General features: G+C 64.7%; 59 protein-coding genes and 3 pseudogenes. 36 read left to right on the top strand and 26 right to left on the bottom strand.

Annotated elements, in window-relative coordinates; translation table 11 throughout:
* The first annotated feature begins 184 nt into the window (after positions 1-184).
* From BRX37_RS09275 to BRX37_RS09265, 3 genes are read left to right on the top strand one after another with little or no spacing between them, the layout of a single operon-like run.
* The gene (locus BRX37_RS09275) at positions 185-592 is read left to right on the top strand and encodes a nuclease (protein WP_125986504.1); all 408 of its coding nucleotides are present in this window, start codon (positions 185-187) and stop codon (positions 590-592) included.
* A complete protein-coding gene (locus tag BRX37_RS09270) occupies positions 589-1,167 on the top strand; it encodes an alpha-ketoglutarate-dependent dioxygenase AlkB (RefSeq protein ID WP_125986502.1) in 579 nt (192 codons plus the stop codon). Before BRX37_RS09275 ends, BRX37_RS09270 begins: the two co-directional genes overlap by 4 nt.
* Positions 1,164-1,499: a hypothetical protein gene (locus BRX37_RS09265; protein WP_125986500.1), complete on the top strand. Its 336-nt coding sequence runs from the start codon at positions 1,164-1,166 to the stop codon at positions 1,497-1,499. Before BRX37_RS09270 ends, BRX37_RS09265 begins: the two co-directional genes overlap by 4 nt.
* Here the strand turns inward: BRX37_RS09265 and xth are convergent.
* The 13 genes from xth to BRX37_RS27605 all read right to left on the bottom strand — a co-directional run bounded on the left by xth (position 1,496) and on the right by BRX37_RS27605 (position 12,598).
* Positions 1,496-2,293, bottom strand: a complete 798-nt coding sequence (gene xth, locus BRX37_RS09260; protein ID WP_125986498.1) for an exodeoxyribonuclease III — start codon at positions 2,291-2,293, stop codon at positions 1,496-1,498. The two genes, BRX37_RS09265 and xth, sit on opposite strands and share 4 nt — an antisense overlap.
* A 47-nt stretch (positions 2,294-2,340) precedes the next feature.
* The gene (gene rlxS, locus BRX37_RS09255; RefSeq protein ID WP_125986621.1) at positions 2,341-4,305 is read right to left on the bottom strand and encodes a relaxase/mobilization nuclease RlxS; all 1,965 of its coding nucleotides are present in this window, start codon (positions 4,303-4,305) and stop codon (positions 2,341-2,343) included.
* A 251-nt stretch (positions 4,306-4,556) separates the two neighbouring features.
* Complete coding sequence (locus tag BRX37_RS09250; RefSeq protein WP_125986496.1) at positions 4,557-4,928, bottom strand: hypothetical protein; 372 nt, start codon at positions 4,926-4,928, stop codon at positions 4,557-4,559.
* A 232-nt stretch (positions 4,929-5,160) separates the two neighbouring features.
* Positions 5,161-5,808, bottom strand: a complete 648-nt coding sequence (locus tag BRX37_RS09245; RefSeq protein ID WP_125986494.1) for a lytic transglycosylase domain-containing protein — start codon at positions 5,806-5,808, stop codon at positions 5,161-5,163.
* Entirely contained in the window at positions 5,796-6,377 is a 582-nt protein-coding gene (locus BRX37_RS09240) for a S26 family signal peptidase (RefSeq protein WP_125986492.1), read from the bottom strand. Before BRX37_RS09240 ends, BRX37_RS09245 begins: the two co-directional genes overlap by 13 nt.
* A complete protein-coding gene (locus tag BRX37_RS09235; RefSeq protein WP_010335825.1) occupies positions 6,374-6,604 on the bottom strand; it encodes a hypothetical protein in 231 nt (76 codons plus the stop codon). The genes BRX37_RS09240 and BRX37_RS09235 overlap by 4 nt, the downstream gene beginning before the upstream one ends.
* A 158-nt stretch (positions 6,605-6,762) precedes the next feature.
* Positions 6,763-7,062, bottom strand: coding sequence for a DUF736 domain-containing protein (locus BRX37_RS09230; RefSeq protein WP_125986491.1), 300 nt, complete (start codon positions 7,060-7,062; stop codon positions 6,763-6,765).
* Between the two features lie 354 nt (positions 7,063-7,416).
* On the bottom strand, positions 7,417-7,845 hold the full coding sequence (locus BRX37_RS09225; protein ID WP_125986489.1) for a DUF5990 family protein: 429 nt from the start codon (positions 7,843-7,845) through the stop codon (positions 7,417-7,419).
* A 189-nt stretch (positions 7,846-8,034) separates the two neighbouring features.
* Positions 8,035-9,831 carry a ParB/RepB/Spo0J family partition protein gene (locus tag BRX37_RS09220; RefSeq protein ID WP_125986488.1) on the bottom strand — a complete coding sequence of 599 codons (1,797 nt, stop codon included), beginning with the start codon at positions 9,829-9,831 and terminating at the stop codon, positions 8,035-8,037.
* A 108-nt stretch (positions 9,832-9,939) separates the two neighbouring features.
* Positions 9,940-10,368, bottom strand: a complete 429-nt coding sequence (locus tag BRX37_RS09215) for a DUF2958 domain-containing protein (RefSeq protein WP_125986486.1) — start codon at positions 10,366-10,368, stop codon at positions 9,940-9,942.
* Complete coding sequence (locus tag BRX37_RS09210) at positions 10,365-11,342, bottom strand: ArdC family protein (RefSeq protein WP_125986484.1); 978 nt, start codon at positions 11,340-11,342, stop codon at positions 10,365-10,367. Before BRX37_RS09210 ends, BRX37_RS09215 begins: the two co-directional genes overlap by 4 nt.
* Positions 11,343-11,847: 505 nt before the next feature.
* Entirely contained in the window at positions 11,848-12,381 is a 534-nt protein-coding gene (locus BRX37_RS09205) for a DUF2285 domain-containing protein (RefSeq protein ID WP_125986482.1), read from the bottom strand.
* Complete coding sequence (locus BRX37_RS27605; protein WP_432215193.1) at positions 12,287-12,598, bottom strand: transcriptional regulator domain-containing protein; 312 nt, start codon at positions 12,596-12,598, stop codon at positions 12,287-12,289. The genes BRX37_RS09205 and BRX37_RS27605 overlap by 95 nt, the downstream gene beginning before the upstream one ends.
* An 876-nt stretch (positions 12,599-13,474) precedes the next feature.
* Between BRX37_RS27605 and BRX37_RS09200 the strand changes: the two genes are divergently transcribed.
* Positions 13,475-13,948 (top strand): sigma factor-like helix-turn-helix DNA-binding protein, encoded by a 474-nt coding sequence (locus BRX37_RS09200; RefSeq protein ID WP_164522439.1) that lies wholly within the window; start codon positions 13,475-13,477, stop codon positions 13,946-13,948.
* Here BRX37_RS09200 and BRX37_RS27060 read toward each other — a convergent pair.
* A complete protein-coding gene (locus BRX37_RS27060) occupies positions 13,935-14,315 on the bottom strand; it encodes a hypothetical protein (RefSeq protein WP_206434139.1) in 381 nt (126 codons plus the stop codon). The two genes, BRX37_RS09200 and BRX37_RS27060, sit on opposite strands and share 14 nt — an antisense overlap.
* A 13-nt stretch (positions 14,316-14,328) precedes the next feature.
* Between BRX37_RS27060 and BRX37_RS09190 the strand changes: the two genes are divergently transcribed.
* The 6 genes from BRX37_RS09190 to BRX37_RS09165 all read left to right on the top strand — a co-directional run bounded on the left by BRX37_RS09190 (position 14,329) and on the right by BRX37_RS09165 (position 19,060).
* On the top strand, positions 14,329-14,778 hold the full coding sequence (locus BRX37_RS09190) for a hypothetical protein (protein WP_125986473.1): 450 nt from the start codon (positions 14,329-14,331) through the stop codon (positions 14,776-14,778).
* A 250-nt stretch (positions 14,779-15,028) separates the two neighbouring features.
* Positions 15,029-15,403 (top strand): MarR family transcriptional regulator, encoded by a 375-nt coding sequence (locus BRX37_RS09185; RefSeq protein ID WP_318276648.1) that lies wholly within the window; start codon positions 15,029-15,031, stop codon positions 15,401-15,403.
* A 216-nt stretch (positions 15,404-15,619) separates the two neighbouring features.
* Positions 15,620-16,237: a GntR family transcriptional regulator gene (locus BRX37_RS09180; protein ID WP_125986469.1), complete on the top strand. Its 618-nt coding sequence runs from the start codon at positions 15,620-15,622 to the stop codon at positions 16,235-16,237.
* Between the two features lie 177 nt (positions 16,238-16,414).
* Entirely contained in the window at positions 16,415-16,549 is a 135-nt protein-coding gene (locus BRX37_RS09175) for a benenodin family lasso peptide (protein WP_017502572.1), read from the top strand.
* 106 nt (positions 16,550-16,655) lie between these two features.
* Positions 16,656-17,318, top strand: coding sequence for a lasso peptide biosynthesis B2 protein (locus tag BRX37_RS09170; protein ID WP_125986467.1), 663 nt, complete (start codon positions 16,656-16,658; stop codon positions 17,316-17,318).
* Between the two features lie 23 nt (positions 17,319-17,341).
* The gene (locus BRX37_RS09165) at positions 17,342-19,060 is read left to right on the top strand and encodes an asparagine synthase-related protein (protein WP_318276647.1); all 1,719 of its coding nucleotides are present in this window, start codon (positions 17,342-17,344) and stop codon (positions 19,058-19,060) included.
* Between the two features lie 12 nt (positions 19,061-19,072).
* Here BRX37_RS09165 and BRX37_RS09160 read toward each other — a convergent pair whose 3' ends face one another.
* From BRX37_RS09160 to BRX37_RS09125, 8 genes are all read right to left on the bottom strand, one after another.
* On the bottom strand, positions 19,073-21,094 hold the full coding sequence (locus tag BRX37_RS09160; RefSeq protein ID WP_278984331.1) for an Atxe2 family lasso peptide isopeptidase: 2,022 nt from the start codon (positions 21,092-21,094) through the stop codon (positions 19,073-19,075).
* A gap of 129 nt (positions 21,095-21,223) precedes the next feature.
* Positions 21,224-23,776, bottom strand: a complete 2,553-nt coding sequence (locus BRX37_RS09155) for a TonB-dependent receptor (protein WP_125986461.1) — start codon at positions 23,774-23,776, stop codon at positions 21,224-21,226.
* 59 nt (positions 23,777-23,835) lie between these two features.
* Positions 23,836-24,918: a FecR family protein gene (locus BRX37_RS09150; RefSeq protein ID WP_278984329.1), complete on the bottom strand. Its 1,083-nt coding sequence runs from the start codon at positions 24,916-24,918 to the stop codon at positions 23,836-23,838.
* Positions 24,915-25,505: an RNA polymerase sigma factor gene (locus BRX37_RS09145; protein ID WP_010335842.1), complete on the bottom strand. Its 591-nt coding sequence runs from the start codon at positions 25,503-25,505 to the stop codon at positions 24,915-24,917. Before BRX37_RS09145 ends, BRX37_RS09150 begins: the two co-directional genes overlap by 4 nt.
* A gap of 225 nt (positions 25,506-25,730) precedes the next feature.
* The gene (locus tag BRX37_RS09140; protein ID WP_010335843.1) at positions 25,731-26,657 is read right to left on the bottom strand and encodes a nucleotidyltransferase and HEPN domain-containing protein; all 927 of its coding nucleotides are present in this window, start codon (positions 26,655-26,657) and stop codon (positions 25,731-25,733) included.
* Between the two features lie 587 nt (positions 26,658-27,244).
* Positions 27,245-28,360 carry an IS110 family RNA-guided transposase gene (locus BRX37_RS09135; protein WP_125986459.1) on the bottom strand — a complete coding sequence of 372 codons (1,116 nt, stop codon included), beginning with the start codon at positions 28,358-28,360 and terminating at the stop codon, positions 27,245-27,247.
* A 452-nt stretch (positions 28,361-28,812) separates the two neighbouring features.
* Positions 28,813-29,205: an ArsR/SmtB family transcription factor gene (locus BRX37_RS09130; RefSeq protein ID WP_004210530.1), complete on the bottom strand. Its 393-nt coding sequence runs from the start codon at positions 29,203-29,205 to the stop codon at positions 28,813-28,815.
* Entirely contained in the window at positions 29,202-29,825 is a 624-nt protein-coding gene (locus BRX37_RS09125) for a peroxiredoxin (protein ID WP_125986457.1), read from the bottom strand. The genes BRX37_RS09130 and BRX37_RS09125 overlap by 4 nt, the downstream gene beginning before the upstream one ends.
* 87 nt (positions 29,826-29,912) lie before the next feature.
* Between BRX37_RS09125 and BRX37_RS09120 the strand changes: the two genes are divergently transcribed.
* The 8 genes from BRX37_RS09120 to cydB are packed head-to-tail and all read left to right on the top strand — an operon-like array spanning position 29,913 to position 36,718.
* Positions 29,913-30,830 (top strand): MBL fold metallo-hydrolase, encoded by a 918-nt coding sequence (locus BRX37_RS09120; RefSeq protein ID WP_029547584.1) that lies wholly within the window; start codon positions 29,913-29,915, stop codon positions 30,828-30,830.
* Entirely contained in the window at positions 30,827-31,276 is a 450-nt protein-coding gene (locus tag BRX37_RS09115; RefSeq protein ID WP_010336783.1) for a YeeE/YedE family protein, read from the top strand. The genes BRX37_RS09120 and BRX37_RS09115 overlap by 4 nt, the downstream gene beginning before the upstream one ends.
* A 16-nt stretch (positions 31,277-31,292) precedes the next feature.
* A complete protein-coding gene (locus BRX37_RS09110; RefSeq protein WP_125986455.1) occupies positions 31,293-31,499 on the top strand; it encodes a YgaP family membrane protein in 207 nt (68 codons plus the stop codon).
* Positions 31,496-31,906 (top strand): DUF6691 family protein, encoded by a 411-nt coding sequence (locus tag BRX37_RS09105; RefSeq protein ID WP_125986453.1) that lies wholly within the window; start codon positions 31,496-31,498, stop codon positions 31,904-31,906. Before BRX37_RS09110 ends, BRX37_RS09105 begins: the two co-directional genes overlap by 4 nt.
* 37 nt (positions 31,907-31,943) lie before the next feature.
* Complete coding sequence (locus tag BRX37_RS09100; protein ID WP_125986451.1) at positions 31,944-33,527, top strand: bifunctional protein tyrosine phosphatase family protein/NAD(P)/FAD-dependent oxidoreductase; 1,584 nt, start codon at positions 31,944-31,946, stop codon at positions 33,525-33,527.
* A gap of 3 nt (positions 33,528-33,530) precedes the next feature.
* The gene (locus BRX37_RS09095) at positions 33,531-34,316 is read left to right on the top strand and encodes a sulfite exporter TauE/SafE family protein (RefSeq protein WP_010336779.1); all 786 of its coding nucleotides are present in this window, start codon (positions 33,531-33,533) and stop codon (positions 34,314-34,316) included.
* Between the two features lie 12 nt (positions 34,317-34,328).
* On the top strand, positions 34,329-35,723 hold the full coding sequence (locus BRX37_RS09090; protein ID WP_010336778.1) for a cytochrome ubiquinol oxidase subunit I: 1,395 nt from the start codon (positions 34,329-34,331) through the stop codon (positions 35,721-35,723).
* Complete coding sequence (gene cydB, locus BRX37_RS09085; RefSeq protein WP_004210541.1) at positions 35,720-36,718, top strand: cytochrome d ubiquinol oxidase subunit II; 999 nt, start codon at positions 35,720-35,722, stop codon at positions 36,716-36,718. The genes BRX37_RS09090 and cydB overlap by 4 nt, the downstream gene beginning before the upstream one ends.
* 136 nt (positions 36,719-36,854) lie before the next feature.
* On the opposite strand, the pseudogene BRX37_RS09075 reads toward cydB, so the two are convergent.
* A pseudogene (locus BRX37_RS09075) lies at positions 36,855-37,055 on the bottom strand (tyrosine-type recombinase/integrase); the annotation flags it as partial.
* 283 nt (positions 37,056-37,338) lie between these two features.
* On the opposite strand from BRX37_RS09075, the gene BRX37_RS09070 reads away from it, so the two are divergent.
* The 18 genes from BRX37_RS09070 to BRX37_RS08985 all read left to right on the top strand — a co-directional run bounded on the left by BRX37_RS09070 (position 37,339) and on the right by BRX37_RS08985 (position 53,251).
* Positions 37,339-37,668 carry an ArsR/SmtB family transcription factor gene (locus BRX37_RS09070; RefSeq protein ID WP_004210516.1) on the top strand — a complete coding sequence of 110 codons (330 nt, stop codon included), beginning with the start codon at positions 37,339-37,341 and terminating at the stop codon, positions 37,666-37,668.
* A 10-nt stretch (positions 37,669-37,678) separates the two neighbouring features.
* Positions 37,679-38,092: an arsenate reductase (glutaredoxin) gene (gene arsC / locus BRX37_RS09065; RefSeq protein WP_004210518.1), complete on the top strand. Its 414-nt coding sequence runs from the start codon at positions 37,679-37,681 to the stop codon at positions 38,090-38,092.
* Positions 38,089-38,625 carry a GNAT family N-acetyltransferase gene (locus BRX37_RS09060; protein WP_004210519.1) on the top strand — a complete coding sequence of 179 codons (537 nt, stop codon included), beginning with the start codon at positions 38,089-38,091 and terminating at the stop codon, positions 38,623-38,625. The genes arsC and BRX37_RS09060 overlap by 4 nt, the downstream gene beginning before the upstream one ends.
* Positions 38,626-38,629: 4 nt before the next feature.
* Entirely contained in the window at positions 38,630-39,658 is a 1,029-nt protein-coding gene (gene arsB / locus BRX37_RS09055; RefSeq protein WP_125986447.1) for an ACR3 family arsenite efflux transporter, read from the top strand.
* Entirely contained in the window at positions 39,655-40,401 is a 747-nt protein-coding gene (gene arsH / locus BRX37_RS09050; protein WP_004210524.1) for an arsenical resistance protein ArsH, read from the top strand. Before arsB ends, arsH begins: the two co-directional genes overlap by 4 nt.
* Positions 40,402-41,198: 797 nt before the next feature.
* A complete protein-coding gene (locus BRX37_RS09045) occupies positions 41,199-43,241 on the top strand; it encodes a conjugal transfer protein TraG (RefSeq protein WP_125986445.1) in 2,043 nt (680 codons plus the stop codon).
* Between the two features lie 2 nt (positions 43,242-43,243).
* Complete coding sequence (locus BRX37_RS09040; RefSeq protein ID WP_170828658.1) at positions 43,244-43,645, top strand: CopG family transcriptional regulator; 402 nt, start codon at positions 43,244-43,246, stop codon at positions 43,643-43,645.
* Entirely contained in the window at positions 43,642-44,676 is a 1,035-nt protein-coding gene (gene trbB / locus BRX37_RS09035) for a P-type conjugative transfer ATPase TrbB (protein ID WP_202968917.1), read from the top strand. The genes BRX37_RS09040 and trbB overlap by 4 nt, the downstream gene beginning before the upstream one ends.
* Positions 44,677-44,679: 3 nt before the next feature.
* Entirely contained in the window at positions 44,680-45,021 is a 342-nt protein-coding gene (locus BRX37_RS09030; protein ID WP_069336504.1) for a TrbC/VirB2 family type IV secretion system protein, read from the top strand.
* An 8-nt stretch (positions 45,022-45,029) separates the two neighbouring features.
* The gene (locus BRX37_RS09025; protein ID WP_069336506.1) at positions 45,030-45,302 is read left to right on the top strand and encodes a VirB3 family type IV secretion system protein; all 273 of its coding nucleotides are present in this window, start codon (positions 45,030-45,032) and stop codon (positions 45,300-45,302) included.
* A gap of 10 nt (positions 45,303-45,312) precedes the next feature.
* Entirely contained in the window at positions 45,313-47,769 is a 2,457-nt protein-coding gene (gene trbE, locus BRX37_RS09020; protein ID WP_069336503.1) for a conjugal transfer protein TrbE, read from the top strand.
* On the top strand, positions 47,769-48,524 hold the full coding sequence (trbJ, locus tag BRX37_RS09015) for a P-type conjugative transfer protein TrbJ (protein WP_069336502.1): 756 nt from the start codon (positions 47,769-47,771) through the stop codon (positions 48,522-48,524). Before trbE ends, trbJ begins: the two co-directional genes overlap by 1 nt.
* Positions 48,525-48,662: 138 nt before the next feature.
* A complete protein-coding gene (trbL, locus tag BRX37_RS09010; protein WP_069336501.1) occupies positions 48,663-49,961 on the top strand; it encodes a P-type conjugative transfer protein TrbL in 1,299 nt (432 codons plus the stop codon).
* 2 nt (positions 49,962-49,963) lie between these two features.
* On the top strand, positions 49,964-50,785 hold the full coding sequence (gene trbF / locus BRX37_RS09005) for a conjugal transfer protein TrbF (protein WP_069336500.1): 822 nt from the start codon (positions 49,964-49,966) through the stop codon (positions 50,783-50,785).
* Positions 50,782-51,633, top strand: a complete 852-nt coding sequence (gene trbG, locus BRX37_RS09000; RefSeq protein ID WP_069336499.1) for a P-type conjugative transfer protein TrbG — start codon at positions 50,782-50,784, stop codon at positions 51,631-51,633. Before trbF ends, trbG begins: the two co-directional genes overlap by 4 nt.
* Complete coding sequence (locus tag BRX37_RS08995) at positions 51,630-52,814, top strand: TraB/TrbI/VirB10 family type IV secretion system protein (protein WP_069336498.1); 1,185 nt, start codon at positions 51,630-51,632, stop codon at positions 52,812-52,814. The genes trbG and BRX37_RS08995 overlap by 4 nt, the downstream gene beginning before the upstream one ends.
* Before the next feature lie 3 nt (positions 52,815-52,817).
* On the top strand, positions 52,818-53,048 hold the full coding sequence (locus tag BRX37_RS08990) for a DUF2274 domain-containing protein (RefSeq protein ID WP_069336497.1): 231 nt from the start codon (positions 52,818-52,820) through the stop codon (positions 53,046-53,048).
* A complete protein-coding gene (locus BRX37_RS08985) occupies positions 53,045-53,251 on the top strand; it encodes a MerR family transcriptional regulator (protein WP_069336496.1) in 207 nt (68 codons plus the stop codon). The genes BRX37_RS08990 and BRX37_RS08985 overlap by 4 nt, the downstream gene beginning before the upstream one ends.
* 329 nt (positions 53,252-53,580) lie before the next feature.
* On the opposite strand, the gene BRX37_RS08980 is transcribed toward BRX37_RS08985, so the two are convergent.
* From BRX37_RS08980 to BRX37_RS08970, 3 genes and pseudogenes are all read right to left on the bottom strand, one after another.
* Positions 53,581-54,195 (bottom strand): recombinase zinc ribbon domain-containing protein, encoded by a 615-nt coding sequence (locus BRX37_RS08980; protein ID WP_069336495.1) that lies wholly within the window; start codon positions 54,193-54,195, stop codon positions 53,581-53,583.
* Between the two features lie 7 nt (positions 54,196-54,202).
* Positions 54,203-54,313: pseudogene (locus BRX37_RS26700) on the bottom strand (IS110 family transposase); the annotation flags it as partial.
* Positions 54,314-55,081: 768 nt separating this feature from the next.
* A pseudogene (locus tag BRX37_RS08970) lies at positions 55,082-55,191 on the bottom strand (IS5/IS1182 family transposase); the annotation flags it as partial.

Raw genomic sequence — 55,191 nt, 5'->3', positions numbered from 1 at the left:
CTATGGAATCTGCGGTCTTGGGTAGCCGATGACTGGTTGGTCTCGGCCTGGAAAGCGGCGGGTTCGGATCACGAGATCGGTCAAAGCCAGGCCTCTACGCCACATACAATGGGTTCGCCCGCCAGATCCGCAGCAACGGAGGCACAGTGACTTGAGAGGCCGTCCTTCCTATATCGCCTGCACCATGAAAGGCCGTGTAATGATCATCGCCGTCTGTGTCGCAGGCGTCTGGGCAGCTCCGGCGTCTGCCGATCCTTGCGAGGGCGCTTTGCCGTACAAGGGCAGGGCGTTCTCCGGCGTGGTGCGCTATGTCGAGGATGGCGACGGGCAGTGCGTCGGTCCCGCCGGCCGTCCGGCAAGCTGGATCGAAATCCGGCTCGCTGACTTCTATGCGCCGGAACTGCGCGAACCCGGCGGCATCGAAGCCACGCCCCGCCTCGAACGGACCGTGATGGACAAGCCGCGCGCCTGCCGCGCCGGGCGGCGAAGCTACGACCGTGTCGTCGCAACCTGCACGCCGGGCGGACGCCCGGTCGGCAGCCTGTTGCGCACCGCGGGCGGTGCTGAGGGTGGCCGCGGAAGGCCGACATGAACGCGATGCTCGATCTCTTCGAAATGCCCGCCGTTCCTGGCCTGGCGATGGCCGACGAGTTTATCTCGGCCGCCGAGGAAGCGACGCTGATCGCACATATCGACCAGACCAGCCTCAGCCCATTTCGTTTCCAGCAATGGACCGGAAAGCGGCTTACCCGTTCCTATGGCTGGAGCTACGACTTCGAGACCGGCGTCTTCGCGCCCACCGAGCCATTGCCGCAATGGCTCGACGATGTCCGAAAGCGGGCGGCACGGTTCGCGGGCCTCCTTCCGGCGGATCTAGTCCAGGCGCTGTTGATCCGCTACGACCCGGGCGCAGGGATCGGATGGCATAAGGATCGACCGGTCTTCGAGCATGTCGTCGGCATTTCTCTGGGACAAGAAGCAACGCTGCGGCTGCGTCGCCGAAACGCGCGCGGTTTCGAACGGGCAAAAGCCGAACTCATGGGCCGCTCGATCTATCACCTGTCGGGTGAAGTGCGCCACCACTGGGAGCATAGTATCGCCCCTATCGAACAGCCTCGCTGGTCGATCACCTTTCGGAGCCTTTCTGACCGGAACCGCACGGGGTGAGCGGGCGGGACTATCCCAAGACGCCCGACGGTCGTTACTTCGTCGTGCGCGGGCGGTTGTGGCGGACCAGCAATCCAGCGCTTGATGCTGGGCTTCGTGACCGCCTCGTCGGCGAGCTTATGGACGCCCGCCGCGCCGTCGGTGCCGCAAAGCGAACGGGTGACCGAGTGGCGGAAAAGGCGGCACATGACGCAGTCGATCGCGCCAAGGTCGCCCTGGGCGAACGCGGTCCGGTCTGGTGGGAAGACGGCGCACCTGACCTCAACCGTCATCTCGCCCGCACCGGCCCTTATGCAGACTGGTATGCCGAGGTTTCGAAAGAGCACGACTAGGTCTTTCCACCACGCTTGACCTTGTCGGCAAGCTCTACCCATACCGGCGCATGGTCGCTGGTCTTTTCCCAGCCGCGCGGGGTGCGGTCGACATCCGCTGCAACAAGACGAGTGGCAGCCGGCCGGTTGAGCAGGATGTGATCGATGCGCAACCCCGCGTCGCGTTCGAAAGACCTGCGCCAATATTTCCAGAAGGTGTAGATATGCTCGCCGGGATGGAGATGGCGCAAGGCGTCGGTCCATCCCCACGCGACCAGGTCGGCATAAGCCTGCCTGACCTCCGGCGCGAACAGCGCATCATCGCGCCAGCGCTCGGGCGCATCGACGTCGAGATCGGTCGGTATGACGTTGAAGTCTCCGGCGACGACGACGGGTGCATCAAGCGCGTAGAGGCCTGCGATATGGTCGTGCAAGCGCTCGAACCAGCGCAACTTGTAGTCGTACCTGGGACCTGGCCGGGGATTGCCATTGGGCAGGTAAAGGCCTGCGATGAGCACACCGTCGACCGCCGCCTCGATGTAACGGCTCTGGTCATCGTCGGGGTCGCCTGGAAGGCCGCGACGGGTCTCGTAGATGTCTCCAACCCGGCTGAGGATTGCGACGCCATTCCAGCGCGGCTGCCCTTGCCAGATCACGTCATAGCCGAGATCGCGAATGGCGGCCTCGGGAAACGCGGCATCGGGGGCCTTCAATTCCTGGAGGCAGACCACGTCCGGCTCGGCCATCTCCAGCCAGCGCAACAGCAGCGCGAGGCGGCCATTGATGCCGTTCACATTGTAGGTCGCGATCTTCACGCAAGGAGAAGTGCATTGCGCAACGAGTCGTTCCGCCTACCCTCACTTCAGGAGATGGTCGGCCCCGCTCGGCCGCGCCCGAATTGCCAGCTTATTCCATCCGTGTGCATGATGCCCGAAGCGGCCTTGCCGATGTTGCGCTCGAGCACGTCGCGCCACGGCACCAACGTGAAGTCCCGCGATCGCTCGACAACAGCGAAACTCCCACTTTCCAGGTCGAGCCGACGGGCGATCTTTCCCTCGATCCGCTCGCCGATCCGCGCGGGTTCAAACCGTTTCCCGATTTGGTCGCCGAGCCCCTGGCCAGCGTGCTGCAATTCACGTCTCCGTAGCGTGTCCAGCGCGCCGCCCCGGTAGCGAAATCCGGGTCGCTCGTCGTCCGCCAGTTGCTGCTCGACGAGCCACTGCCGCCGCGCCGCGAGCGCGGTCCGCACCTCCCGTCCATATCCCACGTCGCGCACGGCGCCATGACCACCCCCGGCAAGCGCGCGATCAAGCCAGGTCGGGGCTTCCTTGCCTGCCAGTTCGTCGACCGGGGACCGCGACAGCAATTCCAGCGTGACTGGCCGGTCGCGCTGCTGGGCTCTCGCATAGGCATCGGCGCGAGCGAGATGATCGTCGGTGATCGTCCAGCTTCCATCAGCGAGGCGCTCGGGACCAGTCCCTGCGCGCCGCATCGCCTCGAGCCGTCGGACATGGCTGGCTGCGAACGCCTCGCTGGCGCCCGGGTCGTGCGTCAGGTGCAGGTCGATCGAGTAGCGCCCGCCATTGGCGCGGGCGACCGCATCGACGGTGCGATCAGCCTGGGTCGCCTCGATCCGCGACGGCGCGACTCGTACCGTCGATCCTTCGGGAACCGATGGCGTGGCATCGCTTCGGCCGATATCGACATAATGGACCCGGCCATCGACCCCGTCGACCATCAGATAATGTCGGTCGCGATGCTCATCGGAAAAGCCGCGCCGGATCACCCGTCCGATGATCGGTTCCCGCAGGTCAATTGACACGACCTGCTCGACGCCGGCACGGTCAAGCCTGCGGGCGGTCAGCTCTCGCTGCATGAGGCGGATGATGTCGCCGCGCTCTCCCATCCGGCGGAGCGTTTCCTCCAGCCCCTCAGCGAGCCTGTAGCGTCCGTTACCAACATCGTAGGCCAGGCCCATCGCCTTGAGCTTGCGCAGCCGTCCCGCCGCGACCGACTGCTGGAAGGGATCGTTGTCGGCCGGCGACACCGTTCGGTCGACCTCGATGCGGCGAACCAGCCTGCGGTCGATCGAGGTCAGCCGTTCCTGGTCGACATCGTGGCGCAGGCGCGCTTCGATTTCCTGATCGGTCCGGGGGCCAAGGTCGAGCGTCACAAGCTCCGAGGCGCGCTCGCGAAGCCCGTGCGAAATATACTCCCGCGCAATGACCAGATTGTCGCCCTGATCATCCACCCCGCGCAGCACGATGTGGGTATGCGGACGCTCGGTGTTGAAGTGATCGACCGCGACCCAGTCCAGCTTCGTGCCGAGGTCCTGCTCGACCTGGGTCATCAGTCGCCGGACATAGGGCTTGAGGTCAGGATATTCCGCGCCGTCTTCGGCGGAGACGATGAAGCGAAACTGATGGCGGTCGCCGGCGGTCCGCTTGAGGAAATCACCGCCATCTGCACGGTCGGTCTCGGGACCGTAAAGTTTGCCCGGCAAGCCCTCGCGCGTCACCCCGTCGCGCTGGATGTACCGCATGTGCGCGCGGGCGGCCTGGCCGCTCTTGCCAGCCAGGCGGATCAAGCTCGCCTTCACCACGGCACGGCGCCCGCGAAAACCCGCGAGCCGGTCGCGGCTCGACAGCAATCGCCCCATGCTCGCGCCGCGCCCGATCCGACTGCCGTCAAACCGTCGCGAGCGGACCCCACTCTTCGTACCCGCGAGGCGTGCAGCAGCCCGTATGCGTCCGCCATATTTGACGACCTTCTTGCCGTCCGTGCCGCGCTGGCTGCCGAGCCTGGGGGTAAAATCGTCGTCAGACATCACCACGTGCCTCAGCCTCGCGATTTCGAGGATGAAATGGCTGATTTCGGCCACTCCCGCCCTGACTGTCTCGCGGCCGCGACTGCATGTCTCGTAAAAAAAGGATGTGCAGACAAGGACCTGTCAGGGGTCGCGAGACACTGCCTTTATCTTGTTTCCCCTCTCTTCCTGCTCCCTTTTCCTTCCGCCTCATAAAAGGGGGAGAGACGCCGCCGGACCGACGCCGCCTCTCCCCCCGAACTGCCTGTCGGTCAGTCCGCATGGAGCATCCCATCGCGCGCCTTCTTTCGACCCCTGGCAACACGGCACCTGGTCATGCCATGGGCATTTGCATCGCCATCCACGAGCATGATGGCAGTGAACCATTTCCCATCGAGGCACCCACAGATGGCCACCCGGTCCAGTTCAAAGCCTGCATCATCAGGGGCCTCATAGACGCCCAGCCAGCGCTCCTCTGCCCGTGCATCCCACCGGAAATCCACCTCCTCGGCGTCCAGGAAATGACGCGCCAGACCTTCCGCCGCGCCGCGCCCGAACTCGCGCTCCAGCCCTGCGACCAGCGCAGAAACAACCTTGTCATTGCGTGGCGAAAACGCCGTTTTGATGTGCTGAACCATGCCCATGATGACCTCCTTCGCTGTCGTTCCCATCTTCGAGAACGGCGTTTTGACGACGGCTGGCGCAGCGGCTGTCAGGGCCGATGAGCGAAGCGCTGAGCCGCGTAGCGGACGTGGGGGGAACCGATTTGCGCAGCAAACCGGGGGGTACCCGCGGGCCTTGAGAGCCGCTGCGCCAGCCGTCACACTGCGCCTATAGAGACGAGCTTCCTCCCTCTCGGGGGCACGCGACCTCACATTATTGCCCCTGAGACAGGGCTACAAAGAGTGATCCCTTGGACTGCCCATCGAGGCTATCGGAAGGCGGTGATGCCGGGATCTTCCGGACGGCGAAGAGTCCCTCCACCACCTGCGCCGTTGCCAGGACCTGGTCGCCTCCCTTTGCGTCCGGCGCGACGCTGGCGAGATAGCCGACGGTTTCACGCGGAAGGCTAGCGCGACCTGCGAGATAGTCGGCATAGCGCGCCGGACCCGCATTATAGGCCGCAAACAGCCCCGGATAACCGAAGCGGTCGTACATCAGGCGGAGGTAGAAGGTGCCCGCTAGGATATTGTCGCGCGGGTCGTCCGGATCAACGCCAAGGCCGAGCCGCGCGCGCATGTCCGACCAGGTCCCGGGCATGACCTGCATCAGTCCGATGGCACCAGCCGACGAACGGATCGGACGCCCGCCCTCGCCGGTGTGGCCCCGGCTCTCGGCCTGCATCACGCGCTCGATCCAGGCGACCGGCACCCCGAAGCGCAGTGATGCCTCGCTAATGTAGGGCCGCCATGTGGCCACCGTCGATGCAGGCGGCCCGGCCGATGACGGACCAGTAGACTGGGCCGATATCGGCACCGGCGCGGCGAATGCGAGGGCGGCGGCCGTCCATTTCAGCGGCGCCATAGCAGCTGCGCCTTGCCGATGAGATCGGTGGCTTCGCTCACCCCGACATAGCGCCCGTCGAACGAATCGGTACTGTCCATCAGCAGGAAGAGTTGCTGCCGCCGCAGCATGCGACAGCCGTGCCAGGATGGCATGACCCGCCCCATGGCATCGAATTTCTTGCGCCTCGCTACCGGCCGTCCATTGACGAAGACCTGGTCGCCGAGCGCGCAGACCTCGTCGCCAGCCTCGGCCGCGACACGCTTCACGAGCGGGACATTGTGGGGGAGATAGCGCCGGGCCGCAGCGAGCGCCCGGAAGGGTTCGGGCAGGCGCGCCACCACCATGTCGCCTGTCATGACGGGCGCACCGGGACTGACCTGGTAGAGCCCGATCGGGGCGCTCGCACTGGCATTCCAGAGCAGGCGCGGTGTTGGCGGAAGGATCGCCGCGCCGAGTACCAGACCCGCGCCCAGGCCGACGAGGAAGAAGCGCTGCCGGCGGCGGCGCTGCACTTCCTTGCGCAGGCGAAGCGCCTCGCCCCAGGCGAGCAGCGGCGCGTCCTTGAAGCGACTGCGACGGCCGCTCATTTGGAAATTCCCCGTGCACTCTGTTCGCGCGACCAGGCATCAAGATCGTCGATATGATATTGGACGTAGCGGCAATGGCGGCGGAACACCGGCCCCGTGCCAAGGCGTCGCATCCGCCGCAGCAGCAGCCCGGAAATCTTGAGATAGGCTGCCGCCTGCTCGGTATTAAGGAAGGGCGAGCCGCGCTTGGCGCGGGTCGCCCGGGCGATCTGGTCGTCGTCGTCCATGATGAGCCATCCTTTCGATAAAGCGACCCATGGCGATGGGTTCGCGATATCGAGGATGGCGGGCGGGATACCGGGCCGGGAGTGTCGAAACCGGCAACGGCGTTTTCGACACAGCATGAAAGGTCCCCGCGCCGGGTTCGGCGCGGGGGTCGTGGACTTCAGCGGGACCAGATGAGCTTGTGCTCGCCATTGTCGCCCTGGGTCAGCGTCGCGTAGATCGGCGCGGGAAGCGAGGGGTCGTCGAGCTTGAGGCTGAGATATTCGGCGCCGGTCTCACGGGCGACCTTGGTCCAGCCGGCTCCGAACTCGACGCCGCCGGCACTCACGCGGTGGTCCGGGGCCTTGTCATGGTCGCGCTCGACCGGCCGGATGGTGGCCTTGACGCGAAGCGTGAGGGTGCGGATTTCCCCGTTGTAGATGCCGTCCTCGTTGCGGGTGAAGCTGCCGATCTGTGCCATGATATGTCTCCTTCTATTGCCCGAGTGCCGCCCGATGCGGCCTCGACGGCGGTCGATCGGGCGGCGTCGCGCCGCCGTGCACCGGGACGGCCGCCGCGGGAGCGAAGGACGGCGAAGCGCCTGTTTCTTGGTTGCGCGAGGAGCCCGTCAGGGCGGGGAAGAAACTGGCGCGAAGCCGTTGCTCGGACAAGGCGCGCACGCCGCCAGACCAGCCTTCAAGAGAGGCCAAGGGCGGCACGAGTCATCGGAAAAAGGAGACCCTTGCTGGCACGATCCAGGTCCGAACCACGTGCAGGATGAGGCCATCGGGGGAATTCGCCCTATCGCTTCGCCCGCTGCCAGCCTTTCCGCGCCCTAGCGCTCGACAAGCTCCCGGCGCAGCGCGGGGACCGTGGCGCAGGCGGGGCTGCCATCCTTGGCGGTGCCGCAAATGGTGGTGACGATGATCCCGCCTCCCGCCGCGCGCGCCAGCAGCGCCGGGTCGATATCATGGATGTCGACCTTCATCCGGCGGGACCAGGGTGAGGCATGATCGCCCGCCGCCTGACCCACGCGCACATAGACGAAACGGCGCGAGGGACCTTCGCGGCGAATCTGGTCACCGAAGAATTTGGGACCCGTCCCGACCCGCACGGCGAAGTCGAGGGCGAGCGGTTCGCCATCGCCGGACCTTTTCGGATCAAGCGGGGTGCCGTCCTTGGATTGGAGGCTGTGCCACACGCCGGGCACGGGCCGGTCGATGATGATCCGCATCGCGATTTCCGCCGTGTCCGCGCGCTTCATCACCGCTCTCCCTGTTCGCGCGCGTTCCGCCCCCGAAATCCGCGCAGCCGTCATAATGCGCCATGCGAGCCTGTCCCAGCATGGATGGAGACGAAACAAAGCCGCGCGGCCGAGCCCATCGGGCGAGGCCGCGCGGCGCGATTTTCCAGCATGTGGCGGGCGAGCGCGATCGCTCCCGCCCGCCTTCGTTCATGCCGCCTGGGGCAACGGCCTATCCTCCTCTTCCTCCAATTCCGCGGGGCAATCCCCAGCGACCATCCGGCGCGCGGCGGCGACCTTGGCATGGGCGGCGACCGTTCCGACGCCACCTCTCTCGGTGTAGGCAGAAGGCGGGAACTGCATCCAGCGCGGCACCCAGCGCTCGACCTTGTCCCGGCCTTCCGCGCCGTCGAGATGATCGGCGATGATCCGCTTCAAGGTCTTCGCCTTCTCTCCCGCATCGGCGCGGGCGACCGCTTCCCCCGCCACCTCTGCCGTTATCCGGCCCAGCACCTCGCGGTCGCGCAGCAAGGAAAAGAGCGCTTCGTCGGCCTGCCACCAGTCGGCCATGGCGACCCCGACCTCCTCGCCGACAGCCTCGACCGCTGCCGAGCCTGCCATCAGGGTCTCGCCCATGACGACGGCAAGGACGCGCAGCACCTCTTCGTCAGGCAGCGCGACAAGACGCAGGAACAGCCCGGCCACGCCATAGTCATCACCGTTTCCGCCCGTCACGTTGGGTTCCTCGCTGCCGAAGCCGAGGCAATCCAGGACAATGCGCCGTTCCGTGTCGAAAACCGCCTCGCCCCGGCATGTCTCGATGCTCTCGCGAACCTCGTCGCTGCGCGTCTTCTGCGGTTCGGGACGTACGGTCCATAGAGGCGAGCCGACGATGGCGTGTGCCACCATGAGCCGCAGGGCAAGCGCGGGATGGCCGACCAGTGCGGCGCGCACGGCTGCATGGCGGTGCAGGTCGACATAGGTCTGGAGCGTGGACGTTAGCTCGGGCCGCTGGGCCTTAGGCGGCGCGGCGGCTTCGCCGCGCTCGATCCGGCGCGCCTCCGCGCGCGTGACATAGCCTTCGTGAAACAGGACCTCGCCAGTTCCGCGCACATCGACATAGACGCGCCCGCCCTTGCGCTTGGGGGCCTTTTCATATTCCCACGCATGGAAATGCTCGGCAGGCGGGATCACGACGACATCGGCCCAGCCCTGTGCGATATAGGCTGCGCGCGATGCCTCAATCGCTGCGTCCTGCGCCGTCCAGAAGGCGTCAGGATCGGCGAAATAGCGATCCTCGCCGAACAGGTCGGAGACGGTCGCGCCGCTGAAACCATCGATGTCGAAGAGCGCGAAGCGGGCCGGGATCGACTGGCCACCGAAAAGCCATGCCTTTAGCTGGTGGCCTGTGGGGACATAGGCGTCCGGGTCATCGAACAGGGCCAGCCATGATTTTTGCTGGCTCTTGCTCGCCAGTGTCAGGTGCCGGACGGTGAACCGGTCGATCCGTTCGGCGCGATAGAGGTCGCGGATGCGCGGCAAAAGGTTGCCAAGCGCAAGGACGCGCCGGATGGAGAGTTCGGGCAGGCCGAAGGTCTTGGCGATCTCCTCTACCCCGCGTCCCTCGCGCACCAGCCGGGTGAAGCTCTCCCACTGGCGCACTTCGTCGGCGTCGAGCCGGGCCAAGTTCTCGATCATCGAGGCTTCGATGGCGGCGGCATCGTCGCCATCCTCCATGATCGCGCAGGGCAGGAGCAGCGCGTCGGGATCGATATCGCCCGCGTCCCGCCGTTCGTCGGCGACGATACGGCTTGCGTAGAAGCGGCGGCTGCCCGCGACGATGCCGAAGCGGCCTTCGGCATCGGGTGGACGGACCAGCAGCGTCTGGATGACGCCACGCGCGCGGACGGTCGGCAGGATGTCGGACACGTCCGGAGCCTTGCGCCCAAAGCGCATATTGGTCTTGTCGACATAGAGCCTGTCGAGCACGATATGGTCGAGTTTCATGGGTCATTTGCCTTTCGTCGAAAGGTGCCGGTCGCGCTGTTTGCGATGCTCAGGACGTGACCGGCACTGAGGGTGGCGGCATGACGCGCCGCCTTGCGTCATCCGCCGTCAGGACGGTGGAAGATCAGGGTCCGCAGCCGTCTCGCCCGAAGCCGGGCCATGGCGGCGGAGCATCGCCTGCGCCCAGAGGATCGAGCCGGACCGGCGCGACCATGTGGCCCAGACGGAAAGCGGATGAGCCGTCTCGAAGGCGAGATCGCGCTCGATGGCCATGCCATAGGGCAGCCGGATGGCAGCGATTTCCGAGAGGCTGAACGTGCCGAGTTCCGGGCAACCGAAGCCAAGATCGGCGAGGCCGAAAAGCGTATCGCCGTCCTCGGCAAGCTCGCTCGCCAGCCATGTCGCCGCGCCCAGCGGGTTGAACAGCTTGAGGAGGGGCAGGAGGTCCGGTTCGGCAAGGCCGCCGCGCAGGGCGATGCCGTGGCGAATGGCGTTCGCGCGCAGTGCCTTGCGCAGGTCATCGGGAAGCAGGATCATGCTGCGATCCTTTCATCGGCGCGGGCGCTCTCGGCCTCGCGATGGCGGGACAGCAACCAGTCGGCGGCCTTGGAGGCAGCGCTGGCGGCGCGAAAGATGGCGCGGTTGTCCTCGCGCAGGACATCGAGCCATGCGCCGAGATAATCGGCGTGACGAACGGTCGGGACGATGCCGAGCGCGGCGCACAGGAAGGCCGAGCCCATTTCCGCGATAAGTTCCTCGCGGGCATAGTCCTTGCTGCCGAAGGGATTGGTCATGTCCCGGTTCAGCCGCTTCGCATGGCCGGTCGCGTGACATAATTCGTGAAAAGCCGTCCTATGCCAGTTCACCGGATCGAAGAAGGCGGCCTGCGGCGGGACGGTGACGAAGTCGGCACCGGGCGCATAGAAGGCCTTGTCCCCGCCTATGCGGAACTCGACGCCTGAAGCCAAGATCACGTCCTTGGCGACCGGCTCGATCTCGCTCTCGTCCAATGGCACCGGATCGCCGCCAAGGTTTGCAGGCAGCCCATCACATTGGCCCACATTAAAGAGGGTAAAGCGCTTGAGGAAGGGAATGGCGCGGGGCTCGTCGCCATCGCGTGTCGCCCGCTCGGCCTCGCCCTTGGGGGTGAAGCGATCGGCATAGACCACGGTTACGCCGTGCTCGCCCTTGCGGACGCATCCTCCCTCCTCGCGAGCCTGCCGAAAGGTCAGCCAGCCTTGCGAAGGCCAGCTGTTTTCGATGACGGCGCACCACAGGATCAGGATGTTGACGCCAGCGTAAGGCCGGGCCGTCACCGCGTTGCGCGGCAGGCCGGTCGCGGCGTTGACGCCCTGCCCCTCGATCTTTCCCCATGGCTGGACCCACGGGAAGCGCCCCGCCTCCAGTTCCGAGACGATGCGCGTGGTCACCTCGTCATAGAGGCTCGCGCGTTCGCCGTTCCTGTCCTTTCCGCCCTCACGGGCAGCACTGCGGCTTGAAGATTTCGGCATGGCCTGTCCTTTCCGCCACCCCAAAAAAAGGCACAAAGCCTCCCCGCAAAGGCGGGGGTGGGCGGCGAAATGCGACCAAGAGGCCGGGCTCCAGCGGGCAAGGACACCGCAAGGGCGGAACGGATGTGGAGCACCCCGCAGAAGCGCAGCGGGCGGGGTTGTCCTTGGCCGCGACGGGCCTAGCCGGGAGCGCCGGCCACACCCGCCACGCCGGGAGAGGCAAACAGGAAACGCCGCCGCGCGAACCGCGCGGCGACCATCATCCTGCGCAAGCGATCGTCACCGAAGGCCGAGACCCGCAAGGGGCTCGGGGGCGAGGGCAGCGAGCCCTGGAGCGCGGTCGTGGCCCTGCGCGATGCGCCCCTCGGACCTTGGCCGCCCAAGCCTCCGCTGCGCCGTCATCCCTCCGACCCGGAGATCTAGGACAGAAAGGCGATGCGCAAGCGCAGAACCGGATGCAGACATGCACGCCCGGCCCATCGAAGCAAAAGATGGACAACGCCGGTCAGCCATTGCCGTCCGGCCAGGATTGCAGGATTGCGGCAGGTCCCTTCTGGCATAGCAGGATGCCTGCCGCCACGAGGCGGCGGACCAGCGACTTGCGGTGCTCGCCATCCCCGGGCCAGCTGCCTGGCCCCAGGACTAGCTCGGCGACGTCCCGGAGGTTCGCCCCTGCGGTGCGTGCATCTGCGGCGAGAAGCGACAGATGCTGGCGCCGCAGCCGATTCACCTGTCCGCCCGCCCCGGTTTGGACATAGATCCGCTGGAGGGCGGCCAACTGCCTGCCAAGCCGCTCGTCGGCGATGATTTCGAAGCTCAGCAGCACCGGTTCGGCGGGCAATCTCTCCCCGACGAGGTCGATCCGCGCCACCTCCCCCAGGCAGTCGAAGGCAATATGCTCGCCGTCTGTCCCCGAGACGCGGCGCGCCCGGCGGGCTCGCGCATCAAAGCGACAGGACGCATTCGCCTGCCCAGCTGCGATCCGGGCGCGCAGGACGCACGGATCCAGGACGGCAGACCAGACCGGCACCACCTGCATAGAATCCTCCCCTGGATTTTCGGCAAAAGTGCAACCCCCATTGGCGCGCCAGGGCAGCCTTGCGCGAGACCAACGGGCGGTCGCCTCGCCCGGCTGGTAGATTGTCAGCAGCTTCCGCGCGCTCCCAGTCGGCGCGATAGGCGGGGTCGCGCCGCGTCACCTCCCAGGCCAGACCGGCGCGGCCGCGACGCACCAGTGCCTCGATACGGCGGGCCATCGGACCGGCTATCATCGCCAGGCGGCGGGCGGCGGAGGCGCCAGCATGCCAGGATGGGCCCGGCGCGGGCGCCGAAGCGATGCGGAAGAGAGTCGCACATTCGAGGAGCCGAAGCGGTGCTCACCAGACCTATGCATATGCCCCCTTTCCGCAAGGACAGCCGATCTCGATGCCCCTGGCGATGGCGGTGCCCGGGCCGGGCAACGACAGCGCATCCTTTGGTCATCGCGGCCTTCACGCGCGGCGGTCACCCCCCGAAGATCGTGGCGGGGATTTCCAGCGGGCCGACCGGACGAGCAAGGGGAGGCCATCGCGTGCGCGGCGGCGCGGCGGCGCGGGGGGCATGGGGGCGGAGATGCTGGAAATCCAAGGCTCGAGCCGCGGAGCGGTCCCAAGCCGTCCCTCGCCTCGAGGCGGCGCGGGTCTATAAGCCGCTGCAAGAGCCAGGTGCAGGATCTCGTCGCCCGGGAACGCGCAGAAACGCCGCGGACTGGCGGGCGGATGGGTCCGGGGCATCAAGCCGCAGCGCCGCAAAGATGCGGGATTGCGAGGTGCCGTACATAGGGGATGAACGCGGCGAATCACTGATTGCGTGTGCACGACGCGAACCGCCGCGACCGTGCGTCTTCCCCGCGCGACGGGGTGGCAAACCGCAGACTCGCGATCTATCTATCCCTGTGGCCAGAATTGACCATAAACGGCAAGGGATTGGATGCGTTGGGAAAGGTGCTGCGAGCCGCTCCATCATGAAGGAGTGGAGGGAGGTGCAACGCTGGTGCGAACGGCAATCAAGATGATCCTCGCGGCCCCCGCCGCGTCCATCGCGCGGGCAGCGTCCGCCACTCTCCCCAAATCAGTCCCTCAAGGATCGATGCAGTGACGGAGGAGGCTGAAGCCCTTGCCGACCGGCTTGCGCCCCGCCATCGCGAATGCCTGTGGCACGTCTTCCAGCTCCGGACATCCAAGGAGATTGCGAGTGAGCTCGGAATCGGCGTCGGCACGGTGGACTCCTATATTTCAGAGGCGGTAGCGATCCTGGGCGCACCCAACCGACGCCGGGCGGCCGAAATGCTGTTCGGCGGCAAGAATATGACGCCCCCCGGGAAATCCGGGGGCGAATTGGCGGGGGTAGCCATCGGCGCGAGCGATCCCTCAGTGCCGGGTCAAGGGTTGCAGGTCGGCGAATGGCAGGTGCTGCTTCCCTTTCGTCACAAGGGAGTAGATCGCAATGCACTCGGACCTATCCACCGCCTCTTCTGGTTCATCCTCCTCGTCCTTGCCGCCGCCGCAAGCTTCGGAATGCTGGCCGTCGGCCTCGAGGTCCTCTCCAGGTTCTTCACTGGCGAATAAGGCCAGCCCGCATGCCTGGGGCCCAGGCGTCGCGGCCCTCGCCAGCGACCTGCACGCCTATGAGAAGCTGCTCCAGTCCCTGTTTGCGAAAGGCGGCGAGCTTTCGACCTCCGCGATCCTCGCGCAGGTCGGCCGCAACCTGTCCCCCGTGGCGGGCCATCAGGTCCTGACCGCCATCAGCAACGCGCAGTTGCTGACATCGAGCGCGCTCGGACATGTCGCCGAGGCCCACCGCATGCTTGAAATGCTTGGTCGCAAGCTCGGGATCGACGTGCAAGCGTTCGGCGACGTCCTCAAGCCGCCGGCGAGCGCGATGGGCGTGGAGCCATCCGGAGCCGACGGATGAGCGGCGGCGATGATCCCGCACGTCCGCGACATCGATGACCCCGATCGCGGCCTTCCTCCTGCTGGTCGCCGTCCTGGTGATCCACGCCGGCTGGCGTGGCGGCGCTCCCGAGCGTCTCGCGGCAGCGGCGATGCTGCTCGCCACGATCGCAACGACCCTTACGAACATGCAGGTGGCCTTGGCTTTTCGCGATGTGCAGTGGTCGATCGTCTGGATCGATGCGGCGCTCTTCGCCGCCCTGCTCGCGATCGCGCTGAGGGCGAATCGCTTCTGGCCGCTCTGGGTTGCGGCGATCCAGTGCCTGGCGCTCGCTGCCCATGCCGCGCGTGCCTTCGACGCCGACATCCTGCCGCTGGCCTATTGGTGGATCGTCGGCAAGCTGTCCTATCCCATGCTCCTCCTCCTCATCATCGGCACGGAGCGGCATCATCGACGCCGCCGTCAGGGCCACCGCGATCCGCCGTGGAGCCTCGCCAGCCAATGACGAGCGCCCTCACCTCGGCACGAGACAGTACCGAGACCATGACGCGGCCCCGGCAGCGTCCAGCGGGCGACATCGCATGCCGCCGTGACGCTCTGGCTCGGACCATGACCGCTCGGCATCACGCCCGGGTGCCATATCGGAGTGACGGGCGATTGCGCATGGTCCGGGAGGGACAGGATAGGGAGGAGGCCAGATGACAGGCTCGACGGATGGGGAACCGCGCGCCCAGGCATGTCGGATTCTCGCCAGCATGCGCGAGGCGACGAGTGATTGCCTCGGCAGTGACTTCGCATCCACCCCGCGCCTCGACATGCTCGCCCAGCTCTACCTCGCCGAGTGCGAGCATCGCACGCTGCACGCCTGGAGCTTGTGCCTGGCCTCGCAGGTGCCGGCGTCGACCGCGCATCGCAAGGTCGGTGAACTGGAGCGGGATGGCCTCGTCCTCTGCCGCCGCGGCGCGAGCCCGGAAAGCGGAGCCGAGCGAAGCCGGCGACAGCGCGATCACCGCTATGTACGCGTCAGCCTCACGCGCGAAGGCAGGGCGAAGATTGTCCGACTACTTGACCGACTCGTCAGCATCTGGGGCGGTGCTTGCCCGGGCGACGGGATCGACAGGTCGGCATAGAGCGCAGCCCCTGCCGGGCGCCTGCATGCCTCCGGCGAGGCGTCAGCGTCGACATGCCCCGATACAAGGCCAGCGCCAGCAGGAACGGCACGCGCGATCCCGCGGGCGGGCAGCCGGCGCGCCAAGCCGATACCCGCAAGCGGAGGCGAAACCGGCAGGGGCCCAGCAAAGCAGAGCGCGGGTCGCAGAGGTCCCCATGCGCAGAATGGAGGTAGGATGGCGCCCGAGCCCATCACGGCAGACTATATATATCGTCGCATCCGGCATGAAATTGTCGGGGGCGCCTTTTCGCCCGGCGCGATGCTCAAGCTCACCCGTCTCACCGATCAGTTCGGCGCGAGCGCTACACCCGTCCGTGATGCCCTGCACCGGCTGGTGGGCGAGCGTCTTGTCGTTCTGCTTCCGGGCGGCGGCTTTCGCGTCCGGCCGCTCGATGCCGACCGGCTCGCGGGGCTCTATCGCTGGCATGGCCATTTGATCCAGATCACTCTCGAGCGTCCTTTGCCAGAGAGCGCAAGGAAAGGACTCGGCGCGCTGAAGCATGAGGCCCTGGAGCCGGGACAAGTGGCCGCGGCGTCCGAAAGGCTATTCGGCATCCTGGCGTCAGTCCCGCAAAATGAGGAGTTGGAGCAGGCCGTTACAGCAGTCTCACGCGCATTGGCACGCGCGCGGACCCTGGAGCACCGCCTGCTCCCCGATGTCGTCGGCGAATTCTCGCAGCTCCTCGCCACGATCGACAGGGAGCCGATCGGCGCGGCGCGCCGAGCCATGGCCCGCTATCACCGAGAGCGCGCACAGTCGAGTTTTCCGATCCACAAGATAATGCAGCCATGAATCGCCGCCCATGAATATAGTCATCCGGCATGATGAGACATTCTCAATACTAATGATAATAGTGCGGCCCGCCCAATCCCAAGGACTCTCATTCCGGCATAATATAAGTTCGCACGCGGAAACTCCGGATCCTATTCTTCTCGTGCCGCAATCCAGCGGCTACAAGGAGTAGACGAAATGGAACGCAACAGCGAAGACCGCCGTGACGACGTCGTCGAACTCGGCGCGGTGAGCGTCGAAACCAAGGGCATCTCCGGTGGAACGGTCGATGCGCCTGCCGGCCAGGGCCTTGCCGGTATCCTCGACGACTGATCTACCCTGGCGCATTCCCGGCCGGGGATGCGCCAGGCTCCGTAACCCGCAAAGCGCGAGGCAGGCTTTGCCTGCGACGCCCGCATGCAGGGAGCCAGAATGCATCATGGCCCGCGCGGACATAAATTGGTGCGATGTCGGAGGGCGGATCGTCGTCATCGATGTTGCGCGCGACATCTACCTCCAATTGCCTCAGCATCTGGTCGAGGCCTTCCACGCCCTGCGACATAGCGGCGCCCGTGCCGATGGCCCCGCCCATCAGTTCGAGGCGCTCGCCCGGATCGGCCTTTGCGACGCGGATTTCGGCCGCCCTGCGGAGCCGAGCCATATCACGGTACCTGCGCAGGATGCGCCGCCGCCGGCCACAGCCGACATACAGCGCCGACCCCTTGTGACAGGTGCGACAGGGGCGGCGATCGTGCGGATCATCACCATGCGCCTTGCGGTGCGCCTCATTCCCCTGCGCTTCCTCATCCGGTGGGCCCGCCGCCTCCAGTCCCGCCCGTCGGTGCCCATGACGCCAGGCCAGGCAGCAGCCAGAACCGCGCTGTTCGTGCGGGCGCGGCAGCTATTTCCGGCGCGCGACACCTGCCTCCCCGATTCGATGGCGCTACTGCTTTTCCTGCGGTCGCGAAACATGGCCTGCCGCCTCGTGCTCGGCGTGCGCCTCGACCCGTTCGAGGCGCATTGCTGGGTCCAGGACCATGACATGATCCTGGGTGACACGCATGAGCGGGTCGCCTGCTTCACGCCGATCCTGCAGCTATGATGCTTGGCGCCTATCTCGGCGTGGTGACGCTGGAGCGCGACCGGCCGGCCCCGGCCCGAACCGCGGTCGATGCGGTTGCAGAGCGCCTAGGCCTGGCGCCCTGTGCCGTCTCGAGCGCTCATGCCTTGTTCGCGGCAGGTCCGACCCAGAGCATCGGCGGCGTTCCTGCAGATATTCACATAGTGGGGCCGGCCTTTTCGCGCGTACCGGGCGGATCCCCGTTCATAGGGGTCATCGATTCCAACGCCGCACCCGCTGCCTTTCTCGAAGCGATCGAAGCGCGGTGGGGCGCTTTCGTGGCCTGGACCGGCATCGAGGGAGCGGATGCGGTGTGTATCTATCGCGATCCGTCCGCGCGCTGCCCCTGCTACTACAGGCGCTGGGGCAGCGAACTGGTGATCGCGTCCCACTTGCCGTTCATCGAGGCACTCACCGGTCGCGCCGATGCGATCGACTGGCCTGTCGTCGAAGACGAACTGCTCTATCCAGACCTGGTGGGACGGGAGAGCGCCCTTGTCGGCATCAAGGAGGTTCTGCCAGGCGAGATCCTGCATATCGGGCCCGAGGGCGTCTATCATCATGCGCTATGGAGCCCGGCCAAGTTCATCGACGCCGCAGCCCTCCCGTCTTTCGCACAGGCCCAGGACGAGGTCGCGCGGGCGGTGGACAGCGCCTGCCACCACTGGTCGCGGCAGTTCGGTCCGGTGGCGCTGACCTTGAGCGGTGGGCTTGATTCCTCGGTGCTCGCCGCGGCGCTCCCCGGCCTGCGCCATGCGATTACCCTGGTAAGCGGCACAGGGAGCGGCGATGAACGCGCATTTGCCAGCGAGGTATGCCGGCATCTCGACCTGCAGTCGCATCAACTGGACCTCTCCCCAGCCGACGTCGCCCTGTCCGCGTCGAGCGCAGCGCAGCGCCCAAGGCCCTCCACGCGCGCCTTCACGCAAAGCCTCGTCAAGCATGGCAGCGCTGTCGCCCATGAGGTCGGCGCAAGGGCGATCGCCTATGGCAGCGGCGGTGACAATGTCTTCTGCTTCCTGCGCTCGGCAACGCCGGCAAGCGACAGGATGGCCGCCCACGGGCTGGGGGCGGAATATTGGCGCACGGTGAAGGAGGTCGCCGCGGTAACCGAATGCTCGCCCTTCCTTATCGCGCGGCGATCGCTGCAGAAGCATGTGCGCCGCCGCCGGGCCTGGACGTGGCCACGGGACGAGCGCCTGCTCGCTCCCGCTCTGCTCGACGCACGCATAGAGCATCCGCCGCATCCCTGGATCAACGAGTTCGCAGATCTTCCCGTCGGAAAACGCGAGCATGTCGCGGCGATCATGCGCGGCCTTGCCCTTGTCGACTATCTCGATGGTGCGGACGGCCTGCCGGTTATCTATCCGCTCCTGTCGCAGCCGGTGATGGAGGCCTGCCTGCGGCAGCCGACATGGCTCTCGTACGAGGATGGCATGAACCGGGCGATCGCGCGTCGCGCCTATGCCCCCAAGCTCCCGGCCAGGATCGTCCAGCGTGCCTCGAAGGGCGGTTTCACCAGCCTCGTGCGAAGCCTTTATCTCGGCAATCTCGCCGCTATCCGCGCGATGCTGCTCGAGGGCGAACTATGCGCGCGTGAAATCCTCGACCGGCGGGCACTGGAGGCCAGCCTTGCGACGACGCCGGACGCGGGAGATCATCTCTATGTGCGGATCATGCGGTTCGTGGATGTCGAAGCTTGGCTCGCTGCCCGTCGCGGCTGACCCTGCTCAGGCTCATGGCGCTGCACCCTCGCCCGGCTTGAACCAGCGCTGGAACCAGGCGAGGTTTCGCTCATAGACGGCGAGCCGATGGGCTGGCTGCAGCTTGACATGGCCCTCGCCCGAAAAGACGTACATCTCGGTCGGCCAGCCGGCATTCTTGACTGCCGCGTAGGTCGGCAATGCGAAGCGGAACTCCTCCTCGCCCGCCTGGATCAGCAAGGGAACCGGCGGCAGCGCCCCAAGATTGGGCGCCAGCGATCCCTGCTTCCAGAAGTCGGGACGATCCTCGTTGAACCTTGGATAGCCCGACTTCGCATACCAGTCCTCGAACCCAGGACCGAGACTGGCCATCATCGCCGGGTCCTCGCAGCAGGTGCTGAGCGCGACGGCCTTGAACAGCCGCGAATGGATGAGCGCGAAGGTCGCTGTGGAGGCTCCGTCGCTTTGCCCGGTGATGCCGATGCGGGCGGGATCGGCGACGCCCCGCGCGATCAGGCGCTTGACGACGATTTCGAGGGAGGACTGGACACTGCGCCGATCCAGCCAGTCCTTCTGGTTGGCTTGGAGGAAGGCGAAAAGATCGAGCGGCTTTCCCTGGAGGGCGTACCAGGGCGGCCGATTGAAGCTGAGGACGGCAAAGCCATTGGCCGCGAACAGCTGGATCGGGAATTCGTCAGCGGTCCCGCCGCGCAGGAAGCCGCGCGATTCATATTGGACAACGATGAGCGGCACAGGGTGGCCGGGGCGATAAGTGGAAGGAAGGACGAGGTCGGCGAAGGTCTCGATGCCGAATGCATTGCGCCAGACAAGGCGCTCGGGGGCACGAAGCCGGAACGCGGCAAATTCCGGATTGGGATCGTAGATCGTGCGGACCTTGGCCGTGTCCACATCGACGCCGATCACATGGCGGGGCGCAGTTCCTCCCTCCGCTGTGCAGACCAGCTCCTCGGGCCCGAGCTGGCAGCCCAGCCAGGGGTCAGTCGTCCTGTGCAGGAGCCGCGGCGCGCCCTTGCCGAGGTCCCAGCGCATCAGGGCCAGTTCGCTGCGCGCCACGCCCTGTCGCTTGAGGAACAGGATCGTGCGATCATCGCGCTTCCACAGGCCGATCACGTCGCTGCAGGCCTGCTGCGGGCAAGGCAGTTCGCGGCCGTTCACCGAGACATGGAGACTATTGGGCTTGAACAAGGCATCGGGATTGGCCGGTGCCAGCCAGGCACGATCCGCGCCGCTGCCCAGCGGCAGGGCCTGGATCGCCCCAGTCGGCCAGCCCGGCGTGCCCGGCGTGCCCGCCGGCTCCAGGACGAGGCGCTGCGCATCGCTTGCCCGGCGCACCGTTCGATCCGCCAGCGTGATGACGTCGGCCCGGCTCGGGATTGGGGATGGCGGGTGCGGCCGGCCCCCGGCCAGGGGCCAGAAACGCAGGTCGTAGCGCCATCCGCCTGGCGCCTCGCTGTCGATCCGCCGCTCCGCGTCGATCAGGCCGGCGCGACTGGAATAGACGATCGCCTCGCCGCCGGGCAGCCACTGGAAATCGTCGATCGACACATTCGCATGCGTCAGTTGCGTCTCTTCCGTCCCATCGGCACGAACGAGATACAGCTGCATGATACCGCCCACCGCCTTGGTGAACGCCAGAAGCTTGCCATCGGGCGCCCAGCGCAGGACCGAGGGCACCGGCGCGCCTGCCACAAGGCCAGAAAAGCCATATTTGTCGAAGGAAAGCCGGATGACCTCGCCGCCATCGGCGACGATCCGCGGCGGCGCGGCGCTCCCGGTCTCCTTCACCAGGATGCCGGTGCAGTAGCGGTTGGACGAAGGGTCGCCGCGACGAAGCTGCAATGCCACATGCCGGCCGTCAGGCGACAGCGCCGCCGGGGGCCCCGGATAGCTATCGAACTGCATGCCCCCGAAATCGCGGAGGCGAACAAGGTCGAGCGCGTTGATCTCGCGCCGGGCCTCCGCCGGCGCCGCGGCGGGCGGCAGCAGGTCGCAGGACGGCTGGCTTGCCCGGGATGCGACCGGCACCAGCGCCATGCCAAGGGCAAGGCAGCTAAGAGCGATATGTCGCTTGCCTGGGCGTGCGCGGCAACCGGAGCGATGGACCCGCCATCGCGCTGCCATTCGCCTGGATCCAGCTGCGGGAAGATAAGGACCGGTCATCGCTCACCACTCCTTGGTCAGCGAGACGCTGATGAAGCGGCCGATCGCGGACTGGTTGGTGGAATCGTAGCTGACATAATAGTTCGCCACCGCGCGCGCATAGGCAGGCTTGTCATTGAGAAGGTTGCGGACGGCCAGCGCGAAGCCGACGCCCGGGACCAGTCCCTCCTGCGATGGGCGGTAGACAAGCGCGAGATCGAAGGTCGTCTGCGATCCCACTCGCACAGCGGGGCTATTGCGGGTGTCGTCCCCCCCGCCGGTATAGTTGGCAAAAGCGGATGCGCCCAGGGGGCCGCGCGTCCATGTCGCTCCGGCCCGGCCCCGCCAGTGCGGCGGGTTGAAGATCGTCCCGGCAAGGTCGGTATAAGGCAGCGACGGGTCGAGCCTCTGGCGTGACTGCAGCCAGGACGCCGAGCCTGTCAGAGACAGTTTGTCGCCGCTATCGAGCTCAGCATCATATCGGGCCATGAGGTCGACGCCGCGGATCTTCTGCCGCGCGACATTGAAGAATGTATTGTAGACGGCGGCGACGACTGCATCCGGGTCGTAGGCCTGCCCCGAATAGTTGAAGAGCGGGACGGGCGATGCGGCGATCAGGGCCGCTTGCTGCTCGGCATCAGGATAGGGATCGACGAAATCGTCGAGGGTCAGCCGGCCGAGCGCGTTGTAGAAGTCGGTGCCCTGGAATGGCTGCGCCACCCGGTCGCGATAGGCGATCTCGAAATAGCTGGCCTCCAGCCGGAGCCCGGAAACAGAGCGGGGATGGGCGGCCAGGGTCGCCGACCAGGAGGTCGCACGCTCGGGCTTGAGCGCGCGGTTGCCGCCATTGGTGAACAGCGCGGTCGCGCCCGCCGGGTAGCCCGAACCACCCAGGGTCGTTGCGTCGTACAGAAAGGCATATTGGGGCTGGTACTGCTGGTAGAGCGTTGCCGCCTTGAAGGATTTGCCCCAGGATGCCTTGAGGTCCAGGTCCGGGCTCGGCGCATAGATCAAGCCCAGCTTGGGTGTCAGCACGTCGTCGATACCGGGATATTTCTCGTAGCGCAGCGCGCCGGTGAGCGACAGGCGATGGATGGCGGCGACCGCCTGTCCTGGCGAGACCAGCGGGACGTAGATTTCGCCGAAGCCATAATAGCTGTCCTGGTGGACGTCGATCGGCTCGGGCAGGCTGGTGGAGCGGTTGAGATAGCCATTGTCGCGATAGCCGGCGCCGCCGGCGAACCTGACCGTGCCGGCGGGCAGGTCGAAGAGGTCACCCTGCGATGTCGCTTCGAGGGACTTGACCTTATTGCAGTAGCAATAGGGATAGGCGCTGACCGCGCCCGCCGCGGTAGTGGTGAACTGTCTGGTGTCGGTACGGTCCTCGCCATAGACGCCACTGAGGGCGAAGGAGAGCGAGGGCGTTGCCTCGAACGACAGCGACGGCGCGATCGCGAAGGACTTGTTGGTCGGCTCGGTCGTATAGCGCGAACCGCCAGGCACCTGCAGGACGGTGGGAGCGCGCCGCCAATTATAGAGGCCGTCGACACTGAAGGTGAGGTCGGGAGAGAGCGCATGGTGCAGGCTCAGCACCGCACTGTGCCGCTTCACGGCAGGCAGCAAGGTCGTATTGCCCGGCATATATTGGGTATAGCTGCGCTGCCGGGCGGTGATCGCGGTGTCGCGCTCGAAATCATAGGTCGCCATGAGGCCGCCGCCGTTCCAGGTCGTTCCCGCGACGAGGCTGTATTGCTGCTGCATATTGCCGCCGTCGGTCGCGGAACCAAGCCGCGCGGTAGCGGAGGCGCCTTCATAGCCCTTGCGCAGGATGATGTTGGCGACGCCGCCCACCGCATCCGAGCCGTAGAGCGCCGAGGCACCGTCAGCGACGACCTCGATGCGATCGACCGCGGCAAGCGGGATGGCATTGACGTCGATGGCCTGGGTGAAGGAGCCATAGGCGAGGCGATGGCCGTTGAGCAGGGTCAATGTCGCGTCTGGCCCGAGGCCGCGCAGATTGATGCTCGAGCCCGAATTCTGGTTGTTGTTGCTGCCGGGCGCGCCTGGCGCCACGCCCGGGTTCTGGCCACCACCAAAGCTCTGCGGCAGGGTGCGCACCGCCTCGCCGAGGTCGGTCTGGCCGGCCTGGGCGATCTCGCGGCTGCTCAGGACGGTGACCGGCGAGGCCGGCGGCGCTCCGCGAATGCGCGACCCTGTCACCAGGATTGCGGCATCCTCACCATGTTGGGCCGCTGCGGCTTGCGGCGCCTGCGATCGCCCCACGACGAGGACCGTCCCATCCCGCTCGATCGTAGACAGGCCGCTGCCAGCCAGCAGCGTGTCGAGTGCCTCCTTGAACGTATAGGCGCCGTCGAGCGCAGCGGCGGACTTGCCGGCGACGGCCTCGGAGGTGAAGATGATCTCGCGCCGGGCGGCGCTGCCGAGCGCTCGCAGCGCATCGCCGAGCCCCTGGGCAGGCAGGTGCAACTCCTGGCGTGGTTCCTGCGCCCCGGCCGGAACGGCCAGCGCCCACAGGCTCGCCGCCAGGAAAAATGCACTCGATCTCTTGTTGCTCATGGTTACCCCCTTGTCCCGTTGCAGGCTGTTCAGGGGCATCCATGCCGGTCAGGCGAAATTTATGAGGGCGGGCACGAATTTTTTTCGTGCGCAGCGCAGCGTCGGCCCAGCGCGATGCCTGACGGGCCCTGGACGAGGGAGAGATCGAGCAGTTCTGCAAGGTTTGCGGCAAGGCGCGTGGGTTCGCGGACGCGGAAGATGCCCGAGACGCGCAGGTCGCCGAGCCCGGGCTCGGCCAGGACCAAGGGCCTGTCGGCATAGCGGTTCGCCTCCGCCAGCAGATCGCGCAGCGGCACGTTCCTGAAGTCGCGCAGGTCGCTCGGCCAGTCGGCCTGGACCACCGGGATTGCCTGAAGCGCCACCCCCTTCCCCGCACCGATCGCGATGCCATGGCCGGCGGTGAGGCGCGTCACCTCTCCGCTGTTTCGGGGCGATCCTGCGGCCGTGCCCATGGCGGGCTGGCGGACATCGACCTGGCCTTCGATAAGCGCGACGGTAGCGCCCTGGGCACGAAGCGTCACATCGAAGATGGTGCCGCGCGCGAGGACAGAGCCCCCGCCGGCCGCGACGACGAACGGTCGGGGCTCATGCGCGACGACAAAGCGCGCCCGCCCACGCAGCAGCGACAGGTCGCGCCGCTCGGCCGAGAGCATGACGCGCACGCGGCTGTCGGCATCGAGGATCAGGCGGGATCCGTCGGCCAGCCGGAATGCCCGCACTTCCCCGGGCGACGTGGCGAGGCTCGCCTCGGCGACCGGTGCCCTGCCCGTTCCGTCCGCCTGGATGAGCGGATGGCCCGGGCCAATCGCGCGCATCGCAGCCACGGTCAGGCCGACCAGCATGGGAACGGACACAAGAAGGAGCAGCAGCATGAGGAGCGGGCTCCCCATCATCCGGGCAAGCAGCATGGGCTGTCTCGCGGGACGGCGTGCATCCGGGACCTCGACGGCGGGCTTGAGCCCTTTCCCGAGGCTGAACACCTCGCTGATATGGCTATAGGCCTGGCGATGCGCCGGATCGGCGGCAAGCCAGGTCTCGAACTCCATGCGCTGCGTCTCGGCTTCGGGACCGCGCATGAGAGCGAACCACATGGCAGCGTCCTCGCGCAGTTCGGGCGTTCGCGATCCATCCATCTGTGTCATTCGGTTTCAAGAGCCGTGGAGATTTGTGCCAGTGCCCGCCCGACATGATATTGGACGGTGGGAATGGAGATGCCGAGCCGCTCGGCGATCTCGCGATAGGTCAGTTCGTCGAGGCGGTGAAGCAGGAATGCCTCGCGGGTCCGGTCGGGAAGGCGCTGCACGGCATCCTCGTAGCGCGCCATGAGGTCGGCATGCGCGAGGGCTTCCTCCTGGGCAGGCGGCACTGCGATGTCGGCTTCCTCGCCGATGGCGACATGGGCGGCGGCCATGCGGCGCGCGCGGCGGCGGCTCCGTTCGAACAGGAGATTGCGTGCGATGCGCTGGAGATAGGGCGCCGGGTTGGCCAGGCCCTCGCGCGCCATGAAGGCGGCGAGCCGCGCGAAGGCTTCCTGCACGAGATCGGGCGCCTCGTCCGCCTCGCCGATGCGACGACGAAAGTAGCGGGTGAGGCGCGGGGCCTCTTCCCGGTAAAGCCCCTCGATCCTGCTGGCCTTGCCGCCAATCTCGTGCGCGTCCTCACCGGGGTCCGGGTCGGCGGATTGCGCAGCGATGCGGCGTTCGCCGGCAAGCGCCCGGGCATGTCGCATTGGCATGGAAACGCACGACCTCGTCGGGCCAGCAGTCGTCGCGCCTCGGGACGGTCCGGGGTTGGCGAGAGCTAGCGACGCGCGAGGTCTTTATAAAAACCCCTGCCACCCGACCGCAGGGACGGATGTAGTGATGCCTGGCAGAACAGGAGGGAGGCGGGTGCCGGCGATCAACGCCTCCGCAGCCTATGATAGCCAAAGGTGCGAAGGGCGCAAGACGCCGGCTCAAGCCTGATCGGTAACGGCCCTGCGCAATTCGGCGATGCGCGACTGGCACAGGGCATGGACGCGCTGCCCAAGGACCTCGGCATGGCCGGCGAGCCATTCCAGGTCCTCGCGGCTGATCCTGTAATGGCGCGAATAACGACCCTTGCGATAGGCGTCCTTCAATTTCTGGTAGAGCGCGCGCTCCCGCCGCGTGCCGCGCGGCCAGACATCGAAGAGGCTGCGATCGATATCCTCGGCAAGGTCCCGCAGGAACAGAATATTGTGATCGTAAGGGGTATAGAAAGTGAAAGTCAGCAACAGGCCCTGATAGAGATTTTCAACCGTTTGATGAAGGAGAAACGCCGCCTCATTACAATAGTCCTTTTCAATCGCGACCTTGGCCAGATCGAAGAACCGGGTTGCGTCACCGATGTACTTCGAAAAATATTCTTCGGCGGCCGCCAAGGCCATGTCCGGCGTCTTGGGAACCGGCGTCTTCAGCGGCCGATCGTCGGATTCGTAGAGAAGGATGCCGTCGTTGAGGATATTCATGAAAAACAGTCGGCCATGCGCCAGCCCGTCGTTCACCTCCTGAAGCGAGTGGACGATGAAATTGGCGGGCGTGCCAAGGGTCTTCTCGAAATTATAGGCGGTGACGATCCGCTGGTCCGTCTCGTCCCAATAGGCCGCACGATCCGTCAGGTCCTTCTGGTTGACGATGACCAGCAGGTCATAGTCGGACTTGTACCGGTTGGCATCGAGCGGGGCGTCCACCCAGTCGCCGCGGGCATAGGATCCGAACAATATGATCTTGAGGATCCGGCCGGACTTGCGCCGCCCCGTCGCCGCGACGGTGGCGTCGCGAAGCCCCTGGAACAGCATTTCCACGACAAGGTCCAACTCGCGCTGCTTGTGTAGCGGCAGATGATCGAGATCGCTCCGCATGGCTCAGGCCTGGCGCGCTCTGCCAAGGAAGGGGACGGCGATGCGCAAAGCGTGCGAACTCCAAATGCATGGGCGGTACCGGTTGCAATGCAAGCCCAACGAGCAAAGCGGCACAAATATAGAACGGGACAGCGTGGAGACACAAGGTTGGAGGCGACCGTTACAAAAGCGGGTCAAGATCCGTCACTGATCGACAGCGACCAGCCGATTAGAGTTCAGGCACTGCGCCGAGGTTGTCCTAGGGGCGTCACATAAAACGGGCAAAGATATACGCTCTCATGACTGCCATCCGAGATACTGACCAAGTTTACCCCTTCGCTGGCCGCAAGACCAGCGTTCGCATTGACCTTGGCGGGTGTGCCGCGGACGCCTGATCGACGACGATTGATCATGCTCTCATCCGCGGGTTGGTTACCGCACTACCCGTATCCGTCGCTGGGCCTATCCTCCGTCTAAGTTCGGGCGTCGGACGAACCTGCCCCACCGTATACCGTGGATTGCCCATCACAGTCGGGTGCCCGCGGCACGCCAGCCAAGGCTATGCAGCTGGTGCGCTGGCGCCTCCTCTCGCGATCGTTGTACGTCGATCAGCCAGCCACCGCCGGTGACACCCGACGGGCGATGTCCCAGGCATAGCCGACCAGTTCACGCGCGATTGCAGTGGTCACCTTTGGCTGTGGTTTGCCTGCGGCGGCCAGGCGCCGGTAGCGCTGACACAGGCGAACCTGTGCCTTCCACCCGATCTCTTGGATATCCTCGGGCATCTCGATGACCCGCTCACGATAGCGTCGCTCCTCGCGTGCTGGCAGTCGATACGACCAGCCAGCCTCGATCAGCATGGTTCGTGCCTGCGCGTTGCCCGCCCGCGTGATCCTGCCGCGTTTGGTCCGGGCACCGCTGGAGTGCTCGGACGGCACCAGGCCGACATACGCCATCAACTGCTTAGGATTGTCGAAGCGGGTGAGATCGCCAACCTCGGCCACCAGCGTCGCGGCGCTGACCAGCCTGATGCCGCGCAGGACCTGTAGATTGCGGACCAGCGGCGCAAAACACCATGCGTCCACCGCTTCAGCCAGCGCCGCTTCTAAGCGCCCGACCCGTGCCTGCGCCTCCAGCACCCGCTTCTGCATTTCCTCGAATGCCAGTTGCTGATGGGGAAAATCGAACCGCTGCTCGGACAGCCACCGCCAGTACATCTTTGTCCAGGCTGCCCTGCCGCCAAAACGACGATCGTGTCGCAACAGGAAGCTGCGCACCGTTTGCTTGGCCCCGATGGCATCGTCCTGCGCATTTCGTCGAGCGCGGATGAGATCGCGTACCGCCTCATGCGCTTCGTCCGGCACCCAGATCGCCGTGAGTTCGCCGGCGCGTAAAAGCCGCGCCAGCGTCATTGCGTCACGTCGGTCCGTCTTCACATGGTCGCCCGGGCGTCGCGGCATCATTGAGGGGGCGATGACGATGCAATTCTGTCCCAGCTTTGTCAGCAGTCGATGCAAACCATACCCACAGGGACCCGCTTCGTAACAGACATTCAACGTCACGCCCGGTGACGTCAGCCGCTTGACCAGTTTCCTGACCGCATCGTCCTCATTGGCGACCGTGCCGACGAAACGCACCTCGCCTCCGCGTTCCCCTTCGGCAACTGCGACCGCTATGGTCTCCTTATGAACGTCCAGACCAACATATTTCACTGCCTTCACCATGACTCGCCTCCGCTGCTGAAAAATCCATCATCAGCATCTCAGATTTGAGCCACCGAGGCTCTGCAGTCATGGGGTCTAAAGGTTGCGGGTAACCGAGAACACCCGCTTGTCGCACATTGCTGCGAAGGACGCGCTTCGGGACATTGCCGTCATTCCCAGGCCGGCATCACAAAGGCAGCTTTAAGTCGGACACCGGACATTTAAAAAGACAGCATGCAGCGGCAGGAAGCGAGCAAGACTGGCCGGTAGACGACGGTCGCGTTTGGAGCGCAGATACAGAGATAGTTGCCTCTCAGCTGCGTCGCCTGCCGACCAAAGCCAGACGTTCCCATTCGCGCCGGTAGACGTCATATTCTGCTGGAAAGCGATCGATCGCGGTGGTTGGATCTGATGGTCAGTCCTCGCCTCGAACACACCTGCCCAATCACTACGTCGATCGGCACAATGTAATTCTAATCGATTATTTGAGCGAAACCGGCAACACCCTCCGGAGATGGTGCGCGTTTTGTCAGATGTAAGGGCGGGCGCAGATCGTCGACCTCACCCAGCCCCCCGAAAATCGCTTCCATCGTTCGGACACATAAAGCGACGCCCTCGTCGGCAAGCGTATACCAGACCAACTTGGCCTCCTTGCGCGTTTGAACGAGATTGGCGCGGCGCAATTCGCCGAGCTGCTGGCTTAGTGCTGGCTGAGCGATCTGGGTTGCTTCACCGATTTCCGACACGTTGCGCTCACCGCGCAACAGACAGGAGAGGATCATGAGGCGCTGAGGTTGCGCAAAGACCTTGAGCTTGTCGCATGCGACGGTCGCAGCATCGCGGTCCTCGTAAAATGCGGCCGTCATGGCGCGTCCACGAAGCGGCAGAACCAGTCCTCGCGATCTTCATCAATGTCGGATGGGGGACTGAGTAACGGTTTCCCTTCGCGCCATCCTTCAGGAGCCAGGGTTTGGGCATTGCTCACAGCCTTCAACGCCTTCAGCATCCGTAGCATCTCATCAACCGAACGCCCCACATTATGGGGATAGCAGGTAATCGCTCTAATGACGCCTTCAGGGTCGATGAAGAAAGTCGAGCGCATCGCCATGCTGTCGGCCGATTGCTCGTCGATCATGCCATAGGCACGCCCGATCGCCATGCTCGGATCTTCAATTATGGGAAAGCGGACATCGGCGTTCAGTGTCACACGGATCGCCCGGACCCACGCCAGATGCGAGTAAAGGCTGTCGACGGATAGCCCCAACAGTGACGTCTCGAGGGCGTCAAATTCCGACTGACACCGGGCGAGTTCGGCGAATTCCGTGCTGCAGACGGGCGTGAAGTCTGCCGGATGGGAAAAAAAGATGACCCAGCGTCCGCGCAGCTTGGAAAGCTGGATCTCGCCTCCCGTCGAGCGGGCGCGGAAATCCGGCGCGATCTCTCCGATGCGCGGTGAGCGGCTCTCTGTTCTTTGTGCGATTTCCATAGCGCTTCCTTCGACACTTCCGCCCCTTGACGCAAGAGGATTAGTCAATTACACGATATGTGTAAATATGAATTTATGAGGTTTTCCGTGACCGACTCCGCACTTGCAGCAGCCTCGTCGCAAATCTCTGCCGCTCAGGTTGGCATTCCCCAGATCAAGGCGTTCTTCGACGAGCCGACCTTCACGGTGACTTACGTCGTGCACGATCCAGAGAGCCTTCGCGCCGCGATCGTCGACAGCGTTCTGGATTATGATCCGGCTTCGGGGCGCACATCTTTCTCCGCAGCCGAGGCGGTGCTCGCCTACGTCGAGGAAAAGGGGTTATCCGTCGACTGGCATCTGGAGACCCACGCCCACGCCGATCACCTCTCGGCCGCGCCCTATCTGCAGCAGAAGATCGGCGGAAAGATCGCCATCGGCGAGCACATCGTCATCGTGCAGGAGACATTCGGCAAGCTGTTCAATGCCGGTACCGACTTCGAGCGCGACGGCTCGGACTTTGATCGCCTTTGGAAAGATGGCGATCGTTTCCGCATCGGCAATCTCGATGTCACGGTGTTGCATGTCCCGGGGCACACGCCAGCTTGCATTGCTTACGTGATCGGTGACGCCGTCTTTGTCGGCGATACCATGTTCATGCCCGACTACGGCACGGCGCGCGCCGATTTTCCCGGTGGCGATGCCCGCACCCTCTATCAATCTGCGATGCGGCTTTTGTCACTGCCGCCGGAGACGCGGCTCTTCATGTGCCATGATTATCTGCCGGAGGGGCGCAAGGACTATGTCTGGGAAACGACCGTAGAGGCCGAGCGCAAGGCCAACGTCCATATCCATGAAGGGGTAAGTGAAGACGAATTCGTCGCGATGCGCGAAGCACGCGACAAGACGCTCGCGATGCCGCGCCTGATCCTGCCTTCTGTCCAAGTGAACATGCGCGCGGGGCACTTGCCGCCGGCCGAGGACAATGGCGTCATTTATCTCAAGATCCCGGTCAACGCGGTATGATGCTGCCCGGCTTCCCTAATGCCATGCCCGTTGCGGGGCTGGCAGGCGGCCTGCTGATCGGTCTTGCCGCTGCGATCATGCTCCTCGGTCTTGGTCGCATTGCTGGCGTCAGCGGCATGCTCGCCCGAGCGTCGGGCATTGCCGATAGGGGCGCGCCGCGCGCGGTCGCGCTCGCCTTTGTTATCGGGCTGCCCGTGGGAGCGCTGCTCGTCACGCTGGCTTCCAGCGGCGTCGAGCCGCGCTTTACAGCTTCAATCCCGCAACTGGTCATGGCCGGACTGCTTGTCGGTTTCGGGACCCGGCTCGGTTCAGGTTGCACGAGCGGTCACGGGGTCTGCGGTCTCTCCCGACTCTCGCGCCGATCCATGGTTGCCACCTTGACCTTCATGACGAGTGGCTTCGCCACGGTCGGACTGATGCGCGCTTTCGGTTTCATCAACGGATAATCGGGGGAGACTGGGCATGACGAGGAACATGGGAACATTCGACCGGATGCTGCGCGCGATCGTCGCGCTGGTGATCGGCTATCTCTGGTGGACCGGGACGATCAGAGGGGGTCTCGGTGTCGGCTTAACGATCCTTGCGGTCGTATTTCTTTTGACGAGTGCGATCAGCTTCTGTCCGCTGTACCGCCCGCTCGGTCTTTCGACCTGCGGCAGGGCCAAGTGAAAGCTTCCGCCGTCTCGCTGCTTGCCGGCCTCCTGTTCGGAGCTGGGCTCACCGTGTCCGGTATGGCTGATCCAATGCGGGTGCGCGCCTTCCTCGATCTGTTCGCGGCATGGGACCCTACGCTCGCCTTTGTGATGGCTGGTGCGTTGATGCCCATGGCGCTCGCTTGGCGAGTCCAGCAACGGATGCCCAAGCCGATCGCCTGCGAGGCCTTCGATCTGCCGGGCACCGGCCTACTCGACGCAAAACTGATCCTCGGTGCGATCCTGTTCGGCATCGGCTGGGGCATTGGCGGACTATGTCCCGGCCCCGCCCTTGCCGACCTCGCCATCGCACCATTCGAGGCTGGGATTTTCGTGATCGCCATGCTCGCCGGCATGACCGCACACCGCATCATCACACAATAAAAAGAGGCCCGCATTGGAGCGGGAGCGAGGAGAAGCCATGGACATCAAGCCGCTCAACCGGGATTTCGCGGTCTCCCCGCAGATCGCACTCGCCGACATTCCCGCGATCGCCGCGCAAGGCTTTAAGGCGATCATCTGCAATCGACCCGACAATGAGGAGCCAGGTCAGATCGCAGCTGCGCTGCTAGGCGAGGCTGCCGAACGACTGGGGCTTAGCTTCGCCCACATACCTGCAGTCTCGGGGGCAATCACCGATGCGAATGCCGAAGCCATGGCGGGTGCGCTTGCGGGTTTCCCTACGCCGGTTCTAGCCTTTTGCCGTTCCGGCGCACGATCCACGAAATTGTATGAACTTGTTGCATCCAGAAACCAATCGGCACCCGGCGGGCGTGTTCACGATGTTGTGATCGTCGGTGGCGGCGCAGCCGGGATATCAACGGCCTCAAGCCTCCTGAAGCGCAACCCCAAGCTTGACATCGCAGTCATCGAGCCTTCCGAGGTGCATTATTATCAACCTGGCTGGACGATGGTCGGCGCCGGTGTGTTCAACAAGGAATTTACCCGCCGCACTGAAGCGCAGGTCATGCCCAGCCGAGTGGCCTGGATTCGCGCCGCAGCCTCGGGTTTTGCTCCCGACGAAAACAAGGTCATCCTCAGTGACGGCAGCGAGGTGCGCTACCGTGTGCTCGTTGCCTGTCCCGGCATCAAACTGGACTGGGATGCGATACCGGGCCTAGCTGACGCGATCGGCAAGAACGGTGTGACGTCCAACTATGGCTATGATCTTGCGCCCTACACCGACAGACTGGTGAAGGAATTCAAGGGCGGGCGGGCTCTGTTCACCCAGCCCGCAATGCCGATCAAGTGCGCTGGCGCGCCGCAGAAGGCGATGTATCTGTCCTGTTATCGCTGGGAAAAAGCGGGCGTCCTGAACGACATCGAAGTCCAGTTCCACACTGCGGGCGCGGTGCTGTTCGGCGTTGCCGCCTATGTCCCGTCACTGATGGAATATGTCGAGCGCTACGGCGCGCACCTGAACTTTGAATCGAAGCTTGTCGCGATCGACGGCGCTGCAAAGGTGGCGACATTCGAACGTAAGGATGGCGAAGACACGCGGCGCGTCGAGGAGCGCTTCGACATGATTCACGTCGTGCCGCCCCAGGTGGCGCCCGATTTCGTGCGCACCAGCCCCCTCGCGGCAGTTTCCGGCTTCATCGAAGTCAACGAGGCAACGCTTCAGCATGTGCGCTATCCCAATGTCTTTGCATTGGGCGACGCCTGCTCCGCCTCGAACGCCAAGACTGCCGCCGCGGCGCGCAAGCAGGCGCCGGTCGTCGCGGTCAATGTTCTTGCCGCGCTCGAGGGCAAGCCGCCGGTCGCAGACTATGACGGCTACGGGTCCTGCCCGCTGACGGTCGAGGCGGGCAAGATCGTCCTCGCCGAGTTCGGCTACGGCGGGAAATTGCTGCCCAGCTTTCCCAACTGGCTGATCGACGGAACGCGGCCCTCGCGCCTGTCCTGGCTCCTCAAGGACACCATCCTGCCGCCGGTTTACTGGAATGGCATGCTCAAGGGCCGGGAATGGATGGTCGCACCGCACGCGATCGAGGCGGCGCAATGAGCCATGCTTGAGCCGCTTCAATACGCCCTCGGCGGCCTGTCGGGCGCACTTGTGGGCTTTGTCCTCGGGCTTGTCGGGGGCGGCGGGTCAATCCTCGCCGTGCCATTGCTGCTTTATCTCGTGGGGATACGCAATCCGCATGAGGCGATCGGCACCAGCGCACTGGCCGTCGCGGCCAATGCGCTCGCCGGCCTCTGGAACCATGCCCATGCCCGCACAGTGAACTGGCGATGCGGGGGGATCTATGCCGCTGCCGGCGTCGTCGGAGCGCTTGGCGGCTCGACGCTCGGCAAGAGCATCGATGGGCACAAGCTGCTGTTCCTGTTCGCGATCCTGATGATCGTTGTGGCAGTCCTGATGTTTCGCGGTCGCGGCGACCAGGGCGTCGAGGGCGCACAGTGCAATCGGGAAAATGTCGGCAAGGTCGTCGGCTATGGCCTCGGCACCGGCGCCTTTTCCGGCTTTTTCGGTATCGGCGGCGGTTTCCTTATCGTGCCGGGCCTGATTGCCTCGACCCACATGCCCATCCTGCGCGCGATCGGCACCTCGCTCGTTGCGGTCGCGGCCTTCGGCCTGACGACAGCGCTCAACTATGCGCTTTCGGGCTACGTCCTTTGGGGTCTGGCCGGCGTGTTCATCGTGGGCGGCATTGTGGGGAGCGTCATCGGCACCCGTGCATCGCAGGTGCTGGCCAACGAAAAGGGCCGGTTGAACAGCCTCTTCGCAGTCTTCGTGCTCGTCGTTGCCATCTACATGCTATTCAAGAGCTGGTCCGAGTTCGCCAGCTGAACGGGGATATTCATGGACGCCATCATTCTCGCAAGGGCGCAATTCGCCTTCACGGTGAGCTTTCACTTCCTCTTCCCGGCCTTTTCCATCGGGCTGGCAAGCTATCTGGCCGTGCTCGAAGCTCTGTGGCTGAAGACCGGCAAGGGCGTCTATGCTAATCTGTTCCGCTACTGGTTGAAAATATTCGCCGTCGTGTTCGCGATGGGTGTCGTCTCGGGTATCGTCATGTCCTATCAGTTCGGCACCAACTGGTCGATCTTCTCCGACAAGGCCGGCCCGGTTATAGGCCCGCTGATGGCCTATGAGGTGCTGACCGCCTTCTTCTTAGAAGCCGGATTCCTCGGGGTCATGTTGTTCGGGATCAACAAGGTTGGGCGCAAGCTGCACTTCGTCGCGACGCTTGCAGTCGCGCTGGGGACTTTTATTTCCGCATTCTGGATCCTGTCGGTCAACAGCTGGATGCAAACGCCCGTTGGCTATGAGGTCGGCGCCAACGGCCAGTTCCTCCCGGGGCCAAGCTGGCTGACAATCATCTTCAATCCCAGCTTCCCCTATCGGCTCTTTCACACAGTCCTTGCCGCCTATCTGACGACCGCGTTTATCGTCGGCGCGGTGGGTGCCTGGCATCTTCTTAAGGACCGCAGCAATCCCGGCGCGCGCAAGATGTTCTCCATGGCCATGTGGATGGCCGCGATCGTCGCGCCCATCCAGATTTTCGCGGGCGACATGCATGGCCTCAACACGCTCGAACATCAGCCGGTGAAGGTCATGGCGATGGAAGGGCATTTCCAGAGCCATCCGCATGGCGCCCCCTTGATCCTGTTCGGCATTCCCGACAGCGCGAACCAGCGGGTGGATTATGCCATCGAGATACCCAAGGCATCCTCGCTCATCCTGAAGCACGACCCCGATGCGCCCCTGAAGGGTCTCGATACGGTGCCGCAGGCTGATCGTCCGCCCGTCGGCATCGTCTTCTGGGCGTTCCGGGCGATGGTCGGCATCGGGTTCGCGATGCTCGGGATCGGCGCCCTGAGCCTCATCGCACGCTGGCGCAAGGCGCTTTATGACTGGCCGCTGCTGCATCGCTTCGCCGTGCTGATGGGGCCGTCGGGACTGATTGCGGTGCTGTCCGGCTGGATCGTGACGGAAGTCGGGCGGCAACCTTTCACGGTCTATGGGCTGCTCAGGACCACGCAGAGCGCTTCGCCGCTCGATGCCTCGGCGGTGGCCTCGTCGCTGCTGGCATTCGTTATCGTCTATTTCACCGTGTTCGGCATGGGTATCTGGTACCTGCTTCACCTGATGAAGAAGCCACCCGAGGCGCATGAAACCCCGCTGGGCGATGCGCCCATCCGCAGCGCGGGGATCACCCCGGCGCCGGCTATCATCGAGGGAGCTTCGGCATGATCGACCTCACTGTCATCTGGGCCTGCATCATCGGCTTTGCGATCATCGCTTATGTCGTGATGGACGGCTTCGATCTTGGCATCGGCATCCTGTTTCCGTTCTTCAAGGTTGGGCAGGACCGCGACACCGCGATGAACAGCATCGCGCCGGTCTGGGACGGCAACGAAACCTGGCTGGTAATGGGCGTCGGCGGCCTGTTCGCGGCATTTCCCCTGGCCTATGCCATCATCCTTCCTGCGTTGTACGCGCCGATGATCGCGATGCTGCTTGGGCTTGTATTCCGCGGCGTGGCATTCGAGTTCCGCTGGCGCGATCCGGCACATCGGGCCTTCTGGGACAAGGCGTTCACGACGGGGTCGGTCATCGCCACCTTCGCGCAAGGCATTGCGCTGGGCGCGCTGCTGCAGGGCATCACGGTCCGGGGGCGCAGCTATGCCGGTGGCTGGTGGGAATGGCTGTCGCCGTTCAGCCTGCTGACGGGCGTCGGCCTGCTCATCGGCTATGCCCTGCTCGGGACTTGCTGGCTCAACTGGAAGACCGAAGGCGGCCTGCAGCGGCAGGCGGTGACCTACGCCGGACGGCTTGGGATCGGCTTGCTCATCATGATCGGCGCCATCAGTCTCGCGACGCTACGGCTCGAGACGCAATACTATCATCGTTGGCTGAGCTTCCCCGGCGTGCTCGCAACTGCGCAGGTGCCGCTTGCTACGCTTATAGCGATATTCCTCTTCTACCGGAGTCTGCGGTTGAAGCGCGACGCACAGCCGTTTTTCTGGGCGCTGGCCCTGTTCGGACTGTGCCTGGTCGGGCTCGGCGTCTCGATCTGGCCCGACGTCGTCCCGGCGCGGGTTACGATCTGGGAAGCGGCAGCGCCCGTCCGCAGTCAGGTTTTCATGCTGGTCGGAGCCTCGATCATGGTGCCCGTGATCCTGGCATACACGGCTTGGTCCTACTGGGTCTTTCGCGGCAAGGTTGGCACGGAAGGATATCACTGATGCGCCTGTTGCTGAGCCGTCTCGGTTGGTGCGTCGGCATCTGGGCTGCGAGCGTTTCCGCGCTGGCGCTTGTGGGAGGACTGCTCCGCTGGTGGCTACGCTAAATGGCCCCTCGCCATAGGCAAGGAGCCAACACTCAAATTTCGATATTTTCAGCGAGGGCGAGCGCGTCTTCTTCGTCGATCCCAAGATAGCGCACCGTATTTTCGATCTTGCTGTGGCCGAGCAGGATCTGGACAGCCCGTAGATTGCCGGTCGCCCTGTAGATGATCGATGCCTTCGTTCGCCGGAGCGAATGGGTACCATACTCGCTTCGCATCAAACCTACTCCTGTAACCGGACTGGCCGCTCGTAGGCGCGATACTTTTCCAATTGAGCGGCTTGGATGGGCGCATTGCCGCCTTCCTGCCGTCGACCCAAACTGGCCGTTCAAGGGGCGATTTTTGATCCCCATGAGCAGACGGTCAGGTTTTCCGCTCCAACCACGCGTCAAGCCAATCTCGGAATGCCAGCTTCCATTTCGCAATTGGTCCCAAGCTGCCCTTAAGCCTGACGATTGAAGCATCGGGAGTTATTGATGGCTTGTTGACTGGTTTGATTGCATCGGATAATTACGATGCATGAACACCAGCGATGCACTCTTGATACTCTCCGCTCTCGGCCATCCTACGCGGCTCGATGCGTTCCGCCTGTTGATCCGACATGAGCCTGATGGCCTGTCGACCGGCGAATTGGTGGATGCATCGGGATTGACCCAGAGCACGTTTTCAACGCATCTGGCCGTGATGGTGAAGGCCGGCCTAGTGCTTTCCGAGAAGCGTGGCCGTCAACAAATTCAGCGCGCCAACCTCGATGCGCTGCGCGGACTGATGATCTATCTGGCCAAGGATTGCTGCCAGGGGCGCGCCGAACTGTGCGAGCCGCTGCTGGCCGAACTGACCTGCTGCTGAAGAGGCGATAATGACCGATATCGTGATCTACCATAACCCGCTTTGCGGGACCTCTCGTAATGCCCTGGCCATGATCCGCAATGCGGGCATCGAGCCCCACATTGTCGAATATCTGAAGACGCCGCCAAGCCGTGCGCGGCTGGTTGAGCTCATCGAGCGGGCCGGCATTACTCCGCGCGCTCTGCTGCGCGAGAAGGGAACGCCTTATGCCGAACTGGGCCTCGGCGACGAGACCTTGACGGACGAGGCATTGGTCGACGCGATGATGGAGCATCCGATCCTCATCAATCGGCCGCTCGTCGTGTCGCCGCTGGGCGTGAAGCTCTGCCGCCCGTCCGAAGAAGTGTTGGATTTGCTGCCGACCGAGCAGCGCAGCACGTTCGTCAAGGAAGACGGCGAAGTTGTGGAAGCGACCCGGCGATGACCCTTTCGGTTCGCAGCGCAACGATCGGCGATGCTGAGGCCATTGCCGCCATCTATGCGCATCATGTCCTGAATGGCACGGCGACCTACGAGGTGGTGCCACCGACCGAGGCCGAGACCGTAGAGAAGATACGAATGGTGAGCGAACGGGGCTGGCCGTTCCTTGTTGTCTGTGATGGATCAGCGGTAGTGGGCTACGCTTACGCCACGCAGTTCCGCGATCGACCAGCTTATGCCTATGCCTGCGAGAACAGCATCTACGTGGCGCACGACCGGTGCGGCGGCGGCATCGGCAAACTGTTGCTCAAAGCGTTGCTGCAGGCAGCTGAAGCCTATGGCTTTCGGCAGATGGTCGCCGTTATCGGCGGCGGCGAACCTGGCTCGGTAGCGCTACACGAAGCCTGCGGGTTCGAGCATGTCGGCCGCCTGACCGGCATGGGCTGGAAGGCCGGGCGTTGGCTCGACACGGTTTACATGCAGGTCGCCTTGGGTGGCGGCACCACGACCGTGCCTGTCGCTTCCTGGAAGGACTGAGGCCATGTCACTGTTCGAGCGCTATCTCTCGCTGTGGGTGGCTCTGTGCATCGTGATCGGGATCGGTCTCGGCCATTTGCTCCCCGGCGCCTTCGAGGCAATCGCAGCGTTGGAGATCGCTAACGTCAACCTCGTGGTGGCGGGCCTGATCTGGCTGATGATAATCCCGATGCTGCTGCGGGTCGATTTCGGCGCGCTCCATAGCCTTAGGCAGCACTGGCGCGGCATTGGCGTTACCCTTGTGGTGAACTGGGCGATCAAGCCATTCTCGATGGCGCTGCTCGGCACCTTCTTCCTCGGCCATCTGTTCGCACCGATGCTGCCTGAAGGTGCATCGTCGTCCTACATTGCCGGGTTGATCCTGTTGGCTGCAGCGCCTTGCACCGCGATGGTCTTCGTCTGGTCCAACCTCGTCGACGGCGAACCGAACTACACCTTGAGCCAGGTCGCGCTCAACGACCTGATCATGGTCTTTGCCTTCGCGCCGCTGGTGGGTCTGCTGCTGGGTGTGGCATCGATCATCGTCCCGTGGAACACGCTGGCGCTATCGGTGGGGCTCTACATCGTCGTCCCGGTGGTCATCTCGCAACTACTCCGTCGAGCCCTCCTTCGCGGCGGTGAGAAGCGGCTCCAGCATTTCCTGTCCGCCATCGGCCCGATCAGCCTTGCCAGCTTGCTGCTGACGCTGGTGCTGCTGTTCGGCTTTCAGGGCGAGCAGATCATCCGACAGCCACTCGTGATCGTGTTGATTGCCGTGCCGATCCTGTTTCAGGTCTATCTTAATGCCAGCATCGCCTACTGGCTCAGCCGCCGCTTTGGCGTGGCATGGTGCGTCGCCGGCCCTTCGGCGTTGATCGGTGCCTCCAACTTCTTCGAACTGGCTGTGGCCGCCGCCATCAGCCTCTTTGGCCTCAGTTCCGGCGCCGCGCTGGCGACGGTCGTGGGCGTGCTGGTCGAAGTACCGGTGATGCTGTCGATCGTCGCCTTGTTGAAGCGGACCCGCCGTTGGTACGAGAAAGGGATTTCCGCATGAGACTGCGCGAGCTCGCCACCCCCGATCATCTTCCTGCTATGGACAAGGCTTTCGCGTTGGCTCGTCCCGCCGCTGGCCTTGGCCCGGACCAACCGCCCCCGCGCATTATGCTGCTCTACGGCTCGCTGCGGGAACGCTCGTTTTCACGCCTAGCCGTGGAAGAGGCGGCGCGCCTGCTTCAATTCTTCGGCGCCGAGACCCGCATTTTTGATCCCAGTGACCTGCCGCTGCCCGATCAGATAGCGGGAGACGACCACCCGGCAGTGCACGAACTGCGCGAGCACGCACTGTGGTCGGAAGGCATGGTCTGGTGCAGCCCCGAGCGGCATGGTCAGATCACCGGCATCATGAAGACGCAGATCGACCATCTGCCGCTGCAAATGCGCGGGATGAGGCCGACGCAGGGACGAACCCTTGCTGTCATGCAAGTGTCCGGGGGCTCGCAATCCTTCAACGCCGTCAATTCGCTGCGCTTGCTAGGCCGCTGGATGCGGATGTTCACGATCCCCAATCAGTCGTCGGTGGCGATGGCGTACAAGGAGTTCGGTGAGGACGGTCGCATGCGGGCATCAAGCTATTATGATCGCATTGTCGACGTAATGGAGGAACTGGTGCGCTTCACTGTCTTGATGCGTCCGCATGCCGGTCAGCTGGTCGACCGCTATTCCGAACGCAAGGAGGCTGGGCTTCCGGTTGATAACGCAGCGGACCACTCCGCAATCGCAATCATGCCTCAATCCTGATTTTCGCCCTGATGATCGAATGACCGGTTCTGGATCGGAGCCTGACGAACATGAATGACTGGGATGGGCGCACAGAGCACCAGCCGGTATGCTAGACCCGATTGGCAGGTTGCGGGGTAAGCCGTCATATGGGTGACCAAGCCGGAACGGCAATATTTTGTTGGCAGCCGACCCGGCGTAACCGTCAGCTATGACCGCACGCAGGTTCCAAGAGCGACCCGGCCATCTTAGGCAGCCAAATTCAGAAAAGCGGACCTACCGCTCCTGAGAGCGGAAAATCGGCACCCGTAAGTCTCATTTGGGTCGAATTCGATTGCTCGCTGGGATCGCCCAGCAGAGATGTCTCGCGGTCTTGGAAGAGGTCGACTAGCGCTACGACGCTTCCGGAGCCGCGACCATGATTATCGCCTAGTGACGCTTCCGTCCTGCCCGCGCGGGTTGGCGACGTCCACGAGATCGAACTTTTCCGCGCTGCATCTGATCGGCATGGACCAGACGGGATCGGCGACTGCCGCCGCGTGAAATTCCAAGCTTGCCCGATGGCGTGCCCCTTTCCTGCGCATCGAAGGCGGCACGGGCATTGGCCGTCAGCGGGCCGGGATGATGCCATCGATCGCCAGGCGGTAGCGAACTGCAAGTGCGATTCGTCGCCCCAACATGGCGCCGGTCCGAAACCGGTCGCCGGGGACCGCGAGGAGATACCTAGCGATACCAGCGACGCCCTGACGCCCGAGCCGTTCTTCTGGGACCCTATGCCCTAGCCCGCGGTCAGTTCCCGGACCGGGGCGGAGGCCCGCATGACCCCGACAAAGCTACTCATAGGACAAATCCTCATAGTGCTCGCGATCATCCTCGCGGGCATCTGGACCGCCACGCAATGGGCCGCGGCGCAACTCGCTTATCAACCGGAGCTTGGCGCCCCCTGGTTCGTCTTGCTGGGCCAGCCGATCTATCATCCCTGGTCGATCTTTCCCTGGTGGTTTTCGTTCGACGCCTATGCGCCCGTCGTGTTCGACAAGGCGGGGGCAATCGCAGCCGCTGGCGGCTTCGTTGGCTGCGGCGCGGCGATCTTCGGTTCGGTATGGCGCGCGCGCCAGTCCAAAGACCTGACCACCTATGGCTCGGCCCGCTGGGCGACGCACCGGGACATCAAGGGTGCCGGGCTGCTCGACCAGCACGGCGTCGTGCTCGGGCGCATCGGCCGCGATGACTTGCGCCACGATGGGCCCGAACATGTCATGGCGTTCGCGCCCACCCGGTCGGGCAAGGGGGTCGGCCTTGTCATCCCAACCCTGCTTTCCTGGACCGGCTCTTGCCTCGTACACGACATCAAGGGCGAGAACTGGCAGCTGACCGCCGGCTGGCGTGCCCGCTTCTCGCACTGCCTGCTGTTCAATCCGACCGACGCGCGCTCGGCGCGCTACAATCCGCTGCTCGAGGTCCGGCGCGGGGTGAACGAAGTCCGCGACGTCCAGAATATCGCCGACATCCTGGTCGATCCCGAGGGTGCGCTGGAGCGTCGCAATCACTGGGAGAAGACCAGCCATTCGCTGCTGGTCGGCGCCATCCTCCATGTCCTCTATGCCGAGGAAGAGAAGACGCTCGCCCGCGTCGCGACCTTCCTGTCGGACCCGCAACGCAGCTTCGCCGCGACCCTGCGAAGGATGATGGCCACCAACCATCTCGGTACGCCGGATGCGCCGCTGGTCCATCCCGTGGTCGCCTCTGCGGCCCGTGAACTGCTCAACAAGAGCGAGAACGAACGCTCCGGCGTGCTGTCGACCGCCATGTCGTTTCTTGGCCTTTATCGAGACCCGACCGTCGCTGCAGTAACCGCTGCCTCGGACTGGCGCATCGCCGATCTCGTCGGAGCGGCGCATCCGATCTCGCTCTACCTTGTCGTGCCGCCGTCCGACATCAGCCGCACCAAGCCGCTGGTTCGCCTTATCCTCAACCAGATCGGCCGCCGGCTGACCGAGGAATTGCACGGCGTGGGCAAGGACGGTGAGGCCGCACAGGGCCGACATCGGTTGCTGATGATGCTCGACGAGTTCCCGGCGCTGGGAAGGCTCGATTTCTTCGAGACAAACCTCGCGTTCCTGGCGGGCTACGGGGTGCGCGCCTTCCTGATCGCGCAGAGCCTGAACCAGATCGAGAAGGCTTATGGCGAGCACAACGCCATTCTCGACAATTGCCATGTCCGCGTCGCCTTTGCGACCAATGACGAGCGAACTGCCAAGCGGATTTCGGACGCACTCGGTACGGCAACCGAACAGCGCGCGATGCGCAACTATGCGGGGCACCGGCTCGCGCCCTGGCTGGCGCACGTCATGGTCAGCCGCCAGGAGACTGCACGAGCCCTGCTGACGCCCGGCGAGGTGATGCAGCTTGCGCCCACGGATGGACTGGTCCTGATCTCTGGACACCCCCCGATACGCGTGAAGAAGCTGCGCTATTACGAGGATCGCCGATTCACAGAGCGGCTCTCGCCCGCACCGATACTGGATGGCGCCGGCTATCGTGACCTTCCGGCAGCTCGCCCGGATGACTGGGCTGGACAGGTTCGCGACGCTGACATCCGCCTCTCCGCCCACGATGATGCCGATGAACGAGCCGACGCCGGCGGCCTCGAGCAGGCGCGTCACCCCGCGCACGACATCGAACCCGCGGTCGTCATCGAGCCAGAGGTCGCAGACCCCCTGGGCCTTGGCGAAGACGATGGCGACCAGGCTGCCGAGCGCCGCGCAATGGACCGGGTCCAGCAGCTCGGCACCGTGCGCACGGTCTACGGCCTCGATGCCGCCTCGGATCGCCCCGACGACCTCCAATTGGGATTTTGATCATGGAGAAGATCCGCCATCAGCTGTTCCTGCCCAAGCCCGTGTCCGATCGGCTGGAAGCGCTCGCCGCCAGGCCTGGCGCCAGCAAGTCGGCCATCCTCGTCGATGCGGTTACTGCCTGGCTCAATCGCCGGGGCGCATCGGAGCTGGAGGATCGGTTCGCGATCCGCCTCGACAGGCTCACGCAGGCGATCGGCCGGGTCGATCGCGACACCTATGTGATCCTCGAGACGCTCGCCCTCTTCATCCGGTTCGAACTCGCGATCCAGACGCCGCTCGCCGAAAACGACCAGGCGGGCCGCGCGCTCGGAGCCAAGAGGTTCGAAGCCTTCGTGACCCAGGTCGGTCGGCAAGTCTCGACCGGGCGGCGCACCCTGGCCGGTTCTTCGGAGAATGGCGAATGAGCGGCCGCCCAGACACCGCAGGGCCGGCCACCTCGGCGGAGCGGCGCCGCCGGATGCTGATCACGGCGCTAGGCCGCGACATTGCCGCAGCGATGCGCGACAGCCAAGTCACCGAGATCATGGTGAACCCTGACGGGGCGCTGCGGCTCGATCGTCTTGGCGAAGGCCGTACCGATACCGAGGTTCGCATCGAACCGGACCAGGTCGAGCGGATCATCCGGCTGGTGGCGAGCCATGTCCGGGCCGAGGTCCATGCCGAGCACCCGATCCTATCGGCTGAGCTGCCGCCGCATATCGAGGGCTGCGCTGGCGAGCGCTTCGAAGGCGTGCTGCCTCCGGTGTCGTCCGCACCCTGTTTCTCCATCCGCAAGCCTGCCACGAGGCTGCACACGCTCGACGACTATATCGCCGATGGGTTGATGTCGGAGGCCCAGGCAGACGCCCTGCGCGCCGCTGTCGCCCAGCGCTGCAATATCCTCGTCGCCGGAGGCACCAGCTCAGGCAAGACGACCCTCGCCAATGCGCTGCTCGCCGAGATGGCCCCAGAACATTCGGGGCTCGATAGCCGCGTCATCCTCATCGAGGACACGCGCGAACTGCAATGCCCGCTGCCCGACACGGTGGCGCTACGTACCCGTCCACCGCATGTGTCGATGACCGAGCTGGTGCGCTCGACCATGCGCCTGCGCCCCGATCGCATCGTGGTCGGCGAGGTCCGCGGCCCCGAAGCGCTCGACATGCTCAAGGCCTGGAATACCGGTCACCCCGGCGGGATCGCGACGGTCCACGCCAACAGCGCCCTAGCCGCACTCTACCGCATCGAACAGTTGGTGCAGGAGGCAGTCGTCACCGTGCCGCGCCAACTGGTCGCCGAGGCCATCGATATCATCGTCTTCATCGCCGGGCGCGGCGTCGACCGCCGCGTCGCCACGATCGCGCGTGTCGCCGGGCTCGACCCCGACACCGGCGCCTACACGCTCGCCGATCTTCCCAAGCTCAATCCCCCCAAGCCCAGCCCGAAGGAGACCTGACCCATGACCTTTGCCCGCAATCCCCGCCGCATCGCCAACCGCTCGTCGCTCGTCGGCGGCGCGATCGGCCTCGCGTTGGCGCTCGCCACCCAGGTCCAGGCGGCCGGCTCCGGCATGCCGTGGGAAGAACCACTGCAGCAGGTGCTGGAATCCGTGCAGGGCCCGGTAGCCAAGATCGTCGCCGTGATCATCATTATCGTGACCGGCCTGACGCTCGCTTTCGGCGAGAGCGCGGGCGGGTTCCGGCGACTCATACAGATCGTCTTCGGCCTCTCCATCGCCTTTGCCGCCTCGAGCTTCTTCCTGTCCTTCTTCAGCTTCGGCGGCGGAGCATTGATCTTGTGAGCGGCGCCATGTCCTCCGGATCAGAGCATATCGACGGCTACGAGGTGCCGATCCACAGCGCGCTGGGTTCGCCGCTTCTGCTGGGCGGCGCACCGCGGGGCATAGCGATCGTCAACGGCACGCTGGCGGCAGCGGTCGGCCTCGGCCTCCAGCAGTGGCTGGCCGGGGTGCTGCTCTGGGCCGTCGGCCATAGCATCGCCGTGATGGCCGCCCGCCGTGATCCCGATTTCGCGCCGGTCCTCCTGCGCCACATCCGCCAGAAGGGATATTTCGCATGCTGAGCCACCTGAAATGATGTTCCTGGGCGAATATCGCGCGTCCGCCGAGCGCCTTGCCGATCACCTGCCCTGGGCGGCGCTGGTGGCGCCCGGCGTGGTGCTCAACAAGGACGGCAGCTTTCTGCGGGTGCTTGCCTTCCGTGGTCCCGACCTCGAGTCCGCGACCGAGGCCGAGCTGGTCGCCGCCTGCGCGCGGGCGAACAATGTGCTCAAGCGACTCGGCAGCGGCTGGGCGCTATTCTTCGACGCGGAGCGGCGCGAGGCGCAGGCCTATCCCGACAGTAGCTTTGCCGATGCGGCGAGCTGGCTCGTCGATGGCGAGCGCCGAGCGGCCTTCGAGGCGGCGGGGACGCATTTCGAAAGCCGCTATCACCTGTCCCTGACGTGGCTTCCGCCCGCAGATGCTACCGACCGTGCGGGGCGGAGCCTTGTGGAGCGGCCCGATGGCGAAAATACACGCGACTGGCGCGGCGCACTGGAAAGCTTCGTTGCCGAGACCGACCGCGTGCTCGACCTGCTCTGCGGCTTCATGCCGCAGGTGCGCCCGCTCGATGATAGCGAGACGCTGACATTCCTGCATGGCGCGATCTCCGACCGTCAGCATAGGGTCGCCGCGCCGGAGACGCCGATGTATCTCGATGGGCTGCTTGCAGATACGCCGCTGGTCGGCGGGCTTGAGCCGTGCCTTGGCGACCTGCATGTGCGTACGCTGACCATCCTCGGCTTCCCGAGCCTCAGCCGTCCCGGCATCCTCGATGCGCTCAACCACCAGGACTTCGGCTATCGCTGGGTCACGCGCTTCATCGCGCTCGACAAGAGCCAAGCGACCAAGACGCTCACCTCGCTCCGGCGCCAATGGTTCAACAAGCGCAAGTCAATCACCGCAATTCTCCGCGAGGTGCTCTATAATTCACCCGCGCAATTGCTCGACAGCGATGCCGACAACAAGGTGGCCGATGCCGACCAGGCGCTCCAGGTACTTGGCGGCGACCATGTCGCATTCGGCTACCTGACCACGACGATCACGGTCAGGGACCGGAGCCGGGCGGCGGTGGAGGACAAGGTCCGCGCGGTCGAGAGGATCGTCAACGGGCTTGGCTTCACCTGCGTCCGCGAGACCGTCAACGCGGTCGAGGCCTGGCTCTCCTCGCTGCCGGGCCAGACTTACGCCAATGTCCGGCAACCGCTGGTGCATACGCTCAACCTCGCGCACCTGATGCCGCTTCCGTCGGTGTGGGCCGGGCCGGTGCGCAATGGGCACCTCGACGGACCGCCATTGCTGGTTGCGAAGACCGCCGGCTCGACGCCGTTCCGGCTTTCCACCCATGTCGGTGATGTGGGGCACATGATGGTCGTTGGGCCGACAGGCGCCGGCAAGTCGGTGCTGCTGAGCCTCATCGCGCTGCAATTCCGCAGATACCCGCGCGCGCAGGTCTATATTTTCGACAAGGGCAACAGCGCGCGGGCGGCCGTACTGGCGATGGGCGGCGCCCATCACGCGCTCGGCTCGGCCGAGGCCGACGGCGAGAGGCTCGCATTCCAGCCGCTTGCGAACATCGAGGATGCGGGCGAACGAAGCTGGGCCGCGGATTGGATCGCGGCGCTGCTCGCGCACGAGGGCTTGATCGTAACGCCGGAAGTGAAGGACGCGATCTGGACCGCTCTCGGCAGCCTTGCTTCCGCGCCGCGCGAGGAGCGAACCCTGACCGGACTCGCGCTGCTGCTGCAGTCGAACGCGCTGCGCCTTGCGCTCCAGCCCTATACGCTCGAAGGCCCGCATGGCCGGCTGCTCGATGCCGCCGAACAGCATCTTGGCTTGGCCGACGTCCAGTGCTTCGAGACCGAGGCGCTGATGGGCCTGGCAGGCGCGGTCGCGCCCGTATTGACCTATCTGTTTCACAGGCTGGAAGAGCGGTTCAATGGCCGCCCGACCTTGCTGATCCTCGACGAGGCCTGGATCTTCCTCGACCATCCGCTTTTCGCAGCCCGCATCCGGGAATGGCTGAAGGTGCTGCGCAAGAAGAATGTAGCGGTGCTGTTCGCGACGCAAAGCCTTGCAGACATTGCGGGCTCCGCGATCGCGCCGGCCATCATCGAAAGCTGCCCGCAGCGGATCCTGCTGCCCAACGATCGGGCGATCGAGCCGCAGGGTCATGACATCTACGCGCGCTTCGGCCTCAATGACCGGCAGGTCGAGCTGATCGCGCGGGCCACGCCCAAGCGCCACTATTACCTCCAGTCCGCACGCGGCAACCGGCTGTTCGAACTGGGGCTGGGCCCGATCGCGCTGGCCTTGTGCGGCTCGTCTGATCCCGCAGCGCAAGCCCGGATCGATGCGGTCCTCGCCGAGCATGGGCACGGCCGTTTCGCCGAAGCCTTCCTGCGCGATGCCGGCCTCGAATGGGCGGCCGACCTCGCTGCCGATTTCCCCGCTCCCGACATTCAAGCCCCCCACGAAGGAGAGACGTAATGCAGAGTCCCCATCGAAAGCACATGATTTCTGCCTTGCTCGGCCTCGGCGCGTGCGGCGCGCTTGGCATGGGCGCGATGACGATGACGGCGAGCCCGGCACACGCCCAGTTCGGCGGCGTCGTGTTCGATCCGAGCAACTATGCGCAGAACATCCTGACCGCCGCACGCACGCTGCAGACCGTCAACCAGCAGATCCAGCAACTCCAGAACGAAGCGCAGATGCTGGTCAACATGGGCAAGAACCTGACGCGCATCGACTTCCCGCAGCTCGACGCCCTCAAGCGCAAGCTCACCGAAATCGACCGGCTGATGGGCCGCGCGCAGGCCATCGACTTTCGGGTCGACCAGCTCGACGACAAGTTCCAGTCGCTGTTTCCCCAGGACTTCAGCTCGGCACTGCGCACCGATGACCGCCTGCGCGACGCGCGGGGGCGCCTCGACGCCAGCATGGGCGCGTTCCGCCAGACGATGACCGTGCAGGCCCAGGTGGTCGAGAACATCCAGTCGGACACCGAGGTGCTGGCCGACATCGTCGCGCGCAGCCAGGGTGCCGAGGGATCGCTCCAGGTCAGCCAAGCGACGAACCAGCTTCTCGCGCTCACGGCCAAGCAGCAGTTCCAGCTCCAGCACATGATGGCCGCGCAGTTCCGCAGCGAGGCCGTCGAGCAGGCGCGCCGGGCAACACAGGCGACGGAAGCCCGTGCAGCGACGAAGAAGTTCCTCGGTTCCGGATCGGCCTACACGCCGCAATAGCCCCTTCGGGTTCCAGGCCTGATCCGGTCCGCGGTCGGCGGCGCTCCCTCTCATGCCGTCGATCGCCGTCGCGGGGCGCGGTCCAGATCCCCAGCCGCGCCCCGCGACACCTCTTCGTTCCATCAGGAAGGCAGTCAATTGAACGACCTCAATGTCATCGATCGCTTCCTTCAGGCGTTCATCACCTACATTGATAGTGGGTTCGGACTGCTTGGGCCTGATGTCGGGTTCCTGACCGCGACGCTGATCGGCATCGACATCACGCTTGCCGGACTGTTCTGGGCGATGGGCGGCGAGGACAATGTCATCGGCCGGTTCCTGCGCAAAATCCTGTACGTCGGCGCGTTCGCCTTCATCCTGAACAGCTTCTCTCGCCTAGCCGACATCATCTTCCGCTCGTTCACGCAGGCTGGCCTTACGGCCGGTGGCGGGACGCTCTCGCCCGATGACCTGCTCAAGCCCGGGCGGCTTGCGGGGACGGGCTTCTCGGCGGCATGGCCACTGCTCGAACAGGCCAGCGAGATGGTCGGGTTCACGACCTTCTTCGACAATTTCCTGACGATCATGGTCCTGCTGTTCGCCTGGGCGCTGGTGATCGTCGCCTTCTTCATCCTTGCGGTGCAGATGTTCGTCTGCATCCTCGAGTTCAAGCTGACCACGCTGGCCGGCTTCATCCTCGTGCCGTTCGCGCTCTGGAACCGAACGAGTTTCCTTGCAGAACGCGTGCTGGGCAACGTCGTCTCCTCCGGCATCAAGGTGATGGTGCTCGCGGTGATCGTGGGCATCGGTTCCAACTTCTTCACCGAGTTCACTGACGCGCTGCAAGGCCAGGAGCCGGACATCGGGCAGGCCATGAGCCTTGTGCTCGCGAGCCTTTCCCTGTTCGGCCTGGGCATATTCGGTCCCGCGATCGCCTCGGGCCTGGTGTCGGGCGCACCCCAGCTTGGTGCCGGTGCAGCCCTCGGCACCGCCGTTGGCGCTGCGGGCGTGACGATGCTGGCTGGCGGCGCCGCCGTGGGCGGAGCGCGCGTGGCGACCGGTGCGGCCCTGGGCGCGGTCCGCTCGGGCACGGCAATGGGGGCCGCTGCATCGACCGCCTACCAGCTTGGTCGCGAGACGGCCGCGAGCCCCTCGGTCGGCGCGGGCCTGGGCGGTGTTGCGCGGGCGGCCGGGAATGCCGCGCGGTCCCGCGTCGGCGGTACCCTTGGTCTTGGCGAGGCTGCGGCCGGCGGCCGTCAGGCTGCCTGGGATGCGCTCAACCAAAGCTCACCGCCATCCAATCCGATTGAATCGGCCGGCAGGACGCCCGCCTGGGCGCGCGCGATGCGCCAGCAGCAGACCAACCGCCATCGTCAGAGCCAGGCGATCCATGCGCTCCAGCAGGGTGATCGCGGCGGCGCATCCGCCACCCCCGACATCAAGGAAAGGAACGACTGACCATGTTCTTCAAGCGAAGTGCGCAGCGCTACGGGCGCACGCCACCTCCCGAGACGCCATATCAGCGCGCAGGACAATTGTGGGACGAGCGGATTGGCTCGGCACGGGTGCAGGCGCGTAACTGGCGACTGATGGCTTTTGGTTGCCTCGCGCTGACCGGCGGCACATCGGCGGGTCTCGTCTGGCAATCCTTGCAGAGCCGGGTGACACCCTATGTCGTCGAGGTGGATCGGCTGGGCGAGGCGCGCGCCGTGCAGGCAGCCGATGCCGAGTATCGGCCGACCGACGCACAGGTCGCGTGGCACCTCTCGCACTTCATCACCAACGTCCGGTCGGTGTCGCTCGACCCGGTGCTGATGCGCCGCGACTGGCTGGAGGCCTATGATTTCGCGACCAAGCGGGGCGCGCAGTTCCTCGGTGAATATGCCCGCTCAGCGTCGCCGTTCGCCAATGTGGGGACACGTACGGTTTCGGTGCAGGTGACCAGCGTCGTCCGCGCGTCGGACAAGTCGTTCCAGGTCAAGTGGACGGAGACTGTGTTCGAGCGCGGATCGCAGGCGGGCGCGAGCCGCTGGACAGCCATCCTCACAACGGTCACGCGGCCGCCAGCATCGGCCGACGTCCTGCGCAAGAACCCCCTGGGCATCTATATCGATGCGATCGACTGGAGCCGCGAACTCGACACGACACCCGCTTCCTCGCCCACGGCGCGACCCGCACCGCAACCTGCCACGACCTTGCCGATGGGATCGCCGCTCGATCCCGATCTCGGGGCACAGACCGCGATACCGGCCTCCCCCAATCCCCAGGAGAAGAATCCATGAAGCTCATCCTTCTGCCGGCGATCGCCGGCATGGTCCTCGCAGGCCCGGCGCTCGCGCAAGAGCACGCCACATCACCACTCAAGACGGTCCGGTCGGCAACGCGCAACGCCACCGTGGAACCGGTCGCCCTTGGCTTCATCGCCGGGGCTCAGATTTATCCTTTCAGCGAGGGCACGATCTTCACGGGCTATGCAGCGCCGGGGCTGGTGACTGACATCATCCTGCAGCCCGGGGAAAATCTCGTTGCGGTCGCCAGCGGCGACACCGCCCGCTGGGTAATCGGCGACACTACTTCCGGAGGGAGCGGCAGCGGCTCGGGGAAAGGCAAGCAGACGCATGTCCTTGTGAAACCATTCTCGGCGGGCCTGCTGACGAACCTTGTCATCACCACCGATCGCCGCGCGTACCATGTCCGCCTGGTAAGCACCTCGGCGACCGCCCTGTCGTCAATGCGGTGGACTTATCCCCAGGATGAGTTGCTGGCGGTCGAACGCAAGGCGGAGGCCGCCCAGGTCGCAGCGCCGGTGGCCGCCGGCGTCGCCATCGATCAGTTGAACTTCAACTATGCGATCAGCGGCGACCGTCCTGGATGGCGTCCGCTCCGCGTATTCGACGATGGAGTGAAGACCTACGTCGAGTTCCCCGCGTCGCTCGGCGTCGGCGAGGCACCGCCGTTGTTCGTCCTTGGTGCCGATGGAAAAGCAGAGTTGGTCAACTATCGGCAGCGCGACCGCTTTTACGTCGTCGATCGGATCTTCGATGCCGCAGAGCTTCGCCTCGGCCTCAAGAAGAGCCAGGTCGTGCGCATCGACCGCGTGTCGCATCCTGCCAAGCGGAGGGGCGCATGACTGACGCGCTCACCACCGAGCAGCCGACCATGCCGACGGCCAAGCTCGATCCCGAAACGCTGAGCATTCGCTCGCGACCGCCCCAGGCGATCCGCTTTCGCCGAGGCGCAATCATCGGCGCAGCCGCGCTCGGCTCGGCGAGCCTCATAGGCGTCGCATGGATGGCGTTGAAGCCGCAGGTATTCCGGCACGCCGTCCAGGACAGTGAACTGTCGCAGCCAATGGCGAAGTCGGCCTCGGACGCGCTGTCCGGAGTGCCAACCAGTTATGGCGATACGCCTAAACTCGGTCCGCCATTGCCTGGCGACCTGGGTCGACCGATCCTTCGTGCGCGGGAACGGGCGGAAGCCGCGGCCGCGCCCACACCGGTCGATACCGCCGCGGCGGCGCGCCAGCAGCGACTAGCGGATCTCAAGGCTGCAAGAGAATCCGGGCTCATGGCGCAGACCACCAGCAGCCGCGGCGCGGCGGGCCCGGCAGGCGCAAGCGCTGCGACGCTCGATACCCAACCGGCCAATCCGACCGCCACCGGAACCCGCAAGGAACAGTTCGCGTCGACACGTGACGCCAGTGGGGATGTCAATTCGGGAGTGGTGCTGGCGCCGATGTCCCCCAATAGCCTGCTTGCCGGCAGCGTGATCGCAGCGAGCCTCATCACCGGGCTCAACTCCGACTTGCCTGGCATGGTCACCGCGCAGGTCACGCAGAACGTATTCGATACGGTCACGGGCAACATCCTGCTCGTGCCGCAGGGTGCGCGTTTGATAGGCAAATATGACTCGGTCGTCGCCTTTGGACAGCGTCGGGCGCTGGTCATCTGGCAACGCCTGATCTTGCCGGATGGCAGTTCGGTGCGGCTCGACAACATGCCGGCGACTGACGCGGCGGGTTATGCCGGGCTTGTCGACAAGGTGGATTTCCACACATGGGCACTGCTCAAGGGCGTCGCCATCGCCACGATGGTTGGAGTCGGATCGGAGCTGTCGATCTCTGGCGAGAGCGATCTCGTGGAAGCGATCCGAGAGTCTGCCCAGTCAAATACCGCGAGGGCCGGCGACCAGATTACACAGCGCAACCTCGACATCCAGCCCACGATCACGATCCGGCCCGGCGCGCCCGTCCGCGTGCTGGTGACCCGCGACCTCATACTGGCGCCATGGCGCAGAAATGCAGGGAGCTGACACATGGTCGATATCAAACTCGCAAGGTTGCCTGATCGCACGCCGGTCAAGCTCGCCATTACCATCACCCCGGATTTGCAGAGCGCTCTCAACGACTATGCCGCCATCTACGCCCAGGCCTACGGGCGCGAGGAACCGGTGACCGAATTGATCCCGGCGATGCTGACGTCGTTTCTCGAGAGCGACCGCAGCTTCACACGGGCGCGTGAAGAAGCGCGAAAGGGTCGGCCATGATCGAGCGGGCTTGGGAAAAGAAGATCGAGCCCCTGACGGTTCGTATCTCCACCGCCGTTCGCATCACTGGCCTCAGTCGCTCGCGCATATACGAACTCATTCAGGCCGGCGATTTGGATACGGTGAAAGTCGGACGGGCGACGTTGGTGCAGTATGCTAGTCTGAAGGCTTTGACGGGCAGCTGCCCAAATCCCGATCCTTAAGTGGAGGGAACGAAGCCGCTGACCTCCCGATGTTCGTGAGACGATCAAGTCTTTGCGCTGAAGGATATCCATACGGTTGAGGGTGGCAGCAACGTCGGCATCAGACCAGCGCGTCGCCATCGACCGGATGATTGCCATCGCTTCTTCGGGCGTACTCTTGGTATGTTCCCCGGTCTTGGGCTTGCGGATGCGAACTGGGAATGCTGCCCGCCTTGCCAGTGAATGGTAAGCTCGACTTCCTGCCCATCGTTGTCGACGGTGGCGACGACATCCTTCACCTGCGCTCGCAACGGCCTTTGCCGGAACCGCATATCAACGTTGGGGGCATTTCAGGCCGCTTTGAGATCTTGAGCCAAGCCGGCGAAATCAGGCATGGCGGCGTCATCGCGCACTTGTCGTTCGTTGAGCCGCGCCTCGCAGGCTTCGACACGGCGCAGCGTCGCTTCCCAGCTTTTCTCCGGTTGAGCGGCAATCAACCGGTTATCGGGGTCGCAGGCGGCATAGCGTCGCTCGGCAAGCGAGGCTTCGTAACGGGCTTGCTGCAAATCCAGCTCGACCATCCGCCGCCTTTGCGCTTCGCCTTCGAGATGCATACGCTCTGCCTCCAATGCCGCGTCGATCGCCAAGGGCTCTACGGCGCGCAGCAGTTCCTCTATAACTGCCACATCCGTTCGAGCGCCATTGGTGGTCATGCATCGGGGCCGGGCCAGCATGAGCTTCGAGCGATCGCAGCGGTAGATATGATAGCCGATGCGGCGGCCGACATAAACGACGCACAGGCGGCGGCCACAATGACCACAAGTGAGCATGCCTGCGAGGAAAGCCTTGCCACCGCGGCCGGACTTTATGCCGCCGGCCTTGCCGTAGGCGTTGGTCGCCAGGACCCTTTGGTTCCGCTCAAACTCATCCCAGCTGACATAGCTGTCATGATGTTCCCTAAGCATGATGCCCCAAGCAACGCATGCTCGCCTTGTCGGCATCGAACTCGCCCAGATACCTCGCTTCGCCCATGCGTCCGCCGTCGGTGACGGCTACAGCGTTGCGCAGCTTTGCAACGTCAATGCCTACAAATGCCCTCTCTGCTCGACCATGACACCTTCTCCGCGATAGCGAAGGCTCGGCACCTGCGTCGCCCTCGCCACTACAGTGTAAGCGGAGGGTCGCCCTCAGTCGCTCAGCGGACATACGGTCTTACCGCTCTCCTCCTTGGAAAGCCCATAGAATCAGCAATTGGCGCGCCTGTTTACGCCCACCGGCGCACAGGTCTCATAACACCAGCCTGCGCAGTCATGGTGATTTTCGAAAGTGGCAAGGATCTGAAGAAATAGAGCACGACTGCGAAATGTGGCATCGCACGTTTACAAATCAACATCCTTGGTAACGGCATATTTACGCCACCCATTCATTTTTTCCATATGAATAGGGTCAAAAATCTTCTTCGTCAGCTCGCTGCCCTCGGTCGCAATAGGTCGACCTGGCATGAAACTTTACCTCTCTTAATGCTGCTGGCGGCGGCGGCGGCCGTAGGCCGTACCGAAATAGGCGAGCGCTTGGCGATTAGCTTTGCCATCGCTGGAAACACCATCGATTAGCATGCCATGGGCACGTGAGTTTTTTGGGGGGCAAGAAACTGTCCTCCCTGTCCTCGTTCACGTCCGTGTGAGCCTGTAGTAGGATCGGCGGACGGGCTACCCTGCCGGGAGCGACCAATTCGCCCGCTGCGCCTTGAGCACCTGGGATACCAAACAAATTGGACGAGTTAGATGAGTCGCGGAAGGGGAGAGGCCTCTGACTCAAAAGTGCGGGGCTAATAAGAGTCCGTTTGGAAAATCAGGGATGAGCGTTTCGGCGTAGTAGGTTTCCACCCATGGCGACGAGGATCATCGCCTGTGAGACGTCGATGCGCTTTTCGTAGTCGCGGACCAGACGGCGCCATCGGG

The organism is Sphingomonas sp. S-NIH.Pt3_0716 (assembly GCF_003950715.1).
Classification (GTDB): domain Bacteria; phylum Pseudomonadota; class Alphaproteobacteria; order Sphingomonadales; family Sphingomonadaceae; genus Sphingobium; species Sphingobium yanoikuyae_A.
Note: the sequence above shows the minus strand (reverse complement) of the source record. Positions and strands in the feature narration are given on the sequence as shown.

Coding starts and splice junctions, on each gene's coding strand:
- BRX37_RS09275 (WP_125986504.1), top strand. CDS start 185: ATGAAAGGCCGTGTAATGATCATCGCCGTCTGTGTCGCAGGCGTCTGG.
- BRX37_RS09270 (WP_125986502.1), top strand. CDS start 589: ATGAACGCGATGCTCGATCTCTTCGAAATGCCCGCCGTTCCTGGCCTG.
- rlxS (WP_125986621.1), bottom strand. CDS start 4,305: ATGTCTGACGACGATTTTACCCCCAGGCTCGGCAGCCAGCGCGGCACG.
- BRX37_RS09250 (WP_125986496.1), bottom strand. CDS start 4,928: ATGGGCATGGTTCAGCACATCAAAACGGCGTTTTCGCCACGCAATGAC.
- BRX37_RS09245 (WP_125986494.1), bottom strand. CDS start 5,808: ATGGCGCCGCTGAAATGGACGGCCGCCGCCCTCGCATTCGCCGCGCCG.
- BRX37_RS09240 (WP_125986492.1), bottom strand. CDS start 6,377: ATGAGCGGCCGTCGCAGTCGCTTCAAGGACGCGCCGCTGCTCGCCTGG.
- BRX37_RS09235 (WP_010335825.1), bottom strand. CDS start 6,604: ATGGACGACGACGACCAGATCGCCCGGGCGACCCGCGCCAAGCGCGGC.
- BRX37_RS09230 (WP_125986491.1), bottom strand. CDS start 7,062: ATGGCACAGATCGGCAGCTTCACCCGCAACGAGGACGGCATCTACAAC.
- BRX37_RS09225 (WP_125986489.1), bottom strand. CDS start 7,845: ATGAAGCGCGCGGACACGGCGGAAATCGCGATGCGGATCATCATCGAC.
- BRX37_RS09220 (WP_125986488.1), bottom strand. CDS start 9,831: ATGAAACTCGACCATATCGTGCTCGACAGGCTCTATGTCGACAAGACC.
- BRX37_RS09215 (WP_125986486.1), bottom strand. CDS start 10,368: ATGATCCTGCTTCCCGATGACCTGCGCAAGGCACTGCGCGCGAACGCC.
- BRX37_RS09210 (WP_125986484.1), bottom strand. CDS start 11,342: ATGCCGAAATCTTCAAGCCGCAGTGCTGCCCGTGAGGGCGGAAAGGAC.
- BRX37_RS09205 (WP_125986482.1), bottom strand. CDS start 12,381: ATGCAGGTGGTGCCGGTCTGGTCTGCCGTCCTGGATCCGTGCGTCCTG.
- BRX37_RS27605 (WP_432215193.1), bottom strand. CDS start 12,598: ATGGCCCGCCGTATCGAGGCACTGGTGCGTCGCGGCCGCGCCGGTCTG.
- BRX37_RS09190 (WP_125986473.1), top strand. CDS start 14,329: ATGACCCCGATCGCGGCCTTCCTCCTGCTGGTCGCCGTCCTGGTGATC.
- BRX37_RS09185 (WP_318276648.1), top strand. CDS start 15,029: ATGCGCGAGGCGACGAGTGATTGCCTCGGCAGTGACTTCGCATCCACC.
- BRX37_RS09180 (WP_125986469.1), top strand. CDS start 15,620: ATGGCGCCCGAGCCCATCACGGCAGACTATATATATCGTCGCATCCGG.
- BRX37_RS09175 (WP_017502572.1), top strand. CDS start 16,415: ATGGAACGCAACAGCGAAGACCGCCGTGACGACGTCGTCGAACTCGGC.
- BRX37_RS09170 (WP_125986467.1), top strand. CDS start 16,656: ATGGCCCGCGCGGACATAAATTGGTGCGATGTCGGAGGGCGGATCGTC.
- BRX37_RS09160 (WP_278984331.1), bottom strand. CDS start 21,094: ATGGCGCTGGTGCCGGTCGCATCCCGGGCAAGCCAGCCGTCCTGCGAC.
- BRX37_RS09155 (WP_125986461.1), bottom strand. CDS start 23,776: ATGAGCAACAAGAGATCGAGTGCATTTTTCCTGGCGGCGAGCCTGTGG.
- BRX37_RS09150 (WP_278984329.1), bottom strand. CDS start 24,918: ATGACACAGATGGATGGATCGCGAACGCCCGAACTGCGCGAGGACGCT.
- BRX37_RS09145 (WP_010335842.1), bottom strand. CDS start 25,505: ATGCGACATGCCCGGGCGCTTGCCGGCGAACGCCGCATCGCTGCGCAA.
- BRX37_RS09140 (WP_010335843.1), bottom strand. CDS start 26,657: ATGCGGAGCGATCTCGATCATCTGCCGCTACACAAGCAGCGCGAGTTG.
- BRX37_RS09135 (WP_125986459.1), bottom strand. CDS start 28,360: ATGGTGAAGGCAGTGAAATATGTTGGTCTGGACGTTCATAAGGAGACC.
- BRX37_RS09130 (WP_004210530.1), bottom strand. CDS start 29,205: ATGACGGCCGCATTTTACGAGGACCGCGATGCTGCGACCGTCGCATGC.
- BRX37_RS09125 (WP_125986457.1), bottom strand. CDS start 29,825: ATGGAAATCGCACAAAGAACAGAGAGCCGCTCACCGCGCATCGGAGAG.
- BRX37_RS09115 (WP_010336783.1), top strand. CDS start 30,827: ATGATGCTGCCCGGCTTCCCTAATGCCATGCCCGTTGCGGGGCTGGCA.
- BRX37_RS09110 (WP_125986455.1), top strand. CDS start 31,293: ATGACGAGGAACATGGGAACATTCGACCGGATGCTGCGCGCGATCGTC.
- BRX37_RS09100 (WP_125986451.1), top strand. CDS start 31,944: ATGGACATCAAGCCGCTCAACCGGGATTTCGCGGTCTCCCCGCAGATC.
- BRX37_RS09095 (WP_010336779.1), top strand. CDS start 33,531: ATGCTTGAGCCGCTTCAATACGCCCTCGGCGGCCTGTCGGGCGCACTT.
- BRX37_RS09090 (WP_010336778.1), top strand. CDS start 34,329: ATGGACGCCATCATTCTCGCAAGGGCGCAATTCGCCTTCACGGTGAGC.
- cydB (WP_004210541.1), top strand. CDS start 35,720: ATGATCGACCTCACTGTCATCTGGGCCTGCATCATCGGCTTTGCGATC.
- BRX37_RS09070 (WP_004210516.1), top strand. CDS start 37,339: ATGAACACCAGCGATGCACTCTTGATACTCTCCGCTCTCGGCCATCCT.
- arsC (WP_004210518.1), top strand. CDS start 37,679: ATGACCGATATCGTGATCTACCATAACCCGCTTTGCGGGACCTCTCGT.
- BRX37_RS09060 (WP_004210519.1), top strand. CDS start 38,089: ATGACCCTTTCGGTTCGCAGCGCAACGATCGGCGATGCTGAGGCCATT.
- arsB (WP_125986447.1), top strand. CDS start 38,630: ATGTCACTGTTCGAGCGCTATCTCTCGCTGTGGGTGGCTCTGTGCATC.
- arsH (WP_004210524.1), top strand. CDS start 39,655: ATGAGACTGCGCGAGCTCGCCACCCCCGATCATCTTCCTGCTATGGAC.
- BRX37_RS09045 (WP_125986445.1), top strand. CDS start 41,199: ATGACCCCGACAAAGCTACTCATAGGACAAATCCTCATAGTGCTCGCG.
- BRX37_RS09040 (WP_170828658.1), top strand. CDS start 43,244: ATGGAGAAGATCCGCCATCAGCTGTTCCTGCCCAAGCCCGTGTCCGAT.
- trbB (WP_202968917.1), top strand. CDS start 43,642: ATGAGCGGCCGCCCAGACACCGCAGGGCCGGCCACCTCGGCGGAGCGG.
- BRX37_RS09030 (WP_069336504.1), top strand. CDS start 44,680: ATGACCTTTGCCCGCAATCCCCGCCGCATCGCCAACCGCTCGTCGCTC.
- BRX37_RS09025 (WP_069336506.1), top strand. CDS start 45,030: ATGTCCTCCGGATCAGAGCATATCGACGGCTACGAGGTGCCGATCCAC.
- trbE (WP_069336503.1), top strand. CDS start 45,313: ATGATGTTCCTGGGCGAATATCGCGCGTCCGCCGAGCGCCTTGCCGAT.
- trbJ (WP_069336502.1), top strand. CDS start 47,769: ATGCAGAGTCCCCATCGAAAGCACATGATTTCTGCCTTGCTCGGCCTC.
- trbF (WP_069336500.1), top strand. CDS start 49,964: ATGTTCTTCAAGCGAAGTGCGCAGCGCTACGGGCGCACGCCACCTCCC.
- trbG (WP_069336499.1), top strand. CDS start 50,782: ATGAAGCTCATCCTTCTGCCGGCGATCGCCGGCATGGTCCTCGCAGGC.
- BRX37_RS08995 (WP_069336498.1), top strand. CDS start 51,630: ATGACTGACGCGCTCACCACCGAGCAGCCGACCATGCCGACGGCCAAG.
- BRX37_RS08990 (WP_069336497.1), top strand. CDS start 52,818: ATGGTCGATATCAAACTCGCAAGGTTGCCTGATCGCACGCCGGTCAAG.
- BRX37_RS08985 (WP_069336496.1), top strand. CDS start 53,045: ATGATCGAGCGGGCTTGGGAAAAGAAGATCGAGCCCCTGACGGTTCGT.
- BRX37_RS08980 (WP_069336495.1), bottom strand. CDS start 54,195: ATGCTTAGGGAACATCATGACAGCTATGTCAGCTGGGATGAGTTTGAG.